The sequence below is a fragment of the Mycolicibacterium hodleri genome (assembly GCF_025822245.1).
GTDB classification, from domain to species: domain Bacteria; phylum Actinomycetota; class Actinomycetes; order Mycobacteriales; family Mycobacteriaceae; genus Mycobacterium; species Mycobacterium hodleri.
On the sequence record NZ_JACKTL010000020.1, the window covers coordinates 114,627 to 171,087 of the forward strand.

Sequence of the window (56,461 nt, forward strand, 5' to 3'; positions counted from 1 at the left end):
CTCCGGCCTCCGTGGCAAGGGTCGGCTCACCGACGCCGACATCGACGCCACCGCGCGCGAGATCCGGCTGGCCCTGCTCGAGGCTGACGTCTCCCTTGCCGTCGTGCGGGCCTTCATCGCCCGCGTCAAGGACCGCGCCAAGGGTGCCGAGGTGTCGGGTGCGCTGAACCCGGCCCAGCAGGTCGTCAAGATCGTCAACGACGAACTGGTCGGCATCCTCGGCGGTGAGACCCGCAAGCTGGCCTACGCCAAGACCCCGCCCACGGTCGTGATGCTGGCCGGCCTGCAGGGTTCCGGCAAGACGACCCTGGCGGGCAAGCTCGCCAAGTGGTTCAAGGGTCAGGGCCACACGCCGCTGCTGGTGGCCTGCGACCTGCAGCGGCCCGGCGCGGTCAACCAGCTTCAGATCGTCGGCGAGCGCGCCGGCGTCCAGGTGTTCGCGCCCAACCCGGGGGTCTCACCTGGCGGCTCCGACATCGCGGCAATCAAGCCGGAGGATCCCGTGGCCGTCGCCGCGGCGGGGCTCGCCGAGGCCAAGGCCAAGCACTACGACGTCGTGATCGTCGACACCGCGGGCCGCCTCGGCATCGACGAGGAGTTGATGAACCAGGCGGCCGCGATCCGGGACGCGGTCAACCCCGACGAGGTCCTGTTCGTCCTCGACTCGATGATCGGCCAGGACGCCGTCACCACCGCCGAGGCCTTCCGCGAGGGCGTCGGCTTCACCGGCGTGGTGCTGACCAAGCTCGACGGCGACGCCCGCGGTGGCGCCGCGCTCTCGGTCCGCGAGATCACCGGCGTGCCGATTCTGTTCGCCTCCGATGGCGAGAAGCTGGACGACTTCGACGTCTTCCACCCCGACCGGATGGCCAGCCGCATCCTCGGCATGGGTGACGTGCTCACGCTCATCGAGCAGGCCGAGCAGGTCTTCGACGCCGAGAAGGCCGAGGCCGCCGCCGCGAAGATCGGCTCCGGCGAGCTCACCCTCGAAGACTTCCTCGAGCAGATGCTGATGATCCGCAAGATGGGTCCCATCGGCAACCTGCTGGGCATGCTGCCCGGCGCCGGGCAGATGAAGGACGCGCTGGCGGCCGTCGACGACTCCCAGCTCGACCGGGTGCAGGCCATCATCCGCGGCATGACCCCCGCCGAGCGGGCCGACCCGAAGATCATCAACGCCTCGCGGCGGCTGCGCATCGCCAACGGGTCGGGTGTCGCGGTGGCCGAGGTGAACTCGCTGGTCGACCGGTTCTTCGAGGCCCGCAAGATGATGTCGCAGATGGCCGGGCAGATGGGAATGCCGTTCGCGCGCAAGGGTTCCTCGCGCAAGGCCGCCAAGGGCAAGAACAAGCAGGCGGGCAAGAAGAAGGGCCGGGGGCCCACTCCGCCGAGGACACCCAATCCGTTGGGCGCCGGTGGCGTGCCCGCCGGGTTCCCCGACCTGTCCAACATGCCGAAGGGTCTCGACGAGTTGCCGCCGGGGCTGGCCAACTTCGACCTGTCCAAGCTGAAGTTCCCCGGCCAGAAGTAGCCTTGCGGCTCCACTTTCGTGGTCGCGGGCTGCCCGACGGCGAACCCGTCGAGTGGTGGGTCGTCGACGGTTGCCTGAGTGCCGAACCGGTCGTCGACGCCGAGACGGTGTTCGACGGCGGGTGGGTCGTTCCCGGTCTCGTCGACGCGCACTGTCACGTCGGGCTGGGTTCGGACGGGCCGACGGAGTTCGACGAGGCGGTCACCCAGGCCGAGATCGAGCGAGATGCCGGCGCGCTGCTGCTGCGCGACGCGGGCTCGCCCGTGGACACCCGCAGCATGGACGACCGCGAGGACCTGCCCCGGATCATCCGGGCGGGTCGCCATCTGGCTCGGCCGAAGCGCTACATTCCGCGCCTGCCGATCGACGTCGAGGACGAGTCGCAGTTGCCTGCCATGGTCGCCGAGCAGGCGCGGTGGGGCGACGGCTGGGTGAAGCTGGTGGGGGACTGGATCGACCGGAGCGTGGGCGACCTGGCCCCGCTGTGGTCCGACGACGTGCTGGTCGAGGCCGTCGCCGCCGCACACGCCGAGGGTGCTCGGGTGACCGCGCACGTGTTCGGCGAGGACGCGCTGCCCGGGCTGATAAACGCCGGCATCGACTGCATCGAGCACGGCACCGGCATCACCGACGACGTCATCGCCCTGATGCTGCAGCACGGCACCGCGTTGGTGCCGACGTTGGTCAACATCGAGAACTTTCCCGACATCGCCGCGGCGGCGGCGAAGTATCCGACCTACGCCAAGCACATGCGCGACCTCTACGCCTCGTGCCCGGCGCGGGTGGGCGCGGCGTACGACGCCGGGGTGCCGATCTTCGCGGGGACCGACGCCGGCGGCATGGTCGCCCACGGGCGCATCGCCGACGAGGTCGACGCGCTCCGGACCGTCGGCATGAGTGCGACGGCTGCACTCGGCGCGGCGTGCTGGGACGCCAGGGCGTGGCTGGGCCGCCCCGCCTTGGAGCACGGCGCCTCGGCCGACCTCGTCTGCTACGCCGAGGACCCTCGGTCACCCGGGGTGCTGAGCCACCCGGCGCTGGTGATGCTGCGCGGCCGGGTGTACGGCTAGTAGACGTCGCGCACGTAGCGGTGGGTCTTGACCAGGTCGTTGACGTAGGCGTGCGCCGCGTCGGCGTCCATCCCGCCGCAGCGAGACACGATGTCGCGCAACGTCGCGTCGACGTCCCTGGCCATCCGCTTCTCGTCGCCGCACACGTACACGTGGGCGCCGTCCTGAAGCCACCCGAACAGCACGGCGGAGTTCTCCCACATGCGTTGCTGCACATACTCCTTCGGCCCGGTTGGCCGGTCGCGGGAGAACGCGAGGTCGAGTCTGGTCAACGTGCCCGACGCCGCGAAGTCCTCCAACTCCTCACGGTAGAGAAAGTCGGTGGCGCGGCGACGGTCGCCGAAGAACAGCCACGACCGTCCCGTGGCCGCGGTGGCCCGCCGCTGCTGGAGGAAGGCGCGGAACGGTGCGACGCCGGTGCCGGGGCCGATCATCACGACGGGAACGTCGTCCGCAGGCAGTCGGAAGGTGTGATTCGGGCGTAGGTGGATCCGAAGTGCGTCGCCGCGGTCGGCGAGGAACGTCGAGGCCACCCCGCCGTGGCGGCGATCCCCGGAGTCGTAGCGCACGGTGGCCACCGTCAGGTGCACGTGGTCGGGGTGGACCAGCGGGCTCGAGGCGATGGAGTAGTCGCGACACTGCAACGGCCGCAGGGTGTCCAGCAGTTCGTCGACCGCGAGTTCGGCCAGCCGGACCAGGTCGAGGACGTCCCTGCCGTCGACCGACCAGTCTGCCGCGACCAGCGATTGCAGGGCCCGCGACGGCGTGCGGATCTCGAAGTGGTCGGACAGCAGGACGCCGAGCGGTGCGTCGTGGTCGGCGACGGGGTGGCCGTGGCCGACGCCATAGTGCGCCAGGATCGCGTCGACGAGCTCCGGATCGTTCGTCGCGTGCACGGCGATGGAATCACCTGCGGTGTAGTCGAATTCGCAGCCGGTCACGTCGATCTCGTAGTGGCGGACCTCCCGATCGGACGCCGGCGCGGTCAGCACCCGATTCGCGGTCAACCGGGCGTTGACGGGGAGGTGCCGGTCGCGCGGCGGCGCGACGGGTTCCGTCGTCGCGCCGGTGGCCACCGCCGGGGTGCCGGTGCGTGACAGGAGCTTCACCAGGTCGGTGGTCCATCCTCGGGCGGGCTGCTCGTAGGCCCCGTCGACGTCGACGCGTTCGGTCAGTCGGGTGGCACCGAGTTCCTCGAGTCGTTTGTCGAGTAATTTGCCTGCGTTGCAGAAGAATTCGTAGGAGAGGTCGCCGAGGGCCAGCACCGCGAAGCTCAGGTGCTCGAGCCGAGGGGCGTCGTCGGCGCTGAGGGCTTCCCAGAACAGCACCGCGTCGTCGGGGAACTCGCCGTCGCCGAACGTCGAGCAGACCACCACGAAGTGGGTGGCCGACAGCAGATCGGCGGCGTCGACCTGGTTGAGTTCGACGGCGTCGGTCTGCACGCCGACGGCTGCGACGGCCTCGGCGAACGTCATGGCGGCGTCCTCGGCGTTTCCCATGTCGGTACCGAAGGCCACGAGCAGCGAAAAGTCTTGGCGGCCGGTCACGTTGGCTCCCTGGTCGTGGCGCGGACCAGCCGCGCGGATGAGATTGGGGTGACCTTAGTTGACGGTGGGCGGCCGTGGGGGCCTACCCGAGCCGACGTGGTGGTCGGCTAGCTGGGCGCGCAGCCGAGTTGGGTCGCGACCGCGCGCATCGCTGCCTCTGCGGACTCCACCGTGACCAGCGCGTTGCCCGCGACGACGTGCAGGCCGTAGGCGTCCTCCAGTGCCACGAAGTTCATGGCGAGGACGTCGTCGGTCAAGGCCGGGGTAAAGGCGCTGCTGCGTCGACCCTCGGCGAAGATCCCGCGGTAGGTGTCCATCTGACGCAGGTACATCCGTTGGACGAGGTCGTCGTGGAGCGCGGAATTGCCTGCCAGCACGTCGAATTCGTACAGGATTCGCATCAGGGCGTCGTCGGGGCCGCTCGGAAGGCCCGCCGTGATCGCGATGCCGAGTTTGGCCCGCGGGTCGTCGGTGGCCCCGACCAACCGATCGCGCTGGTCGCAGAATCGCTCCACCCCGGCCGCGTGCGCCTCGACCAGCAGTGCGTCCAGATCGTCGTAGTAGTAGAGCACCGTGCCTCTGCTGAGACCGGCCTGCAGGGCGACGTCGGTCAGCGACAGCGAGCGCAGCCCGTGCTTCTGGCTGGCGCTGTAGGTGGCCTCGATGAGGGCCTGGCGGCGGGCTCCCTGGTTACGCGGTCGGGCCATGGGGTTGACAGTAATCGAGATCACATGCCAACCTCGGGATCATTCTTCGACAACAACGTCAAAGAATTCCGGCATGCCCGGGCCCCACCATCAGAGACCACGACATGACCCATGCGACGCCGCCGACCGCGGCCGACACCACGCCCCCGTCCGGCGCCCCGACCTACGACGGCACGCTGTCCCGGTCATTGGGAGTGGGCGGCAACGTGCTCATCACGCTGTCGGGCATCTCGCCCGCCTCCAGCGTGTTCGTCCTCGGCGGTGCCGCACTGGGCGCCTACGGCACAGGCGTGTTCTGGGGCTTTGCCATCGCGGGCGTGGTGAGCATCCTCATCGCCTTTTGCTACGCCGAGTTGGCCTCGCGCCATCCGGTCGCCGGCGGCGACTACTCGCTGGTGAGCCGCACCCTCGGACCCTCCGCCGGGGTGGCGGTCTTCTTCGTCGGGTTGGTCACACTGCCCCTGATCGTGGCGGTCTTCGCCCTCGGGGTGGCCGAGTACCTCGGGGTCGCGATCGGTGGCCTCGACCCCGTGTGGACTGCCGTCGTCGTGACGGTGCTGGCCACGGGAACCGCATGCCTGAACATTCGAACCAACGCCTGGGTGACCGGAGCGTTCCTGTTCATCGAGATGGCGGCGCTCGCGCTGCTCTCGGTGCTTGGTCTGGTGCACGTCGAACGACCGATCACCGCACTGTTCGACCCGCAGGCCCTCGACGCCGCCACCGGCAATCTGGCGCCGCTGGGCATCGCCGGGCTGGTCATCGCCGTCACTCAGGGGATCTTCTCGTTCAACGGCTACGGCGGTGCGGTGTACTTCGCCGAGGAGACGAAGAACGCCCGACGCACCATCGCCAGAGCGGTGCTGTGGAGTGCGGTCGTCACCATTCTCGCGGAGATCATCCCGCTGGCCGCGATCCTGCTCGGCACCAGCTCGCTCGGGGATCTGTTCAGCGCAGACCTGCCGGTCGAGGCGTTCCTCGACGAGCGGGCCGGGCATGCCGTCACCGTCTTCGTCTTCGTCTCGATCGCGCTGGCGATCGTCAACGCCATCATCGCGATCGCCCTGCAGTCCGGCCGACTGCTGTTCGCCGCGGCCCGCGACCAGGCCCTGCCGCAGGCGATCGCCACTCCGCTCACCCGGGTCTCGGAGAACGCCAAGATGCCGTGGGTGGCGACCCTCGTGATGGGCGTGTTCGCCGTCGCCGGATGCCTGATCCCCGTCGACCTCCTCCTCAACGCCACCGGGTCGACGCTGGCCTTCAGCTATGGGTTCATCGCACTGTCGGCGATCGTCATGCGTCGCACGTCGGGCCGGACCGGCTACGCGATGCCGCTCTGGCCGCTGCCGCCCGTCGTCGCGCTCGTCGCGATCGCGGCGATCTTCGTGATGGGGCTGCTCGATCCCACCCAGTGGCCGAGCCTCGGCATCGCCGTCGGCATCGTCGCGGCCGGGTACCTGTACTACTTCGGATACCTGCGCAGCCGCGCCGGCACCCATCTGTTGCTGCTCGAGGTCGACGACGAGGAGGGCGACCGATGACCGATCTCCTCCTCACCGGGGCGCGCGTTCGCACGTTCGACGCCGCGGCGCCATGGGCCGAAGCGGTCGGCGTCACCGACGGACGGATCAGCTACGTCGGGACCGCCGCGGACGCGCCGGCCGCCGCTCGCCGCGTCGAGGCGCCGGGTCGGTTGATCACCCCCGGCATCGTCGACGGCCACAACCACCTGCTGCTCGGCTTCGACGAGGACGCGGTATCCCTAGAAGGCGCCCACGACCTCACCGAGGTGCGCCGACGCATCGGCGAGTTCGCCACGCGCCGAACCGATCTCGGGTGGATCTGCGCCGAGAACGCGGTGTATTCGGTCGTCGAGGGTCGGCGCCCCAATGCCGCCGATCTCGACGGGCTCACCGACAAGCCCATCTTCGTCACCACCTACGACCAGCACTCGGTCTGGCTCAACTGCGCAGCACTGGCCGTGCTCGGCATCTCGAACGGCGTCGACGTCGCGTGGGGCCGCCCCGAGCGCGACGAGTCGGGCGAACCGACCGGCTGGGTGACCGACTTCTACACCAGCGCGATGACGGAGGCGGGCCTGGCCGCCCTTCAGGCTGACATCCCGATGTACTCGCCGGACCGCCGGTACCGCAAGCTCCGGTCGAGCATGCGCATGGCCACCGCGCTGGGGATCACCACCGTGGTCGAACCCCAGGTGCCGGTTGCGGAACTGCCGCTGTTCGAGCGCGCGTTGGCCGAGGGCGTCCTGACCTCCCGGGTGATCGCGGCACTGTTCCATCCGGTGGGTGCCGACGGCGGCTTCCGTCAGCGCCTTCGGGACGCCGTCGACGGTGCCGGTGCCGACCCGATGCTGCGGCTCGGCCCGGTGAAGCTCTACGCCGACGACGTGATCGAGCCCCACACGGCGCTCATGCTCGACGACTACGCCAATCGGCCGGGCGCGCGTGGGCGGCCCAGTTACCCCGGGCGCGAATTGGTCGGCGTGCTCGGCGAACTCGACCGGATGGGCTTCCAGACCCACACCCACGCCACCGGTGATGCGGGCATCCGGCTGACGCTCGACGCGATCGAGCAGGCCGCCCGCGTCAACGGAACGCTCGATCGCCGACACGGCATCGTCCACGTCGAGTGCCTGCATCCCGACGACCTGCCGCGCTTCCGGGCGCTGGGCGTGACCGCCGCCGTGCAGCCTCGGCACTGTTCGCCAGACCTGGTCGCCGGCACCTGGATGGACAACGTGGGCGAGGAACGCTGGAGCCGGGCCTGGCGGTTCCGCAGCCTCCTCGATTCCGGTGCGACGGTGGCCTTTTCGAGTGACTGGCAGGTCGGCGAGATGGATCCGCTGGTCGGCGTCTACTCGGCTGCCACCCGGGCCGCGCTCGACGGATCGGACTCGTGGACGCCCGCCGAACGTGTCGGCTTCGATCGGGCTCTGGAGGCGTACACCGTGCACGGTGCCCGCGCCTGGCACCTCGAGAACGACCGGGGTCGGATCGCGGTCGGCATGCTGGCCGACCTGGTGGTGTGGTCTGACGATCTCTACCACCACGAGCAGTCGCCGACCGGGTTGCTCGAGCAGCACGCCGAGCTGACCCTGGTCGGTGGCAAGACCGTGCACTCGGCGGGCGCACTCGTCGACCGGGTGAGGCCGGAACTGCCGGAGGACCCGGTCAGCGCGGGCACGGCGTCCCAGCACGTGCACTGCCACTGACGTCGGGGCTCAGGCCGGCTGGCTGAAACCCCAGTCGAACAGCCCGACGGCCTGTCCGTACAGATCGCCGGATCCGTACATCAGCACCACCAGCAGGCGCCGCCCATTGCGTTGGGCGGCGGTGACGAGCGTCTTGCGCGCGAGGTCCGTGTAGCCCGTCTTGCCTGCGAAGTCGCCCGGGTAGCGCGTCAGCAGTTCGTTCTGCGCCGTCAGCGTCTTGCCGGGAAAGGCTGCCGTGGGGGACCGGAAGATCTGGGCGATCAGCGGGTAGGTCAACGCCTGGCGGTAGATCAACGCCAAATCATAAGGGGTGGTCAGGGTTTCCCAACCCGGACCGTCGAGTCCGGACGGCGACGATGCGCGAGTGCTCTTCGCTCCGAGTGCCCGCGCCTTGGCATTCATCGCGGCCACGGCCGCCCGCTGGCCGCCCAACATGTCGGCGAGCATGTTCGCGGCGTCGTTGCCCGACACCATCAGCAGGCCCGCGAGCAGCTGGGTCGTGGTGTAGGCCTGACCCGGCACCAACCCCACACACGAACACTCCACCTTGGTGTGGCTCTGGTTGGCCCGCGCGAAGGAGTTCGGGTTGAGGTGGTCCAGCACCACCATCGCCAACAGCGGCTTGATGGTGCTCGCGGGCGCCCGGGGCACACCGGGATCCCGGCTGCCGAGCACCTTCCCGCTGTCGAGGTCGGCGACGAGCCAGGCCTGAGCTGGACCGTCGGGCGGGGCCGCGACCGCCCCCGCGGGGGCGCCGTCCGGAAGTGCGGCGGCGACAGGCGCCGTCAACACCGCCACCATGGCGAGGACCGTCGCCGTCAACAGTCGTCGCACACCGCGAGCGTAGGCAGCCCAGGACTCGCCCAGCGCGCGATCAGGTCTCCGTCGGGTATCAGAAGGGTGGTGGGCTCGGGTCGCCGTCGAGGGCGTGTTCGGCGGCGGGTGTGGGTGTGGTGGTGCGTAGGCGGTGGTTGGCGCGCCGTTCGGCGGCGATGTGATGGGCGCGTTGGTGCGCGCGGGTGCGCCGGCGGCGCGGCATCTTCGCCGTGCGGTCGGACTGGTCGCGTACCTCGTTGTGGGCGTCGAGGACGATTGGGGCGGTGGGGGCGCATAGCGACGGGAAGACGATTGCGCTGCCGGGGTGGGTGACGTACCGGTCCCCGGCCGGTGAGGTCCAGATGACCGTGCCGTCGACGAGTTGTTCGTCGGACCAGCCCCAGAACGTCTTGACGAGATGGTGAAATCGGCACAGGCACTTCAGGTTCGACGCCTGGGTCGGCCCGCCGCGACCATGGGGGATCGCGTGGTCGAGGTCGGACCGGGTGGCCGGGGCGTTGCAGCCGGGGAAGCGGCACGTCAGGTCCCGGCACCGCAGGTAGTCCGCCAACCCCTGCGAGGGCACGTAGCCGCACTCCGGAGCGGCGTCGAGCGGGTGCGCCAGTGGGCGAAGCCGGGCGGCCTTGGCCAGTTCGGTGACCATCTCCGGTGGGATCAACCCCTCGAACCCGATCATCGCCGCCGGCGCGACGCCGGTGCCGTCGACGGTGGCCTGCTCGGCGATCACGTGGATCACCACGGCGCTGGCCACCGCGCCGGCCGCTGGGCAGTCGGCCTGTCCGCAGCGGCAGCCCAGGCGGTCCGCGCCGGCGGTGAGCGCCCCGACGGCGTCGGCTCGACGTTCGGCCATGGCGCGGCCGTCGGCCTCACACACCGTGTTGGCCAACGCAGTGAGGCGGTCGGCGAAGGCGTGCCCCTCGGGTGCGGTGACGGTGGCGTGGATCTCGGCCAGCCCGTTGTCCACGTCGCCGACGACCACGTCGCGTCCGGCGAGGCGGTCACGGCGCCGCCGGACGGCGTCGAGGTCGACCGTCGCGATCACCCGGTCGACGCGGGCGGCGAGCTGGGAGCGGTTGCACGATCCCCAGCGCGGGGCGCTGATTGCGAGTTCGGCGTCCACTGCGGCCAGGGTGTCGTCGTCGACGATGAGCCCGGTCCGGAACACGCAGGCCCGGAAGGTGGTCTCGTCTATGTCGCCGGCGATGAACGCTCGCCCGAGTCGGGGTAGGCAGAACCGCAGGGCGTGGGCGTAGCGGACGTGGCTGGCGGCCAGGTCGCGGCTGATGCCCAGTGCGGCGGCGACGTCCAGCGTCACCGCGTCGGTGGCGTCGACGACCCACAGGTCGGTGGCGCCCGCGTCCTCGGCCAGCCGCAGCGACACCAGCTCACCGATGGCGACGAGTCGTTCGGCAGCGGCGCACGCCTCGGCCCTCGCGGCGGAGCACATCCGCTGCAGCAACGCCGCCGACGCGCCCCGTTCGCTCATGTGTTCGATGGTAGGTGCGGGGTCTGACATCGCTTTCGTCTAGCGGGTTCGACGACAGGAGCTCGAGCCAGGGGCGGGTCCTACAGCGTGCCGATCCCCGCCGACCCGTCCTGCGCGAAGCCCCAGTCGAGCAGACCGGTGGCCTGATCCCAGTACGTCGGTCCACCCTCGACGACCAGCCCGTACATCATCGCGACGACCAGGCGCCGACCGTTGCGCTCGGCGGCGCCGACGAAGGTCTTGCGGGCGGGATCGGTGAAACCGGTCTTGCCGCCGAGCATGCCCGGGTATCGGCCCAGCAGCTCGTCCTGGTTGTAGAGCGTCACGGGCCCGTCCGCGCCCGGGAACGTGGCGGTGGGCGAGGAGGTGATCGCGGTGAACACCGGGTTGTCCAGTGCGGCACGGAAGACGACGGCCAGGTCGTGCGGTGTCGTATAGCCGTCGATGCCGGGGCCGTCCAGGCCGGAAGGCGAACCGGCGCGGGTGCCGGTGGCGCCGAGTTGCAGTGCCTTGGCGTTCATCTTGGCCACGGCGACGTCGGTGCCGCCGAGCATGTGGGCCAGGGTGTTGGCGGCGTCGTTGCCCGACACCAGCAGCAGTCCGTCGAGCAGCTCCTGAGTGGTGTAGACGTGTCCGGCAGTCACGCCGACGCAGTTGCACTCTGCCGTGGCGTCGGCCTGGGTGGCGACCACCGTGGCGTCGAGCGGCAGCTCCTCGAGGACGACGAGCGCCAGCAACACCTTGATCGTGCTTGCGGGCGGATGGGTGACGTACTGGTCGTGGCCGGCGAGGATTCGGCCGGAGTCGAGGTCGGCGACGATCCACGCAGGCGCGGGTCCGGCCGGAATCTGGGCCGCCCCGGCGGGGGCGACGTCGACGTCGGCCGCCGCATTGGGGGTGGCGAGCACCGTTGACGTGGGGAGTAGCGCCGCGATGGTGATCGCGAGGGCGCCGAGGAGCCGAGCCATGGCTGCTCAGCCTACTGTCCGGCGCGAGGGTGAGCCGCGCCACCGGGGGGTTTGACGGAGGCGTAATCCGGCTACACCGGGGGCGCTCGATTACCCCCGAACGCCCGATTGCACACCCGAGGAGTCGATCACCATTTGTGGCATAGCCGGCGAAATAGCCAGAGGCCGCGCGGCCGATCTCGCAGCCATCGGCGCGATGACGGACTGCATGGTTCCTCGCGGTCCCGACGGCGGCGGAGCCTGGTCCAGCGGCGGGGTCGCGTTCGGCCATCGGCGGCTGGCGATCATCGACCTGTCCACCAGCGGCCACCAGCCCATGCACGATCCGGAACTCGGTCTCACCGTCGCGTTCAACGGCTGCATCTACAACTATCCCGAGCTCAGGCGCGAGCTCCTCGGCAAGGGCTACCGCTTCTTCTCCCACAGCGACACCGAGGTGATCCTCAAGGGTTATCGCGAGTGGGGTGAGCGCGTCGTCGACCACCTCAAGGGAATGTTCGCCTTCGCGGTGGCCGAGACGACCACCGGACGGGTCGTGCTGGCCCGGGATCGGCTCGGCGTCAAGCCCCTCTACTGGTGCGAGGTCGACGAGGGCGGCGGCACCGGCGCCCTCCGCTTCGCGTCGTCGCTGCCCGCCCTGGTGGCCGCCGGCGGGGTGGACACCGACCTGGATCCGGTGGCGCTGAACCACTACCTGAGCTTTCACTCGGTCGTGCCCGCACCGCGCACGATCCTCAAGGGCGTCCGCAAGCTGGAGCCGGGCACGATCATGCGCATCGAGCCCGACGGCGCCAGGACCACGCACACCTACTGGGAGCCGGTGTTCGAGCGGTCCGCCGAACGCGCCGACTGGTCGGAGGCCGACTGGCAGGACGCGATCCTCGGCTCCCTTCGCACGGCGGTCGAACGCCGCCTCGTCGCGGACGTCCCCGTGGGGTGCCTGCTGTCCGGTGGTTTGGACTCCAGCCTGATCGTCGGGCTCCTCGCCGAGGCGGGCCAGCATGGGCTGGCGACGTTCTCCATCGGCTTCGAAGCCGCGGGCGGCGAGGAGGGCGACGAGTTCAAGTACTCCGACGTCATCGCCCGGCACTACGGCACCGACCACCACCAGATCCGCATCGACACCGCCCGCATGTTGCCCGCCCTGACCGACACCATCGGCGCCATGAGCGAGCCGATGATGAGCCACGACTGCGTCGCGTTCTATCTGCTGTCCCAGGAGGTCAGCAAGCACGTCAAGGTCGTGCAGTCCGGACAGGGCGCCGACGAGATCTTCGCGGGCTACCACTGGTACCCGCCGATGGCGCACGCCGCCGACGACGACGTCGAGGACGCACTCGGTCGCTACCGCACGGCGTTCTTCGACCGCGACCACGCCGGCCTCGACACGCTGTTGGCCCCCGCGTGGCGCCTCGACGCCGACGTCGCCGGTGAGTTCGTCCGCGAGCACTTCGCCCACCCCGGCGCCGCCACTGCGACCGACCGGGCGCTGCGACTGGACACCACGGTGATGCTCGTCGACGACCCCGTCAAGCGCGTCGACAACATGACCATGGCGTGGGGCCTGGAGGGCCGGGTGCCGTTCCTCGACCACGAGCTCGTCGAGCTCGCGGCGACCTGTCCGCCGGAGCTCAAGACCGCCTACGACGGCAAGGGCGTCCTGAAGGAGGCCGCCCGCAAGGTGATTCCGCACGAGGTCATCGACCGGCCGAAGGGGTACTTTCCGGTGCCCGCCCTCAAGCACCTTCAGGGGCCGTATCTCGACCTGGTGAAGGACGCTCTCACGAGCTCCGCCGCCCGCGACCGCGGTCTCTTCGCGCCCGCCGCGGTCGACGAACTGCTCGCCGACCCCAACGGGAACCTCACGCCACTGCGGGGAAATCCGTTGTGGCAGATCGGCTTGCTCGAGCTCTGGCTGGCCCGCCACGTCGACGGGGTCAAGTGACCATGAGCACCGTCGTCCAAGACCTGGGCTGGGGTCGGCTGGTCTTCGGGCAGACGTGCGACGACCCCGAGCAATTCGGCACCGCCCTGCGGGCCGAGGCCAGCGGGCGGCGCGACATCGGGATGTACCTCGACGCCCCGCACGTCTTCGTGGCGCTGCATCCGCAGGAGTTCTTCATCGATCCGAGCTTCACCTACCGGGTCGACCTGACCACGCCGCTGGACTACGAGCCCGCGCCGGTCCCCGGGTTGTCCGTACGCGCGGTGGCGTCGATCGACGACTGCGCCGCGATCAACCAGATCTATTTGCAGTGCCGCATGGTTCCCGCCGACGTGGACCTCATGTGGAAGAACAGCCAGGACGAACCGCACATGGTGTATCTGGTCGTCACCGACGACGACACCGGCGCGGTCGTGGGGACCGTCACGGGCATCGACCACTTCCAGCTGTTCGGCGACGAGGAGAACGGCTCCAGCCTGTGGTGCCTCGCCGTCGACCCGACGCTGTCCCGGCCGGGAGTCGGGGGACTGCTCGTCCGGTCGCTCATCGAGGAGTTCATCAGACGTGGACGCCGCCAGATGGACCTGTCGGTGCTCCACGACAACGAGGGCGCGATCGCGCTCTACGAACGGATGGGCTTCGTGCGGGTGCCCGTCCTTGGCGTCAAGCGCAAGAACGCCATCAACGAAAAGCTCTTCGCCCCAGCCAAATCCGAAGAGGAGCTGTCGCAGCTCAACCCGTACGCCCGGATCATCGCCGACGAGGCCATCCTGCGGGGCATCGCCGTCCAGGTGCTCGACGCCAAGGGCGGCTATCTCAAACTGACCCACGGCGGCACCAGCGTGGTCACCCGGGAGTCGTTGTCCGAACTCACCAATGCCGTCGCCATGAGCCGGTGCGACGACAAGCGCGTGGCCCGGCGCGTGGTCGCCGAGGCGGGCATCAGGGTGCCCCGCGGGCATTCGGCGACCCTCACCGACGAGGACCACGAGTTCCTCCGGGAAGTGGGCTCGGTGGTGGTGAAGCCGGTCCGCGGTGAGCAAGGGGCGGGCATCACCGTCGGGGTGACGCGGCCCGAGGACTTGGACCGCGCGGTCACGCTGGCCGCCGAGCATTGCCCCGACGTCCTGCTCGAAGAGCTTTGTCCCGGTGAGGATCTGCGCATCGTCGTCATCAACGGCAAGGTGATTGCCGCGGCACTGCGTCGTCCGCCGGAGGTCGTCGGCAGTGGCGATCACACCATCCGCCACCTCGTCGAGGCGCAGAGCCGCCGCCGGTCGGCCGCCACCCACGGCGAGTCGGTGATCCCGGTCGACGACCTCACCGTCGACACGGTGCGCGAGGCGGGCTGGGACCTCGACGACGTGCTGCCGCTCAACGAGCGGCTGACGGTGCGGCGCACGGCCAACCTGCACACCGGTGGCACCATCCGCGACGTGACCGACGACCTGAACCCGGTGCTCGCGAAGGTCGCCGTCGACGCGGCCGACGCGATCGGCATCCCGGTCACGGGCATCGACCTGATCGTGCCGTCCGTCGAGGGTGAGGAGTACGTCTTCATCGAAGCCAACGAGCGCCCCGGGCTGGCCAACCACGAACCCCGGCCGACGGCACAGGCGTTCGTGGATCTGCTCTTCCCCCGGACGGCGGCGACACCGTGGGCGTGGCAGCCCACCCCCGTGCCCGAACATGACGGGCGGGACTGACGCTCGCTAGGCTGCGGCCCGGACACTGCACCACACACGAACCCGAAAGGGCCGCCTTGACTGACCTCGCGACCACCACCGCCGCACGGATGAGCGCCGACGACCGCAGTTGGATGGTCGACACGCTGCTCGCCCTGCTGCAGACTCCCAGCCCGTCGGGACGCACTGACGCGGTGATGCAGTTGATCGGTGGCATTCTCGACGAGCTCGGCGTGCCGTTCACGTTGACGCGCCGCGGTGCGCTGACCGCCGAACTGCCCGGCGCGTCGGCCACCACCGACCGGGCGATCGTCGTCCACGCCGACACCATCGGCTGCATGGTCCGCGACCTGAAGGACAACGGGCGCCTCGAGCTGATTCCGGTCGGCACCTTCTCCGCGCGCTTCGCCGCCGGCGCCCGGGTGCGCATCTTCACCGACGACAGCGACGACTTCATCACCGGTACGGTGATGCCGCTCAAGGCATCTGGGCACGCCTACGGCGACGAGATCGACACCCAGCCCACCGACTGGGAGCACGTGGAGGTCCGCGTCGACCGCAACGTGTCGACCCGCGAGGACCTGGTGCGCATCGGGCTCAACGTCGGCGACTTCGTCGCCTTCATCACCAGCCCCGAGCTCACCGAGGACGGCTTCATCGTCTCGCGTCACCTGGACGGCAAGGCGGGCGTGGCCGTCGCCCTGGCGCTGGCGAAGAAGGTAATGGCCGACGAGGTCGTGCTGCCGCACCGCACCACGATCATGATCACCATCACCGAGGAGGTCGGCCACGGCGCCAGCAGCGGGCTGCCGCCGGACGTCGCCGAGCTGGTGTCGGTCGACAACGCCGTGTGCGCGCCCGGTCAGCATTCACTCGAGCACGGCGTCACCATCCCAATGGCCGACCTGCACGGGCCCTTCGACTACCACCTGACGCGCAATCTGCTCCGCCTGGCCAAGGACAAGGGAATCGCCCACGCGCGGGACATCTTTCGGTTCTATCGGTCGGACGCGGCGGCGGCGATCGAGGCGGGTGCCAACACCAGGGCGGCCCTGGTCGCCTTCGGCTTGGACGGCAGCCACGGCTGGGAGCGCAGCCACCTCGATTCGTTGGAGGCGTGCTACCTCTTGTTGGAGAGCTGGCTCGAGACGCCGCTGACGTTCGAGGCGTGGGACGCCAAGCCCTCGGGCAAGCTCCGCGACTTCCCGTCGTCGATGCAGCCCGCCCCCAGCGAGCAGTGGGTGCCGCTGTCGCGGGGTGACCACACCGAGCCGGGCGACGTGTCGCCGGGCGAGCACTGGCCGCCGTCGGAGGGTCCGCAAGCCTAAACCGTCCTACTCGGCTGGGTCGAGGTGTTCAATCGAACCCATGCTGAGTCTGGAAGAGATCTCCGACCGCCTCGAAATCCAACAGCTCCTCGTCGACTACTCGACGGCGATCGACACGCGCCGGTTCGACGACCTGGATCTGGTGTTCACCCCGGACGCCTACGTGGACTACCGCGCCATGGGCGGGATCGACGGCACCTTCCCGGACGTGAAGAAGTGGCTGTCGGAGGTGCTGCCGAACTTCCCGGCGTACTCGCATCTGATCGGCAACTTCGACGTCCGGGTCTCGGGGGACACGGCCTCGTCGCGGATCCTGTGCTTCAACCCGATGAAGCTCTCCGACGACGGTCAGATCCTGTTCTGCGGGCTCTGGTACGACGACGAGTTCGTTCGCACGGCCGACGGGTGGCGGATGACGCGGCGGGTCGAGACGAAGTGCTTCGACCGGATCGTCTGAGGCGATTTCCGCCGATGGGGCGTGGTCTGGCACAATGGGCGGCTGTCTGACGGGCGACCCCGGTTCGACGCGAGATCTGGCATCTGTCACTCGCTCGATGCGCTGCCCGTCGGTCACACACGCAAGGCAAAACCGGACCGGGCAATCCGCCCGAGTCGCTGAATTGCAAGCGTGGCAATCACAGGAGAATTCGTTTCACCATGGCTGTCAAGATCAAGCTCGCCCGCTTCGGCAAGATTCGCAATCCCCAGTACCGCATCTCCGTCGCCGACGCGCGGAACCGCCGCGACGGCCGCGCCATCGAGGTCATCGGCAAGTACCACCCGAAGGAAGACCCCAGCTTCATCGAGATCGACTCGGAGCGTGCGCAGTACTGGTTGAGCGTGGGCGCGCAGCCCACCGAGCCCGTCCTCGCGCTGCTGAAGATCACCGGTGACTGGCAGAAGTTCAAGGGTCTGCCGGGCGCCGAGGGCACCCTGCGGGTCAAGGAGCCCAAGGTCAGCAAGCTCGACCTGTTCAACGCCGCTCTGGCCGCCGCCGACGACGCCCCCACGGGTGACGCGACGACCTCCAAGAAGAAGAAGGCGCCCGCCAAGAAGGCCGACGACGCCGCCGCGGCTGACGAGGCCGCCGAGGCGCCCGCCGAGGCCGCAGCCTCCGACGCCGCTGCCGAATGAGCACCGTCGTCGTCGACGCCGTCGAGCACCTGGTGCGTGGCATCGTCGACAACCCCGATGACGTCCGGGTCGACATGGTGACCAATCGCCGGGGGCGCACCGTCGAGGTGCACGTGCATCCCGACGACCTCGGCAAGGTGATCGGCCGCGGTGGCCGCACCGCCACGGCGCTGCGTACGTTGGTCGCCGGCATCGGTGGTCGGGGCATCCGCGTCGACGTCGTGGACACGGATCAATAGAAGCCCAGTAGGCGATTCGATCATGGACCTCGTCGTCGGACGTGTCGTCAAGGCGCACGGAATCGGCGGCGAGGTCGTGGTCGACGTCCGCACCGACGATCCGTACGACCGCTTCGCGCCCGGCAACGCGCTGCGCGCCAGGGCGCGGGACAAGACCGAGAGACGGCTCGTCGTCGATTCGATGCGGGAACACAGCGGGCGACTACTGGTGCGACTCGAGGGCGTCTCGAGCCGTGACGCGGCCGATGCGTTGCGCGGGAGCCTGTTCATCGTCGACGCGGCCGACCTGCCCGACATCGAGGATCCCGACGAGTTCTACGACCATCAACTCGAGGGCTTGCGGGTGCGCACCACCGCCGGCCTCGACGTGGGCGTCGTGGCCGAGGTGCTGCACACCGCGGCGGGGGAGATCCTGGCCGTGCGCCCCAGCGAGGGCGACGGCCCGGAGATCCTGGTCCCGTTCGTCGGTGCCATCGTGACGTCGGTGTCCCTGGACGACGGACTCGTCGAGATCGACCCGCCCGAGGGCCTGCTGGACCTGGACTCGATCTAGTGCGTCGCCATGCGTGTTGACGTCCTGACCATCTTTCCCGACTATCTCGATCCGCTGCGACAGTCGTTGCCGGGCAAGGCAATCGACAACGGCATCCTCGAGATCGCCGTGCACGACCTCCGGCGCTGGACCCACGACGTGCACCACTCGGTGGACGACTCCCCGTACGGTGGCGGCCCCGGCATGGTCATGAAGGCCCCCGTATGGGGTGAGGCACTCGACGACGTCTGCACTGCCGACACGCTTCTCGTCGTACCGACTCCGGCGGGCCGACCCTTCCGTCAGGCCGATGCGCAACGGTGGAGCACCGAAGGGCATCTGGTGTTCGCGTGCGGCCGATACGAGGGCATCGACCAGCGCGTCGTCGACGACGCGGCGCGTCGGATGCGCGTCGAAGAGGTGTCCATCGGCGACTACGTGTTGACCGGTGGGGAGTCGGCGACGCTGGTGATGATCGAGGCCGTCGTCCGGCTACTCCCGGACGTCCTCGGCAATCCCGCGTCGCACCAGGACGATTCGCACTCCGACGGCCTGCTGGAGGGGCCCAGCTACACCAGGCCGGCGAGCTGGCGTGGGCTCGAGGTCCCGCCCGTGCTGCTGTCCGGTGACCACGGCAAGGTCGCCGCGTGGCGTCGTGAGCAGGCGCTGCAGCGCACTCGCGAGCGCAGGCCGGATTTGCTGGCCGACTAGCTGGGCCTAGATGCGGCCGTCGGGGAACATCGTCTTGACCGCCTGGGTAATCGTGTCGCGAGCGGCGGTCGAGCTGGCGGCCTGCATCGAACCGATCACCATGACATAGCGGCGGTCGGGCCCGATCACGCCGGTGGACAGGTGCATCCAATCCGAGCCGATGCAACACATCCAGCCCTGCTTGACCGCTACGGGTTCGGCGAACAGCCCGTCGGGGATGCCGAACCGCTGGGGATACACACCACCCGGCTGGGTGCCGTCCAGCGCCATCGGCGCCGATTGCGCCAGGTTGGCCAGGATGACGCTGGCCTGCTCGGGCGGCAGCCCGCCGGAGCCCGACATCATCATGTCGTAGTACCTCACCAGGTCTGCCGCGGTGCTGATGGTGTTCCACCACCGTCCGTCGTTCGGCGGCCGGGTCGAGGTCAGCCCGTAGCGGGCCGCGACGCGGGTGACGATCGCGTCGCCTCCGCCGCGATTCCAGAACACCTCCGCGGCGCTGTCGTCGGACTGCCGCAACATGCGGTCGAAGTTCACGTGGTCTTCGGGGGAGAGTTCGGTCTGACCCTTGGACACCTGTAGCAGCAGGTCGTCGGCGATGAACAGCTTGACCACCGACGCGATCGCCATCGTGGTCGAGTTTCCGTTGGACACCATCTGGCCGGTGTTGCGGTCCAGGACCAGGGCGGTGATGTCGGCCCCGTCGTCGGCGGCCTCGGCCGTCGCCTGGCGTTCGCGCGCCTCCAGACCGGTGAAGGCGGCCGACGGCTGGTCGGGTGGCGGTTCCGGCAGCGGCGCCATGCTGCCCAGCGGTGCGACCACGGTCAGCGCGGGCGTGGCGGGTGTGGGTTGGGCGCCGTAGACCCTGGCCTCACACCCCGAGGCGACGGTTACCGCCGTAGCCGTGAAGGCGGTGACCATCAGCAGCTTCGACGGCCGCCGGAACATGGTCCTCCCTGAGCGAATGAGGTGGATCGGGACGCCCGCGCCGGTGTTCGGGCGCGTTGCCTTGCCGGGTACCTTAACCGCTGGCGGCCCAGGCCGCGCCCGCAGCCGGCGTCGCCCGGGGTCACGCGGCGGTGGTTCCGCGGGTCACGATTTCGTCGGTACGCCGCCCATCTGGCACAATCGAGCAGTTGCCTACGCACGGCGGGGATCAGTCGTCCCCAAGCTGGTGCGAGAAGCGCGAAGACCTCGGTCCGGTGACACGTCGCACGAAGACGTGATGCCCACGGCCGCAACCGAGAACACGATCACACGATCGCAAAACCACGAGGAAGTGTCACCGATGAACACCCTGGACTTCATCGACCAGCCGTCGCTCCGCGACGACATCCCAGCCTTTGGTCCTGGCGACACCGTGAACGTTCACGTGAAGGTCATCGAGGGTTCCAAGGAGCGCGTCCAGGTCTTCAAGGGCGTCGTGCTGCGTCGGCAGGGCGGCGGGGTCCGTGAGACCTTCACCGTGCGCAAGGAGAGCTACGGCGTCGGCGTCGAGCGCACCTTCCCGCTGCATTCGCCCAACATCGACCACATCGACGTCGTCACCCGCGGTGACGTGCGTCGCGCCAAGCTGTACTACCTGCGCGAACTCCGTGGCAAGAAGGCCAAGATCAAGGAAAAGCGCTGATCGTCGCCGGCGGCGCGCCCGGACGGGTGTGACGGTTGGACCCCGAGCAGCGCGGCGCCGAGCGGCGTGCTGACTACTCTGAGGGCGTGACCGGATCCGCTGACGCTCCCGATGCCGCAGACGAGGACCTTCGAGAAGACGTCGACGAGGATCCGCCCAAGAAGAAGCGCGGTGCCGTCCGCGAAGCCGCCATTCTTCTGAGCATCGCGCTGGTCCTGTACTACGTGATGCTGACGTTCATCGCCCGGCCGTACCTGATTCCGTCGGAGTCGATGGAGCCGACGCTGCACGGCTGCGCCGGTTGCGTCGGCGATCGCATCATGGTCGACAAGGTCACCTACGACTTCTCGACGCCGGAGCCGGGCGACGTCATCGTCTTCAAGGGTCCGCCGGCGTGGAACATCGGCTACAAGTCGATCCGCTCCGACAGCACCCCGATTCGCTACCTGCAGAACGTGTTGTCGTTCGTCGGCTTCGTGCCGCCCGACGAGAACGACCTCGTCAAGCGCGTGATCGCGGTCGGAGGCCAGACGGTGGAGTGCCGGGCGGCCACCGGGCTGACGGTCGACGGCAAGAAGCTCGTCGAGCCGTACCTGGACGTCAACACGATGATGGCCGACCCGCAGATCTATCCGTGCCTCGGCAACGAGTTCGGTCCCGTGAAGGTGCCGGAGAACCGGTTGTGGGTGATGGGCGACAACCGCACGCACTCTGCCGACTCCCGGGCGCACTGCACCAACCTGCCTGCCGACGCCCAGAAGGGTCTGCTGTGCACCGGCGACCCCATGGCGGGCACGGTTCCGGTCGACAACGTGATCGGCAAGGCCCGCTTCATCGCCTGGCCGCCTGGTCGCTGGGGCAGCGTCTCGGCCGTCAACCCGCAGACCACGCAGTAGGAGACCTCTTGCCGGCGACCTGGCCGCCTCGAGCCGTCATCCGCAGGTCCGCGGGCCTGCGCACGATCGAATCCGCGCTCTACCGGGGCGGGTTGGGCCCGGTTGCCGGCGTCGACGAGGTGGGCCGGGGTGCCTGTGCGGGGCCGCTCGTCGTCGCGGCCTGCGTGCTGGGACCCAACCGGTTGGAGAGCCTGGCGGCGCTCGACGACTCCAAGAAGCTCAACGAGCGCGAGCGGGAGCGGCTCTTCCCGTTGATCCGGCGTTACGCGCTGGCCTATCACGTGGTGTTCATCCCGTCGACGGAAGTCGACCTGCGCGGGGTGCACGTCGCCAACATCGAGGGCATGCGTCGGGCCGTCGCGGGGCTGTCGCTGCGGCCGGGTTACGTTCTGAGCGACGGCTTTCGCGTGCCGGGGTTGCCGATGCCGTCTCTGCCGGTGGTGGGCGGTGACGCCGCGGCGGCGTGCATCGCCGCGGCCAGCGTGCTCGCCAAGGTCAGTCGTGACCGGCTGATGGTGCAGATGGAGTCGACGCATCCCGGGTACGGCTTCGCGGTGCACAAGGGGTACAGCACGCCGTTCCACACCGCGGCGCTGGCCGAGCGGGGGCCCTGCAGCGAGCACCGGTTCTCGTTCGTCAACGTGCGCCGGGTCTCGGTTGGGGAGGCCGGGCAGCATGTCGAAATGGGCTGAGGAAAGATGTACATCACACCGAACGAAGGACCACTGAACCGATGAGTGCCGAAGATCTCGAGAAGTACGAAACCGAGATGGAGCTCTCGCTGTACCGCGAATACAAGGACATCGTGGGGCAGTTCAGTTACGTCGTGGAGACCGAGCGCCGGTTCTACCTCGCCAACAGCGTCGAGCTGGTGCCGCGCAACGCCGACGGCGAGGTCTACTTCGAGCTGCGACTGGCCGACGCGTGGGTGTGGGACATGTACCGTCCGGCCCGCTTCGTCAAGCAGGTCAGGGTCATCACCTTCAAGGACGTGAACATCGAAGAGGTCGAGAAGCCCGAGCTGCGGCTGCCGGACTGATCCGGTGGTGCCAGTGGATCGAGCGCCCGTCGCCGTCGTCACCGGAGCCAGCCGCGGCGCCGGCCGCGGCATCGCCACCGCGCTGCTGTCGTCCGGATGGCGGGTGTACCTGACCGGGCGGACCGTGACGGACCTCGGCGACGGCGGAATCCCGGTCACCGTCGACCATCGCGACGACGCCCAGGTCGCCGCCCTGTTCGCGCGGGTGGCCGAGGAGTGCGGGACGCTGGACCTCCTGGTCAACAACGCCGCCGCGATCAGTGACCACCTGACCTCGCGGAAACCGTTCTGGGAGAAGCCCCTCGAGCTGGGGGACGTGCTGGACGTGGGGTTGCGGTCGGCCTACGTGGCGTCGTGGCACGCCGCGCGGCTGATGGTGCCCGCCGGCCGCGGGCTGATCGCGTTCACGTCGTCACCCGGGTCGGTGGTCTACATGCACGGCCCCGCCTACGGGGCGCAGAAGGCGGGGGTCGACAAGCTGGCCGCCGACATGGCCGTCGACTTCGAGGGCACCGGGGTGTCCACCGTCTCGATCTGGATGGGCATCCTGCTGACCGAGAAGTTCCGCAGCGCCTTCGACGGCCATCCCGACGCACTGGCGAAGACGGCCGAGCACGCCGAGACCCCCGAGTTCACCGGTCACGTGCTCGACGCGTTGTGGCGCGACCCGGAGCTCGCCGACCTGACCGGTCAGAGCCTGATCGGCGCCGAGCTCGCGACGCGGTACGGCATCACCGACGTCGACGGCCGCCGCCCGCCGTCGCACCGGGCCGCGCTCGGGGCGCCGCGGATTCCGAGCACCGTCGTCGTACGCTGAGACGATGCGATCCGCACCGGAGTCCTGGCTCACCGACATGGACGGTGTCCTCGTCCACGAGGAGCGTGCCCTGCCGGGTGCCGCCGAGTTCCTGCAACGGCTCGCGGAGAAGAAGCGTCCCTTCCTGGTGCTGACCAACAATTCGATCTTCACCCCGCGCGATCTCGCGGCCCGACTGCTGCGCTCCGGCCTCGAAGTGCCCGAGGGCGCGATCTGGACGTCGGCGCTGGCGACTGCCGCCTTCCTGCACGACCAGCTGCCCGGCGGGTCCGCGTACGTGATCGGCGAGGCGGGCCTGACGACGGCCTTGCACGAGGTGGGCTACACGCTCACCGACACCGGACCCGACTTCGTGGTTCTCGGCGAGACGCGAACGTATTCGTTCGAGGCGATCACCAAGGCTATCCGGCTGATCGGCGGCGGCGCCCGCTTCATCGCCACCAATCCCGACGTCACCGGGCCGTCGGCCGAGGGACCCACCCCGGCGACGGGCTCGGTCGCGGCGCTCATCACCAAGGCCACCGGCCGCGAGCCCTACTTCGTCGGCAAGCCGAACCCGATGATGTTCCGCAGCGCACTCAACCGCATCGAGGCGCATTCGGAGAACACGTTCATGGTCGGGGACCGGATGGACACCGACGTCGTGGCCGGCATCGAGGCGGGGTTGGAGACCATCCTGGTGCTCACCGGGTCGACGGCCGTCGCAGACATCCAGAAGTATCCGTTCCGGCCGAGCCGGGTGCTCGACTCCATCGCCGACGCGATCGAGCTCATCTGACCGTGACCGACCACCGTGACGCCGCCAGGCCGTTGGCCGGGGTGCGGATCGTCGAGATCTCCAGTTTCGTCGCCGTCCCGCTCGCCGGGATGACGCTGGCCCAACTGGGTGCCGAGGTGATCCGCGTCGACCCGGTGGGCGGCGCCGCCGACTATCACCGGTGGCCCGTGACGGCCGACGGCGAGAGCATCTACTGGGCCGGGCTGAACAAGGGCAAGCTGTCGGCGGCGTTGGACGGGCGCTCCGCCGACGGCCAGGAGCTGATCACCCGCCTCGTCGTCGACTCCGGTGTACTGATCACGAATGCGGCTGGGCGGCAATGGCATTCGTACGACGGCCTGGTGGCGCTGCGCCCCGACCTCATCCACGTCGAGGTGTCGGGCCGGGTCGACGGCGGCACCGGCGTCGACTACACCGTCAACGCCGGACTCGGCTTTCCCGCGGTGACGGGGCCACCCGGGCTGACGGAGCCCGTGAACCACGTCCTGCCGGCCTGGGACGTCACCTGCGGGCTGTACGTGGCGCTCGCGGTGATCGCGGCCCTGCGCCACCGCGACGCCACCGGAGAGGGGCAGCGCATCGGCATTGCGCTGGAGAACGTCGCGCTCGCCACCGCGGGCAACCTCGGCTTCCTGACCGAGGTGATGGTCAACGGCGTCTCGCGTCAGCGCCTCGGCAACTCGATCTACGGGCAGTACGGCCAGGCCTTCGTCAGTGGTGACGGGGCGTCGTTCATGGTCGTCGCGCTCACCGGACGTCACTTCCGGGATCTGACCGAGATGACCGGGACGACGAAGGCGGTTGCCGCCCTTGGTGATGCACTCGGCGCGGACTTCGGCGACGAGGGTCAGCGCTACCGCCACCGCGACGCGCTCACGGGTCTGTTCACGGTGTGGTTCACCGACCACACCGCCCAGGAGGTCTCCGCCGCGCTGTCCGCGACCTCCATCCTGTGGGAGCGCTACCGCACCTTCGCCGAGACCGTCGACGACCCCAAGGTGACCGACAACCCGTTGTTCGGCCCGCTCGACCAGCCGCGGATCGGCACCCATCTGGCGCCGGGGCTGCCGGTGGCCGTCAACGGCGCCTACCGGCCCGCGGTGCCGGCCCCCGAACTCGGCGACCACACCGCGGCACTGCTTCGGGATCGCCTCGGGCTGTCCGACGACGAGATCGACCGGCTGGTCCAGGCCGGCACCGTCTCGTGAGCAGGTTGCTGCGGCTGCTGGACGTGCGGCCAGGCGGTTCCGAGGACTCCTGGATCGGCCCCGCCAGCGGCCCCGAGGGCAAGCGTGCGTACGGCGGCCAGTTCATGGCACAGTCGCTGGCCGCCGCGGCCCGCACGGTCGAGCCCGCCAAGCGGCCCGTCACCATGCATCTGCAGTTCCTGCGCGGCGGTGAGGCCGGCGCCGACGTCGAGTACTCCGTGGAGCGCGTCTTCGACGGCCGGACCGCCGCGTCGCGCCGGGTGGTGTCACGGCAGGCCGGGCGGATGACGACGGCGGCCACCGTCTCCTTCTCGCTGCCCCTACCCGGGCCGGAACACGGCCACGTGGAGGCGTTCGCGGAGGATCCCGAGACCCTGCCGAGGACCGGCCCGCCGGGGCCCGCACCGTCGATGCCGTTGGACGAGATCGACGTTCGCGTCGTCGACGACCGGTCGACGGGGGAGTTCGTCAGGCGGCTGTGGTGGCGGGTCGAGGTGCCCGTTCCCGACGATCCGCTGCTGCACGACGTGATCACGGCGTACGTGTGCGACGTCTACATGATCGATCCGGCCCTGCAGGTGCACGGCCACTCGATGACGGCCCGAACCCATCGCAGCGGCACCACCGATTCGTCGATCTGGTTTCACCGACCCGTACGCGCCGACCAGTGGAACCTGTTGGAGACCAGGTCCCCCGCGGCGGCGCGGGGCCGGGGCGTCATCGTCGGCAGCCTGGTCGGCGCGGACGGTGCCGTCGCGGCGACCCTCGCCCAGGAGGGCCTCATCGCCGAGCGGGAGCAGTAGCCCAGGCGCCGACCCGTCGAGTGCCCAGCGGACCAATCCTCTTGCGCGCCAGGGTCAGCAGCAGCGTCAGGGCCACCCCCGTCAGAAGGGACGCGACGACGCCAAGCAGGCGGTGGTCCCCGAACAGCGGGTACACCTGGTAGTGCACCAGGTAGATCAGCAGTGACGCCTCGGCCAGTACGCCCGCCACCACGGTGAACGCCGTGGGGCAGCGGACGGCGGGCAGCCAGACGAGCAACGCCAGGCCGGTGAACACCAGCAGTTCCCGCTGGGCATTGCCGAAGTAGCCGACGACGCCGACGGCCAGCATCGCGGTGACGGCGGCGCGCTGCCAGGCGGTCGAGGCCTTCGACGCCGCCCAGCCGACGGCGAAGAACCAGAACGCCAGCATGGTGAACCAGGCGTCGTGGCCCATGCCGAAACCGTCGAAGCGCACCACCAGACCCACCGCGAGAACCGCACACGCGCACGCGAACGGGCGCCGTCGTTCCATGCGGTCGGCGAGCGGCGACGCGCAGGCTAGTGTCAACGCCACCAGAATCCACACCATGACTTCGACGAACCACAGCCGGCCTGCCGTCATGCTGTCGTCCGGGCCGAGGAACTTGTTGGCCAGCAACAGGTTCGACGCGGTGTAGTCGTCGGTGATGACCAGCGCGACGGCGACCCAGACGATGGACGGCACGGCGATCCACGCGATGGTGGTGGCAAGGTGTCCGACCCGTTGGGTGCGGGGCAGGGGGGTCAGGCAAAACCGCCCGAAGTTGTAGCCGGCGATCCCGAGCAGTACGTGGGCGCCGCCCCAAAGTGTGTAGAGCCCGGCGTGCGACCCGACCACCAGGACGATGGCGACGGCGCGCAGCGCGACGCTGGTCTCCAGCGTGGTGCCCCACCGCCGGCGAGACCGGCGCGCGGCCTCCAGATCGCGCAGGGGCATGCGGGGCCAGTCGGTCGGCAGGTGGCCGAGCGCGCGCTCGAGCCGCACCGACATCGCCACGTAGGACAGCGAATTGCCGCCGAGGTCGACGAAGCTGGCCCGCGGGTCGACGGCGGCGGGGTCGAGGTGCAGGACGTCGGCGAACAGGTCGCGCAGATCGAGCACGTCCCGCGACGCAGCGGCGGTCCGATCGGCCAGCGCGCGCACGCCGTGCAGGTCGGGTTTGCCCGACGGCAGCCGCGGGATCTCGTCGACGTCGAGCACGCGTATCGCGGAGCGGGGCAGGCCGGAGGCGTGGGTGGCGAGCACGGCGACGTCGCATCCCACGGGCCGGTCGCCGGCCGCCACCACCAGCGCACCGTCGTGGTCCGCGCAGATCGCCGTCACGTCGGCCTTGGCCAGGGCCGACTCGACGCGCTGCAGGTCGATGCGCAGGCCGTAGAGCTTCACGAAGCGACTGATCCGCCCGACCACCTCGTAGAGGCCGTCGGGGGACAGTCGCGCGAGGTCACCGGTGTGCAGCGCGTCGACGGTTCGACCGAGCGCGAGGTCCTCGGGACGCTCCGCATAGCCCATCATCACGTTGGGCCCGTGATACACGAGCTCGCCAACGCCGTCGGCCATGCCGTCGCCCGCCACGAGCTCGAACCGCCCGCCGCTGATCGGCACGCCGATCGAGTCCGGTCTTTCGTGCGCGAGTTCCGGTGGCAGATAAGCCATTCGGGCGGTGGCCTCGGTGGCGCCGTACATCACGAACAGTTGCCAGCCGCGGCGCCGGCCGAGCTCGGCGAACCGGCGGACGGCGTCGGGGGCGAGTCGGCCGCCGGCCTGGGTGAGGTAGCGCAGATGCGGCAGTGACATGTCGTCGAAGCCGATGCGGTCCAACAGGTCGAAGGTGTGGGGAACGCCGGCGAAGGTCGTTCCGCGGTGCAACCTCATCAGGTCCCAGAAGCGGTCTTCGACCACCGAGTCGTCGGTGAGGACCAGGCCGGCGCCGCGCAGCAGGTGGCTGTGGACCACCGACAGGCCGTAGCAGTAGGACATGGGCAACGTCGTCACGGCCCGGTCGGTGTGGCGGATGTCGAGGTAGGTCGCGACGGCGTCCGCGTTGGCGGCCAGGTTGGTCCTCGACAGGCGCACCAGCTTCGGTGAGCCCGTGCTGCCGGAGGTCGACATCAGCAGGGCCAGCTCGCGATGGAACTCGTGCGCGGCGCGGTGGCGGTGCCGCAGGGTGCCGTCGCGGATGATCACGTCGGGGTCGTAGGAGTCGACCAGCGCGGCGTGGTCGGCGCCGGCGGGCACGGGCAGCACCACGTGGCCGCCAGCGAGCGCGCCGAGGTAGTGCACCACGGAGTCGACGTCGTTGCGGGTCTCCAGCAGAACGAGTCTGCGCCGTGAGCCGAAGTCCGACGCGCTGGCGGCGACCAGGTCGGCGAGCTGGCGGTAGGAGACCCGTTGGTCGACGGTCAGCAGTGCCGCGTCGTCACCGCGGGAGGCGAGGTGCTCGACCAGGTTGGTGAACATCACGGCCGCTCGTCGAGGACGGCCGCCGTACCGATCACGTCGACGCGCACCTTGGCCTCGACTCCCGGCGGGTCGATCCCGTGCTGGCGGACGGTGATCGGTTCGGCCCCACCGACGTCGACGGTCAGCAGGACGTCGCGCCCACGGAACTCCGAGGACGACACGGTGCCGACGCCGGTGCCCCCCTCGCCGTCGGACACGGTGCTGGCGACGAGCTGCTCGGGCCGCAGCAGGAGCGTCGCCGGGCCGTCGGCGGCGCCGTCGCGCACGGGCACCCGGCCCAGCGCGCAGTCGGCGACCCCCGAGGTCACCGTGCCGGGCAACAGCACGCACTCCCCGAGGAACTGGGCGGTGAAGACGTCCCCGGGTGCGAGGTAGACCTGTTGCGGCGTACCGACTCTGGTGAATCGACCGTCGCGCATCACGGCGACCTGGTCGGCGATCGACAGGGCCTCCTCCTGGTCGTGGGTGACCAGCAGTGTCGTGACGTTCGCCTCGGCGAGAAGCCGGGCGACGGCCGTGCGGGTGGACGAACGCAGACCCGTGTCCAACGCGCTGAACGGTTCGTCGAGCAGCATCAGCGCGGGTTCGCGGGCCAGCGCCCTCGCGAGCGCCACGCGCTGCTGCTGGCCACCGGAGAGTTGGTGTGGCCGGCGCCGCGCCACGGCCGCGTCGAGCGACACCGTGGCGAGCAGTTCGGCGACCCGCGCGCGGGTGCTGCGCGCACTGCCGGTCAACCCGTAGGCGATGTTCTGTCCGACGGTCAGATGGGGAAACAACGCGCCGTCCTGGGCGACGTAGCCGACGTCGCGCCGGTGGGCGGGCACGCTCCGGCCGTCGTCGGCGACCGTGCGTCCCGCGATGGAGATGGTTCCGGCGTCGGGGGTCTCGAAGCCGGCGACGAGACGCAGCAGCGTCGTCTTGCCACACCCAGACGCGCCGACGACCGCCGTGACCGTGCCCGGCCGTACGCTCAGGTCCACGCCGTGCAGTACGTCCTGGCCGTCGAAACCCTTTGTCAGACGGCTGATCTCGAGTGCCCGGTTCGTCACAGCGCGGCCGCCCGCGTCGACTGGCGGAACAGCACCAGGGTCACCGGGACCGAGAGCCCGACGAGAAGGAGGGCGTACGGGGCGGCGGCCGCATAGTCGAGCTCGCTGCTGAGCGACCAGAACCGCATCGCCAGCGTGCTGGTGCCGGTCGGCGCCAGCAGCAGGGTCGCGGTCAGTTCGGTGGCGACGGCGACGAACACCAGCGACGCGCCGGCCGCGGCGGCCGGAGCGGTGAGCCGCAACGTGACTCGGAGGAAGGTCCGGGCCGGGGACACGCCCAGTGACCGCGAGGCCTCCTCGATCCCCGGCGGAATCTGGGCCAGCCCCGACCTGAGGTTGACCATGGCGCGGGGGATGAACAGCAGCACGTACGCCGCCAGGACCAGCGCGACGGTTTGGTAGAGCGGCGGTGCGACGCGGATGGCGACGGTGACCAGGGCCAGTGCGGTGACGATGCCCGGCATGGAACTGGTGACGAAGTTGAAGCCCTCGACCAATCGCGCGAAGAAGCCGCGGTACCGCACGGCCACCCAGGCGAAGGGGAAGGCGAGCACCGTCGTCGCCGCCGCGGCCACCGCCGCCAGACCCGCGGTCTGCACGGTCGCGGTGACGATCTCGTCGAGCTCCCACGCACCCGTCCCGCCGATCCACAGCCAGCGGACGATCGTCCACGTCGGCACGCCGAGCGCCAGCGCGGCAAGGACCGCCAGCGCCGCCCAGGCCGGGATCGCGTTGCGCGCCAACCGATGCGGCGAGAGGTGCCGGGCGGCCCCCGAGCCGATCCGCGCGTACCGGGCGGTGCCGCGGGCGGCCGCCTCGCCGGCCAGCAGGACCAGGCAGAGCATTACCAGGACACCGGCAAGGGTGCTGCCCGCGGCACCGTTGAAGGTGGCCTGGAACTGCTCGAAGATGGCCGTCGTCAGGGTGGGGAAGCGCAGCATCGCGAACGCACCGTACTCGGCGAGCAGGTGCACGCCGATCAGCAGCCCGCCCCCGAGGATCGCGAGCCGCAACTGGGGCAGGACCACCCGCCGGAAGGCCACGGTCGGGCTGGACCCCAGCGCCCTGGCCGATTCCTCCATGGCGGGGTCCAGCCTGCGCAGCGTCGCTGCTGCCGGGACGTAGACGAACGGGAAGTACGACGTCGTCGCGACCAGGATGCCGGCCCAGAAGCCGTGCAACGACGGCACCACGCTGACCCACGCATAGCTGTTGACGAACGCGGGCACCGCCAGCGGCGCCACGAGCAGCGGCCGCCACAGCGAGCGTCCCGGCACGTCGGTGCGCTCCACCAACCAGGCCGCACCGACGCCGAGCACCACGCACAGCGGCACCGTCACCACGACCAGTCCGACTGTGTTGACCAGCAATTCGACGACCCGCGGGCGGGCGACGAGCGCGTAGACCTCGGACGGTCCGGTGGCGACCACCGACCAGGCGACGTACCCGAGTGGCACGAAGGTCGCTGCCACCAGCACCACCACGGCCCCGACGAGCGCCGGCCCCGGCCGCTCGACGGCTGCCGTGCGGCGTGCCGCCGGGATCGTGTCGGTGATCATCTACCGCGCCACCTAGAGCAGGCCGGCCGACGTCATCAGGTCGGTGACCTTCTTGGCGTCGAGGTCCGACGGGTTGACCGCCGGTGCCTGCAGGTCGGCCAGGGGCACCAGCGCCGGGTTGGCGGGCACGTCGCTGGCGACCGGGTATTCGAACGAGGTGCCCTTCTCGAGCACCTCCTGGCCGGCCTTGCTCGTCACGAAGGCCAGGAACTTCTGCGCGTCGTCCTTCTTCTTGCTCGAATTCAGCACGCCGCCACCGGAAATGGAGACGAAGGCGCCGGGGTCTTGGTTGCGGAAGTAGTGCAGCGCGGTGTTGCCGCTGATCTCCTTGGTCTTCGCTTGATCGCGGAACCAGTAGTAGTGGTAGATGATGCCGCCGTCGACCTCACCGGCGTTGATCGCGCGCAGCGTGGCGATGTTGTCCTGGAAGATCTCCGCGCCCGACTTCATCCCGGCCAGCCACGCCGACGTGGCGGGCTCCCCGGTGAGGTCGAGCATGGCCGCCACGATGGCCTGGAAGTCGGGCTTGACCGGCGGTGCACCCCAGCGGCCCTTCCACTCCGGCTTCTCGAGATCCATGATCGAGCGGGGCAGTTGAGCCTCGGTGAGCTTGGACGGGTTGTAGGCGAAGACGGTGGTGCGCGCGGCGACGCCGGTCCACTTGTTGGTGGCGGGCCGGTACTGCGCGGGCACCTGCGCGACGGTTGCGGGGTCGACGTCGGCGAACAGACCGGCCTTTTCGACGGCGGCCATCGCGGGTGAGTTCTCGGTCAGGATGACGTCGGCGGGCGACGAGGCGCCCTCGGCGATCAACTGGTTGCCCAGTTCGGTGTCGCCGCCCTGGCGGTAGGTCACCTTGATGCCGGTGGCCTTGGTGAACGCGTCGATCCACTCCTTGGTCAACGACTCGTGCTGAGCGTTGTAGACCAGCAGCCCGTCGGATTCGTCGGACGTCGACGAGCACGCCGTCGCGCTCGTGACGAGGACGACGGCAGCGATGAGGGCGCCGACTCGTCTCCAGGGTGGTCGCATCGAGTACATCCCTTCCGTCCAGGTCGTGGCCCGGCAGTGATCGTAGGTGAGGGTTACCTAAGCAACATACCTGGACGTATCGGGGAGAAGTTCCGTTGCCGGGACGGGCGGGTCGTCGCTTCTGTACGTTGACTGAGATCCGCAGGGCCCGCTCGACAGTTGGGGAAGCACCGTCATGAATCTGTTCGCCACCACCCTGCGCCGTGGCGCCGTCGGCATCGTCGGAGCGTGCGCGGCCGGGGCCGTCGTCGCAGGTGCCGGCATTCTGCCCGTCGCCGCTGCGGTGCCGTGCAAGGCCAGCGGATTCGCCGAGACGGCCAGCGGGGTGTTGAGTTCGGCGGGTGCCTACCTGGATGCACATCCGCCGGCCGACGACGTGTTGACCGCCGCCGCCAGCCAGCCGCCGGAGGTGGCGCGGTCGTCCGTGCGCGGGTATTTCATGGCCCATCCCGGTGAGTTCCTCGACCTGCAGCGGATCGTCCAGCCGCTCAAGGACGTCAAGGCTCAGTGCGGTGTCGACCTGTCGCCGAGCCAGCTGGCCTCGTTGTTCGAGGCGCTGGCCGAGTAGGTCACCCGAAGACGCCGGCCTGCACTCCGGCCATGGTCAGCGCCACCGTGCGTCGAACGTCGGCGGTCGAGATCGGAGCGGTGTCGGTCAGGAATCGGTAATACAGCGGCGCCGACAGGTGGCGGATCACCTCGCGTGCGTCGACCCCATCGGGGGCCTCGCCGCGCTCGACCGCTTCGGTGACGACGTGGGACACCTCGTCGACGCGCTTGCGGTAGAAGGCTGCCAGCGCCTGCGCGGTGGTGGGATCGTAGGTGGCCGTGGCGATGATCGCCTTGAAGAGCGGGCCCTGGCGCGGGTCGGTCAACGTGCGGCGGATCAGTTTCGCGGCGGCCAACAGGTCGGACGACAGCGCGCCGGTGGCCGGGCGGCGCGACGAGGTGTCCGCCATGTCGACCAGCAGATCGGCCACGAGTGCGGCAACCGTTCCCCACCGCCGGTAGACGGTCGACTTGCCGACCCCGGCCCGCTGGGCGACCGTGGCCAATTCGATTCCTTCGAGACCAGATTCGACGAGCAGGTCGGCGGCGGCGCGCAGGACCCCGTCCCGGACGGCGGCGGTGCGGCCGCCGGGTCTGGTCGCGGCAGTCATGCACCCATCATAACGGGACTGCAGTGTCGTTAAGGACGGATCGATGCTAATCTCGCTAACGGGAACATCGTCTCGTTAGGGAGTTGACGTGGAATATCGACAGGTGGGCAGTTCGGGACTCGTCGTCTCCGAATTGAGTTTTGGTGCAGCGACGTTCGGCGGCCGAGGAGACTTCTTCGGAGCGTGGGGATCGGTCGACGTCGACGAAGCGCGTCGCATGGTCGACGCGTGTCTGGACGCCGGGATCACGCTCTTCGACACGGCCGACGTCTACTCCGACGGCGCCTCGGAGGAGGTGCTCGGGGCCGCGTTGAAGGGCAGGCGCGATCAGGTGCTGATCTCGACGAAGGCCGGATTGCCGCTCGGTGCCGGACCGCATCAGGCAGGGACCTCGCGATCACGGCTCGTCGAGGCGGTGGAGAACGCCCTGCGCCGCCTGGGCACCGACCACGTCGACCTCTTCCAACTGCACGCATTCGACGCCCACGCTCCGGTCGAGGAAGTCCTCGACACGCTGGACGTCCTCGTCGGCCAGGGCAAGATCAGATACGTCGGGGTGTCCAACTTCTCGGGGTGGCAGCTGATGAAGTCCCTGTCGGCCGCGGACGCCGCGCACCGGTCGCGATATGTCGCGCATCAGGTGTACTACTCGCTGATCGGACGGGACTACGAGTTGGACCTGATGCCCCTGGGGGTCGACCAGGGTGTGGGTGCCCTGGTGTGGAGTCCGCTGGGCTGGGGACGGCTGACCGGTCGCATCCGGCGCGGTGCGGCCGTGCCCGAACGCAGCAGGTTGCACGTGACGGCAGACGCGGGGCCGCCCGTGGACGAGGCCCTGCTGTTCGACGTCGTCGACGAACTCGACGCGATCGCCGCGGAGACCGGGCGGTCGGTTCCCCAGGTGGCCCTGAACTGGCTACTGCGGCGGCCGACGGTGTCGTCGGTGATCGTCGGCGCGCGGGACGGCGCCCAACTGGCCGAGAACCTCGGTGCCGTGGGATGGGTGCTGAGCGACGAGCAGGTCGCGCGTCTCGACGCGGTGAGCGCCCGGGAAGCGCCCTACCCGTACTTTCCCTACCACCGGCAGGCCGGGTTCGCCCGGCTCAACCCGCCGATGTTCGCGCGGGCCTAGGCGGGCAGATCCGTGTACTGGAGCGTGAATCCGTCTGCGCTGAAGGTGAATCCGTTGCCGGACACCTCACTGGCGCAGGAGATTCCGGTGGCCTCCTGCACGTTGCAGCGGAAGCCGGACACGATCAGCACCTTGCCGAACGGCAGGATTGCCGCCGGGCCGGGAACCAGTGAGTACCCGGGGGCGTCGAGCGTGGCGAAGCGTGGGTCGCCGAGCCGACCCACCTGAATGGCGTTCGGTGCGGCGTCGGTCCCGTCGGGCCCCGGCACCGTGTCCGGTGCCCCCGTGATCGGAATCGTCGACCCGGTCGCGGACTGGCAGCCCGCCGTGTCCCGCGGCACGATGGCGCAGACCCACCGCTTGCTCGGGCTGGTGAAGTAGTAGGCGGTCTGCCCGTCGGCCTGGGGTGCGGCGTAGTCGAAGGCGTTGACCAGGGCGTCGTTGGTCGGGCGGTTCGCCAGCGGGGGTGGCGGCGTGGTGCTGGTCTGCGTGGTGGGTCGTGGCTCGTCGGTGTTCACCACGGTCCCGGACTCGCAGGCCACCATCGTCGACGCGGCCACGACGAGGGGCAATGCGGACAAGAGCGCCCGGTGGTGAGGTCGGCTTGCCATGGCCCACATCATGGCACGACGGTTCTGGCACCCCTGTGGATGAAACGGCGTCTGTGGATGAACCCCTGACGCCTGCGGTCCGGCGTCGGTGCGGCCCCGCACGGTGTGGGCATGACGGAAACGTGGACTCGCGCCCAGATCGGCGCTCTCGGTGAGCAGCTTGCAGTCGACTATCTGACGTCGCACGGGCTGCAGGTCATCACCCGTAACTGGCGATGCCGATATGGCGAGTTGGACGTGATCGCCGTCGACGCCGCCGCGGACGCCTTGGTGTTCGTGGAGGTGAAGACGCGCACCAGCGACCGCTTCGGTGGCGTCGAGCAGGCGGTGACGCCGCAGAAGGTCCGTCGGCTGCGCCGGTTGGCGGGCCTGTGGTTGGCCGCCCAGGACCGCAGGTGGTCGCGGGTGCGCATCGACGTGGTGGGCGTGCGGATCGGACGGGCGCCGACGCCGGAGATCACTCACCTCGAGGCGGTGGGGTGATGACGCTGGGACGAGCGCATTCGGTCGCGGTCCGTGGGGTGGACGGCACCATCGTGGAGATCGAGGCCTTCATCACCTCCGGGCTGCCGGGAGTGCATCTGGTCGGCCTGCCCGATGCGGCGTTGCAGGAGGCCCGCGACCGGGTGCGCGCGGCAATCACCAACTGCGGCAACGACTGGCCGCAGACCCGGCTTACGCTAGCCCTGTCACCGGCCACCCTGCCCAAGATGGGTTCGGTGTACGACATCGCGTTGGCACTGGCCGTGATCTCGGCCGAGAAGAAGAAGTCCTGGGCGCTGCTGGACAAGACCGTGTTCCTCGGCGAGCTGGCCCTCGACGGACGCGTCAGACCGGTCAAGGGCGTACTGCCCGCGGTGCTGGCTGCCAAGCGCGAGGGTTGGCCGTCGGTCGTGGTGCCCATCGACAACCTGGCCGAGGCCAGTCTGGTCGACGGCATCGAGGTGTGGGGAGCCAGGACGCTGCGGCAGGTGCAGGCGTGGGTGGCGGGCACGTGCGCGCTCGACGATCGCGTGGCCGAGGTGGCGGCCGAGGACGAACCGGTCGCCGATCTCGCCGACGTCGTCGGCCAGACACACGCCAGGTTTGCCGTCGAGGTGGCCGCCGCCGGTGCGCATCACCTGCTGCTGACCGGTCCGCCGGGAGTGGGCAAGACCATGCTGGCGCAACGCCTTCCGGGCCTGCTGCCGCCGCTCACCCACGAGGAGTCCCTCGAGGTGACCGCCATCCACTCGGTGGCCGGTCTGCTGTCGGGGCGCACGCCGCTGATCACTCGGCCGGTACTGGTCGCACCGCACCACACGTCCTCCGTCGCCGCCATGGTGGGCGGCGGCTCGGGCCTCGCGCGGCCCGGGGCGGTGAGTCGTGCGCACCGAGGGGTGCTCTTCCTCGACGAGTGCGCCGAGATCGGCTCCAGCGTTCTCGAGGCACTACGAACTCCGTTGGAGGACGGTGAGATTCGGCTGGCCCGCCGAGACGGAGTGGCCCAGTATCCGGCCCGCTTCCAACTGGTGATGGCGGCCAACCCCTGTCCGTGCGCCCCGGCGAAGTCCAGTGACTGCGTCTGCCCCGCGGTCGTCAAGCGGCGGTATCTCGGCAAGTTGTCCGGTCCGCTGATGGACCGCGTGGATCTGCGGGTCGAGCTCCATCCGGTTCCCTCCGGGTCGATCGGCTCCGAGGAGGGGGAGTCCACGGCCGCGGTGCGCGATCGGGTGGCCAAGGCCCGTGACGCAGCGGCGGCGAGGTGGGCGCCCCACGGGGTGCGCACCAATGCCGAGGTGGGCGGACCGCTGCTGCGCCGCCGGTTCCGTCTCGACCGGACGGTGATGGCGCCGCTGCGATCCGCACTGGACAGGGGTGAGCTCAGCGTCCGTGGCGTCGACAGAACCTTGCGCGTCGCATGGACGCTCGCCGACCTGGGCGGCCGCACGATGCCCGTGCTGGAGGACGTGAACACCGCCTTGAGCTTCCGGCAGGCCGGAGGTGCCCGATGACCGCCGAAGACCGGGCCTGGGCTTACCTTTCGCGCGTCGTCGAACCACCGTCCCGCGAGTTGGCCGCGTTCGTGGCAGACGTCGGACCCGTCGAGGCCGCGACACGGATCAAGAGTGGTCGACTGGAGGACGGGAAGCTGAAGCGGCTCACCGAGGCGCGCCGCGAGGTCGACTGTGCGGCAACGGACGTGGAGACGCTGGCTCGGCTGGGTGGCCGGCTCGTCACGCCCGACGACCCCGACTGGCCGCTGCTGGCGTTCCGGTCGTTCGACGGCTCGCCCGTGTGCGACCGGCCGGCCGGCGTCGCGCCGCTGGTGCTCTGGGTGATCGGCGAGGACTCGTTGGCCGACGTCGCCGAGCGGTCGTGCTCGATCGTCGGGACGCGGGCGGCCACGTCCTACGGTGAACACCAGACCGCGGACCTGGCTGCCGGTCTCGCCGAACGCGACGTGGCGGTCGTCTCGGGCGGCGCCTTCGGCATCGACGGCGTCGCGCACCGGGCCACGCTCGGCGCCGAGGGGCTCACCGTGGCGGTGCTCGCCGGCGGGATCGACGTGCCCTATCCGTCGGCTCACACGGCGATGCTGCGCCGGGTCGGCGAGCAGGGGCTGCTGGTGAGCGAGTATCCGCCCGGCGTGCGTCCGGCGCGGTATCGGTTCCTCACCCGCAACCGACTGGTCGCCGCGCTCTCGGGTGCGACCGTGGTGATCGAGGCCGGGTTGCGCAGTGGCGCCGCCAACACCGCCTCCTGGGCCGAGGCTCTCGGCCGGCCGGTCTGCGCGTATCCGGGCCCGGTGACGTCGTCGGCCTCCGCCGGCTGCCACGTGCTCATCAGAAACGGAGCCCTCCTGGTGACGCGGGTCGAGGAGGTCGTCGAAGTCGTCGGCGCGGCCGGCGAGCTCGCCCCCGAACCCGATCACCCGGCCTCGCCGCTGGACGGCCTCACCGCCGTCGAACTGCGCGCCTACGACGCCCTGCCCGCACGGGGAGCCCGGACCGTCGACGAGCTCGCGGTGGCCGCGGGTGTGCCGCCCACCGAGTTGCTCGGCCCGCTGGCGACGTTGGAGCTCGCCGGTCTGGTGCGTCGTCAGGAGGGCAAGTGGCGCATCGCGCTCCGGTAAGTTGGCTCCATGCACGGCGTCGGAGCATGGGGCCGTGGCACGGTCGCGCTCCTCCTGGTCGCCACGCTGACTCTGGCCGGCTGCCGCATCGCCGAGGCCGAGCCGGTGGTCCCCGCCGACGGATACGGGTTCAGCGTCGGCGCGTCGCAGATCTGGATGAGCGCCGAGGACGCCGACCGCGAACTCGACGCGGCCGCCCTGACCAACGCGCGGTGGATCCGGGTGCACGTCGACTGGCACGCCATCGAGAAGGTCAAGGGCGAATTCGACTGGGGCTACGTCGACCGCTGGATCGACGGGGCCCGTGCCCGCGGCATGCGCGTGCTCGGTCTGATCACCAACACGCCCGACTGGGCCAAGGCTCCCGGCACCGCGCTCTACGCCCCGCCGATCGACGCGTCCGACTACGCGACATTCGCGGCGGCCGTCGTCAAGCGCTACCGCGACCGCGTCACCGACTGGGAGATCTGGAACGAGCCGAACCTGCCACGGTTCCTGGGATTCGCCGAGGGCCGGGCCGCCGTGTACGTCGGCCTGTTGAAGGCCGCCTACCCGGCGATCAAGGCGGTGCAGCCCAACAGCACCGTGATGTCGGCCGGGCTCAGCCCCGCGGTCGGCGTCGACGGTCCGGCGAACTTCCTCAACGACATGTACCTCAACGGCGCCAAGGGCTACTTCGACGCAGTTGCCATGCACCCCTACGTCTTTCCGACCGGCCTGGCCGCCGATCCCGACAACGCCTGGTCCGATCTCGCGCGTGCCCACGACGTGATGACGCTCAACGGCGACGGCGACAAGAAGGTCTGGATGACCGAGTTTGGGGCGCCCACCTCCGATCCCACCGCCGAGGGCGTCAGCCAGCAGGAGCAGGCCAAGCAGATCCTCGACGTACTCGCCGGACTCGCCGCCGCGGGGTGGGCCGGACCGGCCTTCGTCTACAGCATTCGCGACGTCGACACCGCCAACCGCGGCAATCGCGAGGACAACTTCGGCGCCCTGCTGACGACCGACTTTCAGCCCAAGTACACCGCCAGCGTGCTCGCACGGTAGCCGGCCACGGGACCTCCCTCGCTCGTATAGTCGAAGACGCCAACCGACGAGTACGAAGAGGTGACTGTGGCAGCCCGTCCGATCCACACGTTCGAAGTGGTGCGCAGCGAACACCTGACGCCGCACATGATCCGGGTGGTCCTGGGCGGGGGTTTCACCACGTTCACGCCCAACGACTTCACCGACGCCTACGTCAAGATCGTGCTGCCGCGGTCGGGGACCGACGTGTCGACGCTGCCGACGCCGTTGACGCTCGACAGCTTCAGCGAGCTGCCGGAGGCGCACCAGCCGGTCGTGCGCACCTACACCGTGCGCAAGGTCGACCGCGAACGCGGCGAGATCAGCATCGACTTCGTCGTGCACGGCGAGCACGGGGTGGCGGGCCCCTGGGCGGCGTCGGTCACGCCTGGCGACCCCGCCTACCTGATGGGCCCCAGCGGCGCCTATGCCCCCGACCCCGCCGCCGACTGGCACCTGCTGGCCGGTGACGAAGCCGGCCTGCCCGCCATCAGCGCCGCCCTGGAGGCGATGCCATCCGACGCCGTCGGACTGGCCTTCATCGAGGTCGCCGGACCGGACGACGAGATCGAACTGGTCGCCCCCGACGGCATCCAGATCCGCTGGATCTACCGCGGCGGCCGCGCCGACCTGGTCCCCGAGGACCGGGCCGGTGACAACGCGCCCCTGATCGAGGCCGTGAAGGAAGCCCTGTGGCAGCCGGGCCAGGTCCAGGTCTTCATTCACGGCGAGGCCCAGGCCGTCATGCACAACCTCCGGAGCTACGTCCGCAAGGAACACGGCGTCGACGCGAAGTGGGCGTCGATATCGGGGTACTGGCGGCGCGGACGCACCGAGGAGACCTTCCGGCAGTGGAAGGCCGAGCTGGCGAAAGCGGAGTCTGCGTCCGCCGGCTGACCGGGGCTGGCAGGCTTGGGTCATGGCATTCGGTGACTATCAGCTCGAGATCTACCTTCAAGGCCTCTCCGGAGTTCTGCCGTCGTATCCGATGGCATTCGCCGAACTGGAGGCCAAGGCCCAGGCCGCCATGTCCCCGTCCCTGTGGTCCTACGTCGCCGGCGGCGCGGGCGACGAGCGGACGCAGCGGGTCAACGTCACGGCCTTCGAACGCTGGGGCCTGGTGCCGCGAATGTTCGTGGGCGCCAAGGAACGCGACCTCTCCGTCGACCTCTTCGGGCTGACGCTGCCGTCACCGTTGTTCATGGCACCCGTCGGGGTCATCGGCCTGTGCGCGCAGGACGGGCACGGTGACGTGGCCGCGGCCAAGGTGGCCGCCCGCACCGGCGTCCCGCTGATGACCTCGACGTTGACGACCGACCCGCTGGAGGACGTCGCGGCCGAGTTCGGCGACACCCCGGGCTTCTTTCAGCTCTACACCCCAACCGACCGCGACCTGGCGGCCAGCCTGGTCTCCCGCGCCGAGGCGGCCGGCTACAAGGGCATCGTCGTCACGTTGGACACCTGGGTTCCGGGCTGGCGTCCGCGCGACCTCTCGACGTCGAACTTCCCGCAGCTGCGGGGGCACTGCCTGTCGAATTACACCAGCGACCCGGTCTTCCGCGCCTCACTTGCGCAGACACCCGAGGAGAACCCGCAGGCGGCGATCCTGAAGTGGATCTCGGTCTTCGGTAACTCGTTGTCCTGGAACGACCTTCCGTGGCTGAGATCGCTGACCACGCTGCCGCTTCTGGTCAAGGGCATTCAGCATCCGGACGACGCGCGCCGGGCGATCGACGGCGGCGTCGACGGCATCTACTGCAGCAACCACGGCGGGCGACAGGCCAACGGGGGACTGCCGTCCCTCGACTGCCTGCCGGGGGTCGTCGAGGCCGCCAACGGTGTGCCGGTCCTGTTCGACTCCGGTATTCGCAGCGGCGCCGACGTCGTGAAGGCGTTGGCGCTGGGCGCCACCGCGGTCGGCGTCGGACGGCCCTACGCCTACGGCATGGCGCTGGGCGGCGTCGACGGTGCGGTCCACGTGTTGCGGTCCCTTCTCGCCGAGGCGGACCTCGTCATGGCCGTAGACGGCTACGCCTCGCTCAAGGACCTGGTGCCCGACGCGCTGCGCCGCGTCGACTCGGCGGAGGTGTCCCGATGAGGGCCGTGCGTTGCCTCGGCGGCACCCTCGAGGTCGTCGACGCCGCCGAGCCGCAGCCGCAGAAGGGGCAGCTCGTCCTCGAGGTCAAGCGTTGCGGCATCTGCGGTTCCGATCTGCACGCCCGCCACCACGCCGGCGAGCTCGAAGACGTCATGACGACGGTCGGCTACGAGGACTTCATGCGGGCCGACACCCCCGTGGTGATGGGCCACGAGTTCTCCGGGGAGGTCGCCGAACGGGGTCGCGGGGTCGGCAAGGAGTTCAAGGTGGGGACGCTGGTGGTCTCGTTCCCCCTGCTGCGCGCCGCCGGCGGGGTGCACCTGACCGGGCTGTCGCCGTTGGCACCCGGCGGCTACGCCGAGCGGGTGCTCGCCGAGGCGGCGATGAGCTTCGTCGTACCGAACGGGTTGTCGGCCGACCTCGCCGCGTTGACCGAACCGATGGCGGTGGCCCTGCACGCGGTGCGGCGCAGCGAGATCGCCAAGGGTGACGTCGCGATCGTGATCGGCTGTGGCCCGGTGGGGCTGGCGGTGATCAGCCACCTCAAGGCCTCCGGGGTCAAGACCGTCGTCGCGAGCGACTTTTCCTCCGGCAGAAGGGCTCTCGCGTCGAAGTGCGGTGCCGACGTCGTGGTCGACCCGGCGGTCGACTCGCCGTACGAGCGCGCGGGGACCAAGGGCATGATCACCAGGGCCCCGGCCCTCTACGAACTGGGCATGGGTTCGATGGAGAAGCTGCGCAAGCTTCCGGGGTGGTCTCACGTCTACCGGGCCGCCGACGCACTCGGTGCGGCAGGGCCCAAGCGGCCGGTGATCTTCGAATGCGTCGGCGTCCCCGGCATGATCGACGGCATCGTGGGCGCGGCCCCGCTGAATTCTCGCGTCGTGGTCGTCGGCGTCTGCATGGGCGAGGATAAACTGCGTCCCGCGATGGCAATCAGCAAGGAAGTCGACCTGCGCTTCGTATTCGGTTACACCCCACTGGAATTCCGCGACACCCTGCACATGCTGGCCGACGGCAAGGTCGACGGCTCGCCCCTGCTCACCGGCACCGTGGGGCTCGACGGTGTGGAGGCGGCGTTCGACGCCCTCGGCGATCCGGAGACGCACGCCAAGATCATGATCGACCCGGCGAGCGCCGCTGTGGCGCCCTAGCCGGGTCACCGTGTGGTCTCGAAGTGGCGACACGGCCCGCACGACGGGGTGACGCTGGGACCCGTCTGCCACGGTAGGGGGGTGGCGGCAGCGGTCGAGGTGGTGCTCGAAGAATTCGACGAGTACCTGGCATTGCACCGCGGTCGGTCGGAGCACACCCGCCGCGCCTATCTCGGCGACCTGCGCTCGTTGTTCGCCTTCCTGGGCGAGCAGCCGTCGTTGGACCGTCTCACCCTGCCCGTGTTGAGGTCGTGGTTGTCGGCGCAGGCGGCGTCCGGTGCCGCGCGCACGACGCTGGCCCGCCGGACCTCCGCGGTCAAGACGTTCACCGCCTGGGCGTGGCGCCGGGGCTTGCTGGACGGCGATCCGGCGGCACGGCTTCAGGTGCCCCGGGCCCGTCGCTCCCTGCCCGCGGTGCTGCGTCAGGACCAGGCGCTCGACGCGATGAAGGCCGCCACCTCCGGCGCGCAGCAGGGCGACCCGATGGCGTTGCGCGACAGGCTGATCGTGGAGACGTTGTACGCCACGGGAATTCGGGTCAGCGAACTCTGCGGGCTCGACGTCGACGACGTGGACACCGGGCAACGGGTCCTGCGGGTGCTCGGCAAGGGCGACAAGCAGCGCACGGTGCCGTTCGGCGAACCCGTGCTCCAGGCGTTCACCGCGTGGGTCACCGACGGGCGGCCCGCGTTGGCCACGTCGACCTCGGGTGCCGCGCTGCTCCTCGGCGCCAGGGGCGGGCGCATCGACCCCCGTCAGGCCCGCACCGTGGTGCACCAGACCATGGCCGCCGTCGACGGCGCACCCGACATCGGCCCGCACGGGCTGCGGCACAGCGCGGCGACGCACCTCCTCGAGGGCGGGGCCGACCTGCGCGTCGTCCAGGAACTCCTGGGCCATTCGTCACTGGCGACCACGCAGCTGTACACCCACGTCAGCGTGGCGCGCCTGCGAGCGGTGCACGACCAGGCGCATCCACGGGCTTGAGCCGAAGGGGAGTGGTGGCCACCAGACCGACCGGGTCGACGTAGTCGGCGCGTGACGCCGGCCCCCACATCGCACCCCAGTGCAGGCACGCCGCGGCGCTGCAGCCGGGATGGCCGGCGCGCAGTCGGCCGACGGCACTGCCCGCGTCGACCAGTTGGCCCACCCGCACCACGGCGTCGACCGGTTCGTAGGTGGTCCGCAGCCCGCCGGGGTGGGCGATCGAGATCAGGGGTCGGCCCGCCAGCTCGCCCGCGAAGACGACGGTGCCCGCTGCTGCGGCGTACACCGGCTGTCCCGTCGTCGCGGCGAGGTCGACGCCGCGGTGCCCCCGGTTCCAGTTCGGTGCTGGCGCGTCGAACGTCCGCATCACCGCAGGTCTGGGCCGCAACGGCCAGTCCAGCCGGTCGTCGGCGGCGTGGGCCGGCCCGGCGGTGAGCAGGCCAACGGTAGCCAGCATCGCCAGAAACTTCATCGCACCAGTTCAGCGTGTCGAATGGGCCGACGGAAGGCGTCGACGGAGATCTGTGGATGAAACGACCGTCCGGCACCGCCGCGTGGCAAGAGCACGCATGTCAACGGTGTAAACTCAGTCCCGCAATCTGCATTAGTGGATTGACTTCGCGCGCCCGTGCCGCAGCCTCGAACTCTCAAGGTCGCACACGCATGCCGGTTGGTCTCGTGGAAACACGGGTCCGGCACGCAACGGGCGCCAGGGTTCGGCATCACCCGGTGCCGGACGACAACCGTCAATGTGTAAGGACAAGGCAACCATGCCTGTTGTAACAATGAAGCAGCTGCTGGACAGCGGCGCGCACTTCGGGCACCAGACCCGCCGTTGGAATCCCAAGATGAAGCGATTCATCTTCACCGACCGCAACGGCATCTACATCATCGACTTGCAGCAGACGCTGACGTACATCGACACGGCGTACGAGTTCGTCAAGGAAACCGTCGCCCACGGCGGCAGCATCATGTTCGTCGGTACCAAGAAGCAGGCGCAGGAGTCCATCGCCGACGAGGCCACCCGAGTCGGGATGCCGTTCGTCAACCAGCGCTGGCTCGGTGGCATGCTCACCAACTTCCAGACCGTGCACAAACGCCTTCAGCGGATGAAGGAGCTCGAGGCCATGGAGCAGACCGGTGGCTTCGAGGGTCGCACCAAGAAGGAAATCTTGATGCTGACGCGCGAGAAGAACAAGCTCGAGCGCAGCCTCGGCGGTATCCGCGACATGCAGAAGGTGCCCTCGGCGATCTGGGTCGTCGACACCAACAAGGAGCACCTCGCGGTCGCCGAAGCTCGCAAGCTGAACATCCCGATCCTGGCGATCCTTGACACCAACTGCGATCCCGACCTGGTCGACTACCCGATCCCGGGTAACGACGACGCGATCCGCTCGGCTGCGCTGCTCACCAAGGTGATCGCGTCCGCGGTCGCCGAGGGGCTCAAGGCCCGCTCGGGTGCCGGCGCCGACAAGGGTGCCGCCGAGGGTGGAGCCGAGCCGTTGGCGGAGTGGGAGCAGGAATTGCTCGCCACCGCCACTGCACCGGCGGCTGCCGCTCCCGCTGAGGCGGGCCCGGTCGCCACCGAGACGACCACTGAATCTTCGTAGGAGAGAGAAAATTGGCGAACTACACCGCTGCCGACGTCAAGCGACTTCGGGAGCTGACCGGCTCGGGCATGCTCGACTGCAAGAACGCCCTGGTCGAAGCCGACGGTGACTTCGAGCGGGCCGTCGAGGTCCTGCGCATCAAGGGTGCCAAGGACGTCGGCAAGCGCGCCGAGCGGGCGACGGCCGAAGGTCTGGTCGCCGCCAAGGGCGGCGCGCTGATCGAGCTGAACTCGGAAACGGACTTCGTCGCGAAGAACGAGGAGTTCCAGTCCGTCGCCGCACAGATCGTCGACGCCGCCGCCGAGTCCAAGGCCGCCGACGTCGACGCACTGAAGGCGGCGAAGATCGGCGACAAGACCGTCGAGCAGGTCATCGCCGACCTCTCGGCCAAGATCGGCGAGAAGCTCGAACTTCGTCGCGTCGCGTACTTCGACGGCACGGTCGAGGCGTACCTGCACAAGCGGTCGTCGGACCTGCCGCCCGCGGTGGGCGTGCTCGTGGAGTACACCGGCGGCAACCCCGAGGTCGCGCACGCCGTGGCCCTGCAGGTGGCGTCGATGAAGGCCAAGTACCTCACGCGTGAGGACGTGCCCGCCGAGGCCGTCGCCAACGAGCGTCGCATCGCCGAGGAGACCGCGAAGGAGGAGGGCAAGCCGGAACAGGCTCTGCCCAAGATCGTCGAAGGTCGACTCACCGGCTTCTTCAAGGACGTCGTCCTGCTCGAACAGTCGGCGATCGCCGACGACAAGAAGACCGTCAAGGCGCTGATCGAGGACGCCGGACTGACCGTCACCCGGTTCGTCCGGTTCGAGGTCGGCCGCTCGTAGGCCAAGCGCAACAGGGAGACCCCGCGTCCGCCGGTGACACCGGCGGACGCGGGGTTTCTCCGTTTCCGGGCATTGCTAGCGTCTGGGGGATGACTCTCTCGGCATTCGACGACGACGCGCTCGGACGACTCGACGCGATGGGCGTCACCGAGGCCATCGCGGCCGGGGCGGTGTCCCGGGTGGACGTCGTCGAGGCGGCGATCGCCCGCACGGAGAAGGTCAACCCGCAGCTGAACGGCCTGGCCTTCGAGGCCTTTGACGCCGCCCGGGCCCGCGCGGCGGCGAGCACCCGCTATGGCGGCTTCTTCGACGGGGTGCCGACGTTCGTCAAGGACAACGCCGCGGTGCAAGGCATGCCGACGATGGAGGGCACCGACGCGTGGCACCCGCGGCCCGAACGCGCGCACGGCGACTTCGCGCGTACCTACCTGTCGACGGGCCTGGTGGCGCTGGGCAAGTCCCAGCTCTCTGAGTTCGGCTTCAGCGCCGTCGCCGAACACCCCCGGCTTGGAGCGGTCCGAAACCCCTGGAACATCGACTACACCGCCGGGGCGTCGTCGTCGGGTGCCGGTGCGTTCGTCGCCGCGGGCGTGGTGCCGATCGCCCACGCCAACGACGGAGGAGGGTCGATCCGCATCCCCGCGTCGTGCAACGGTCTGGTCGGACTGAAGCCGTCGCGCGGTCGGCTCCCGCTGGATGCGAACATGCGTCAGATGCCGATCCGGATCGTCGCCAACGGAGTGGTCACCCGCTCGGTTCGGGACACCGCCGCGTTCTACCGTGAGGCCGAGAAGGTCTGGCGCAGCCCGAAGCTCGCGCCGATCGGCGACGTGACGCGGCCCGGGCGCGCGCGGCTGCGCGTCGCGGTAGTCACCAAGTCCGTCAAGCGCGAGTGCAGCCCCGAGGTGCGCGATCACACCCTCCGCACCGCCGAGCTGCTCGAGCGGATGGGGCACCACGTCGAGTATCTCGACGCTCCGCCGGTGCCGGCGTCGTTCATCGACGACTTCCTTCTGTACTGGGCGATGCTGTCCTTCGCCCTGGTCCGCGGTGGCACGAAGCGGTTCGGTGCGACGTTCGACCGCGACAAGCTGGACAACCTCACCCTGGGGCTCGAGGCATTCGCGGCGGCCAACCTGCGGCGGCTCCCGGTGGCGATCGCCCGACTGGCGACGCTACGCCGCCGGATGCTGCCGCGGGTGCGGGACTACGACGTGCTGTTGACGCCCACCTTGGCCGACGTGCCGCCCCTCGTCGGGCACCTGAACCCGACCGCCGACTACGACCAGATCATCGAGCGGTTGGTCGACTGGGTGGCGTTCACCCCGTTGCAGAACGTCACGGGCGACCCGGCGATCTCGTTGCCGCTTGGCCATTCCGCCGGCGGCCTGCCCGTCGGCATGATGTTCAGCGCTCAAATGGGCCGCGAGGCGACGCTGCTGGAGCTGGCATACGAGGTGGAGGAGGCCGTGCCCTTCCGTCTGATCACGGATGCCGCCGATGCGGAATCCGGCGTCCAATCACGTTGACAGTAGCCAGTTCTCAATTCGACCCATCGTCGGGACGACGAAATCCGTTGCGGGCGCGACACAGCACCGTAATCCGACTTAGGTCGAGTTAACCTTCCGGACATCACGCGTGGCAACCGAAGAAACACGGCGCGCTGAACATCGCCTGTGTGGACCCCACTGCGCCGACGACCGTTCGATCACCGGCGATCGCCACTGCGTCCGGGAACACCTTCGGGTACCTGGTCCGATTCGCGCTGGCGAACATTCGTCGACGCCCCGAGCGGTTCGTGCTCTCCGTCCTCGGCATCGCGCTGGCGATCGCGTGCGTCACCATCGTCCGCACCATCTCGTCGAGTTTCGCCATCACCGGTGCCGACTCGGTGACCGACGTGCTGGGCGGTGCCCAACTGTGGGCGGTGCCGGCCGCCGGCGTGCACTTCGACCCGGACGCGCAGGCGCTGGTCGCCGACGGGGCGTCGCCCGAGCTGACGCTGCCGGCGGGGTGGCGCGGCGTCCAGACGCTGTCCGGCGTGACGACCGTGGGCGGCAACGCGGTGTCGCTGCGCAGTGGCGACGACGTGCCTTCTGGTGAAACCACTCTGGGGTCGGCGCTGGCCGACCGCCTCGGTGTGGGCCCCGGTGACCGGGTGGACATCGGCGGCCAGAGTCTGGTCGTCGCGGTCGCGGGGGACGGCCAGTCCGCCGTCGTCTCGACCGACCTCGCGCGGTCGGTCGTCGGCGAGAAGGGGTGGTGGACGTTATTCGCCCCCGACGGCCGGGAGAAGGACCGCAACCTCGCGCAGACATTCGGTGCGGCGACGGGACTGCCGTTCACCGCCGACCCCTCGGTCATGCCGGACGCCGGCGGCGGGGGCCTGATCTACGACACCGTCGGCGGCAGCGGGCCGCTGACCTTCGAGCAGAAGTTCTCGGCGTTGTTCTCCGGCAAGGTGACCAGTTCCACGCTCGGATTGATCTCGACCATCGGCCTCGGGCTCGGCTTCGTCATCGCAGTATCGTCGTTCCTGGCCGCCGTGCAGGAGCGCAAGCGCGAGTTCGGCATCATGTCCAGCATCGGGCTCGCCGACGAGGTGCTCTACTTCTTCCTCGTCGAGTCGGCCGTCGTCTTCGTGGTCGCCTACCTCGTTGGCATCGCCGGAGCGGGAGTCGCAGTGGCACTGGTGATTCCGGGCATTGCGACGCCGACCGCGTGGCTCCAGGCCTCGGCCATGGTCGCGGCGTTCCTGCCGGCGATGGCGATCGTCGGGGCTCTGGTGCCGGTGCACAGGCTGCTTCAGCAGCGACCCGTCGACCTCTTGGGGGACCGATGAGCGCTCGCGCGAAGAGAATGGGGTTGAGCTAGACATGTTGACCAAGGGTCTCGCCTATGGCTGGCTGGCCGCGCGCCGACGGATCGGCGAAATGATCTTGCCGGTCGTCACCACGGCCACGGGCGCCTTTCTGGTGGTCCTGGTGTTCGGCATGCAGGACGGTATACGTGCGCAATCCGCGTCGCTCGGACACGCCGACGAGATCGGCCGAGCCGTCATCCTCATCTCGGTGACCGTCCTGCTGGTCGGCGTCGTCGAGGTCGCCGTCGCCACCACCAGAACCGTCGCCCACCGCACCAGGGAACTCGGCGTGCTCGGCGCGAACGGCGTGCCGCGCGCCCCCGTGGTCGCGGCCCTGCTCGTCGAACCGCTGGTGGCAGCCGTGCTCGGCGCCGTGGTCGGGGCGGCATTGGCCGGCGTCGTCGCAATGGCGCTCGGGGCAACGGGTTTCGTGCCCACCGGGGTCGCGGTCGGCGGACTGATTCTCGGTGCGGGCATCGCCGTGGTCGTCAGCATCGTCGCCGCGTTGGTCACCAGCGTCCTGCCCACCTGGACCGCAGCGTCGCGGCCACCCATTCACTCGCTCTCCGGTGGAGGTTGATTCATGACGGTCGTCAATCACGAGAACACGGCGGTCGACGCCGCGGCGTCGACCGCACCCAACGAGGCTGCGGCACCGGTCATCGAGGTGTCGGACGTGTGGAAACTGCACAAGCTGGGGGACGAGGTGGTCAAAGCCCTCGTCGCCGCCGATCTGCGGGTCATGCCCGGTGAGTTCGTCTGCCTGATGGGACCCAGCGGCAGCGGAAAGTCCACGCTGCTCAACATCATCGGCGGACTGGACCGGCCCACCAAGGGATCGGTCGCCGTCGCGGGCAAGGACACCGGAGCGCTCACCGAGAGCCAGTTCGCCGCGCTGCGACACGACACCATCGGCTTCATCTTCCAGAGCTACAACCTCATTCCCTTCCTGTCGGCCGTCGAGAACGTCGAGCTACCCCTGATGTTCGAGCCGTACGACCGGAAGGCGTTGCGCACGAGGGCCATGGAACTTCTCGAGCTGGTCGGTTTGAGCCATCGGGTTCACCATCAGCCGACCAAGATGTCCGGTGGTGAACAGCAGCGCACGGCCATCGCGCGCTCGCTGATCAGCAATCCGACGTTGGTCCTCGCCGACGAGCCGACGGCGAACCTGGACCACAAGACGGGCGAGACGGTCGTGCGCATGCTGCGCGACCTGTGCTCGACCATGGGCGTCACCGTCGTCGCCAGCACCCATGACCCGATCGTCGCCGAGGAGGCCAGTCGGGTCGTCCGGATGCGAGACGGCCAGATCGTCAGCTGATCCGGTAACCCGACGAACTCGAAGGAACCACAGTGACCCAAGAAATGGAAGCACGGCCGTCGAGCGTCGCCGACCGCGACGCGTTGATGACGACGGAGCTCGTCCCCGAACAGATCCTGCCCAAGGTGATGAGCACCTTCGGCCTCACCGCGGCCTACGTGTTCATCATCTGCTGGGTCACGGGATCCTCGGTGATGGCCGCGGGCGGCTGGACCGCGATCCCGATGTGGGTGCTCGGCATCATCAGCTTCCTGGTGCCCGCCGGCATGGCCGTCGTCGAACTCGGCAATCTCTGGCCCGGCCAAGGCGGGGTGTACATCTGGGCGCACCGCACCATGGGTGAAACCTGGGGATTCATCGGCGGATACCTGTCCTGGGTGCCGGTGATCCTGAACGCCGCGTCGTCTCCCGCGGTGGTGCTGCAGTTCCTGCTGCTGGCCTTCCACACCGAGCTCGGACTGACGACGAGCATCATCCTGCAGCTCGTCATCCTGTGGACCGTGGTGGGTCTTGCGCTGGCCAAGCTCGCCGCCAACCAGAAGATCATGAACGTGGTGTTCGTGGTGTACGGCGTACTGACGCTGACGATCTTCGTCTGCGGGTTGCTGTTCGCCGTGAAGCACGGTTCGGCCACGCCGTTCGACTGGCACGAGGCCACGGTGCCTAACTTCGCCGTCGCCGGCTTCCTCTACGGCACGGTGCTGCTGTACCTGCTCGGCGTCGAAACGCCGTACAACATGGGCGCGGAGTTCCTTTCGGTGCGCAAGAGCGGACCGAAGATGATCCTGTGGGGTTCGACCGCACTGGTCGCCATCTACCTGCTGACGACGCTCGGCACGATGATGGCGCTGCCCGGCGACAAGATCGACCCCGTCACCGGAGTCATCGGTGCGCTCGGCGTGTCGGGTTTCCCCGGGCTGATGGAGATCTGTGCGGTGGTGCTCGCCGGCATCATCATCGTGGCGCTCATGACCTACCAGGTGGCCTACTCGCGGCTGATCTTCGTCTCCGGCCTCGAGCGGCACCTGCCGCGCATCTTCACCCATCTCAACCCGCGCACCCGGAACCCGGTGACCGCCATCCTGATTCAGGGCGTGCTGTCGTCGCTGATCCTGGTTGGGCTGTACTCGCAGAGCAGCATGGCGAACGTCACCATCTACCTGCAGGGCGGTCTGAGCACGGTGTGGCTGCTGTCCGGGTTCTTCTTCCTGATCCCGGTGGTCGTGGCCCGCAAGAAGTACGCCGATCGTTACGTCAACGAGAAGTTCTGGCGCATTCCGGGCGGCATGGTCGGCGTGTGGATCGTCGTCGTCGTCGGCTCGATCGGCACCATCGCGGGCGTCTACTACTCGTTCGTGACGCCGTGGATCGACGTGCCGCAGTCCACCTGGATGACGTGGGTCGGCGGAATCAGCCTGGGCATGTTCGCCCTCGGCCTGATCGTGTTCGTGTTCGGCAAGCGTTCGGCCCACAAGATGACCAAGGAGGATTCGTTGGCCCATCTGGCGGTCTTCGACCTCAAGAAGTCCGACACAACCACCGAGGGAGTTTGAGTACATGACCCTGGACAGCACCACGCGTCGCGCGGAAGCTACCGAGGACACGACCAGCTATCCGTTGGACCCGTTGTCGGGGGAGGAGGTCCAGGCCGCGGCCGCCATCGTCATGGCGTCCGAATATGCCTCGCCCACACTGAAGTTCGTGATGATCCAGCTGGCGGAACCGGCGAAGACCGCCGAGTTGACGTTCTCCGGGCTGGACGTCCCCCGGTGCGCGTTCGCCACGATGTACGACGCCGCGGCGAAGCTGATCTACGAGGCGGTCGTCGACCTCGACGCCAGCATGATCGACTCGTGGAAAGCCATTCCCGGTCGCTTCCCGTCCTACCTGGTCGAGCACATGACGGGGGTTGAGGAGAAGGTCCGCGAGGACCCGCGGTGGCAGGAGGCGATGCGCAAGCGCGGCATCACCGACTTCGACCTCGCGATGATCGATCCGTGGCCGGCCGGCTACTACGGTGCCGCCGACCACTACGACAACTCGCCGCTGATCTGCCGGCCGTTGACGTTCATGCGCGCGGCGCCGTCGGAGCACGGCTACGCACGGCCCGTCGAGGGTCTGATCGTCACCTTCGACCTCGACCACATGGAGATCGTGGACATCGAGGACCACGGTGTGGTGCCGATGCCGCCGACGGCGGGAAACTACGACGAGCGGTTCATGTTCGATCCGAACAACCGGCCGGCGTTCACCGAATTCCGTTCCGACGTCAAGCCGATCGAGATCACCCAGCCCGAAGGCCCCGGCTTCACCGTCGACGGGTGGCAGGTCACGTGGCAGAAGTGGTCGATGCGCATCGGCTTCAACCCGCGCGAGGGCATCACGCTGCACGAGGTGACCTACACCGACCGCGGCGAGACCCGGCCGATCATGTACCGCGGTTCGCTGTCGGAGATGGTGGTGCCCTACGGCGACACCTCACCGACCCACTGGAACAAGAACGTCTTCGACATGGGCGAAGTCGGAATGGGCTTCTCGGCCAACCCGTTGACGCTGGGCTGTGACTGCCTGGGCGAGATCCACTACTTCGACGGCATGGTCAACGACTCCGACGGCAACGCCGTCACCATTCCGAACGCGATCTGCATGCACGAGGAGGACTACGGTATCTCCTGGAAGCACACCGACTTTCGGACCGGCGAGGTGGAGGTACGTCGCTCGCGCCGGTTGGTGATATCGATGATCTGTACGGTCGGCAACTACGAGTACGGGTTCTTCTGGTACTTCTACAACGACGCGTCGATCGAGGTCGAGGTCAAGCTGTCGGGGGTGCTCACCACCGGGTCGATCGCCGAGGGGGAGGTGCCGCGCTGGGGCAAGCTCGTCGCCCCGGGCGTCTACGGGCCGAACCATCAGCACTTCTTCAACTTCCGGCTCGACATGAGCGTCGACGGGCCGGGAAACAGTGTCTACGAGGTGGATTCGATCCCCGAGCCCGATCCGGCCCTCAACCCGCACCACAACGCGTGGATCACCCAGGACACGCTGGTGGCGTCGGAGGCCGAGGGTGCCCGGGACTGGGACTGGAAGACCGGTCGATACTGGAAGATCGCCAACCCGTCGAAGACGAACGAACTCGGCAGTCCGACGGCCTACAAGCTGGTGCCCAAGGACATCGTGCCCGTCATGGTGCAGGAGGGTTCCTACATCTACGACCGGGCGCGGTTCATCCAGCACAACCTGTGGGTGACCAAGTACGACGAGGCGGAGAAGTTCGCCGCGGGGGACTACATGTACCAGTCCGCGGACGCGCAGGGACTGCCGGACTTCGTCGCCGACGACGCGCCGCTGGAGGACACCGACGTGGTGCTCTGGTACACCCTGGGCGCACACCACGTGGTGCGGCCCGAGGACTGGCCGGTGATGCCGTGTGCCTACACCGGCTTCCACCTCAAGCCCATCGGCTTCTTCGACGGCAACCCGGCACTGGACATTCCGCCGACGCCGCCGAAGGCGTGCCACGGTGCCCACCACGCGGGTCTGCCGGTCGCGGAGCGGGCGCTGGAGTCCTAGCTATCCCAGTTCGGCGAGCAGGCGCCGGAAGTGACGCCGGTCCTGCTCGCTCAACGGGGCCAACACCTTTCGCTCGGCGTCCTGCACGCCGGGGTCGACGTCGACCAGCAGTGCCACGCCGTCGCGTGTCAGTTCGGCGGGCAGGGACCGTCCCGACGCCACGGCGGCGGGGCGGGTGACGAGGCCACGGTCCTGGAGTCCGCGGAGCACCATGTTCATCGCCTGCGGGGAGACGTTGGCGTCGCGCGCCAGCTCGGCGTTGGACTTCCCCGGCGAGTGGGACAGGATCCGCATGCAGATGTACTGCGGGAACGACAGATCGAGCGGTTCCAGCACGCCGGCGATGACCTCGTTGCGCAGGGCGGCGGCGACCCGGACCAGGAGTAGGCCGAGCGGTTGATCCTCGCGTGCGCTCATGTCAACCATCTTGACACATATCAACTACGTTGATAAGCATGACGGTATGAGCAATCCCCTTGAAGTCATGTTCGACGCCGCCTACCGGGGCGAGGCGGAGCAACTGGGTCTTGGTACCAAGCCGCCGTGGAGCATCGGTGAGCCGCAACCCGAGATCGCCGCGGTGATCGACGCGGACAAGTTTCACGGCGACGTCCTGGACGCCGGCTGCGGCGAGGCTGCGACCGCGCTCGAGCTCGCCGCCCGCGGCTTCACCACCGTCGGGCTCGACCAATCCGCGAGCGCGATCGACCTGGCGCGTGCCGAGGCCGCCCGGCGTGGCCTGTCCACCGCGACCTTCGACGTCGCCGACATCAGCGCGTTCACCGGATACGACGGACGCTTCGGCACCATCGTCGACTGCACGCTCTTCCACTCCATGCCGGTCGAGCTCCGCGACGGATACCAGCAGTCGATCGTGCGCGCCGCCGCGCCTGGCGCGTCGTACTACGTCCTGGTGTTCGACCGTGCGGGGATGTCCGAGGACGTACCGATGAACCCCGTCACCGAGGAGGAACTGCGTGCCGCGGTCTCTCCGTACTGGGTCGTCGACGACGTCCGGCACGCCCGCATCCACGCCAACGCCGCGCAGAATCCCGCCGCGTCGGCCGATTTCGCCGGCTCGGGCATCCGGGACGAGGGCAACGGCCGGGTGTCGATGCCCGCATGGCTGTTGTCGGCGCATCTGGGCTAGCGCTCACCCCTTCGCTCTTCCCGCCCAGCCGTTTGGCAGGATTGGGGGCACTCACGTGCGGACCGAAGGAGTGTCATGGCGGAAACGGTCCTGGCGGACCCCACTGAGCGGCCGGGGTATTCGCGTGTCCTGCTCAAACTGGGCGGGGAGATGTTCGGTGGCGGGCAGGTCGGTCTCGATCCCGACGTCGTGGCGTTGGTTGCCCGGCAGATCGCCGAAGTGGTGCGCGGCGGCGTGCACGTCGCGGTGGTCATCGGCGGCGGCAACTTCTTCCGCGGCGCGCAGCTCCAGCAGCGCGGCATGGAGCGCAGCCGCTCCGACTACATGGGCATGCTCGGCACGGTGATGAACAGCCTTGCGCTGCAAGACTTCCTGGAGAAGGAAGGCATCGACACCCGGGTGCAGACCGCCATCACGATGGGCCAGGTCGCCGAGCCCTACATCCCGGGTCGCGCCCGTCGGCATCTGGAGAAGGGCCGCGTCGTCATCTTCGGTGCCGGCATGGGCCTGCCCTACTTCTCGACCGACACCACCGCCGCGCAGCGCGCGCTCGAGATCGGCGCCGAAGTGGTCTTGATGGCCAAGGCGGTCGACGGCGTCTACACCGACGACCCGCGGAAGAACCCCGACGCCGAGCTGCTCAAGACCATCACCCATCGCGAAGTCATCGACCGTGGCCTCCAGGTCGCCGACGCGACGGCGTTCAGCCTCTGCATGGACAACCGCATGCCGATCCTGGTGTTCAACCTGCTCGTCGACGGCAATATCGCGCGCGCGGTGGCGGGTGAGAGGATTGGGACGCTGGTCACCACCTAACGGGTGGACGAGCGACACCGACGGGAGAAGATGAAGTGATCGACGAAACCCTCTTCGAAGCCGAGGAGAAGATGGAGAAGGCGGTCTCGGTCGCCCGGGACGACCTGTCGTCCATCCGCACCGGTCGCGCCAATCCCGGCATGTTCAACCGGATCAAGATCGAGTACTACGGTTCGCCGACGCCGATCACCCAGCTCTCCAGCATCAACGTGCCTGAAGCGCGGCTCGTCGTCATCAAGCCCTACGAGGCGAACCAGTTGCGGCCCATCGAGGATGCGATCCGCAACTCCGACCTCGGGGTCAACCCGGGCAACGACGGCAACGTCATCCGGATCTCGATCCCACAGCTGACAGAGGAACGTCGTCGCGACCTGGTCAAGCAGGCCAAGGGCAAGGGCGAGGACGCCAAGGTCACGGTGCGCAACATCCGCCGCAAGGCCATGGAGGAGCTCGCCCGCATCAAGAAGGACGGCGAGGCAGGCGAGGACGAGGTGGGGCGCGCGGAGAAGGACCTGGACAAGAGCACCCAGACCTACACCGCCCAGATCGACGAACTGGTGAAGCACAAAGAAGGCGAGCTGCTGGAGGTCTAGGTCGCAGCAGACCTGACCTTCAGCAACAGCACGGTGGCAGACACCGACACGGCGTCCACCGACGGGCCCGAGACACCGGCTCCCAAGAAGAAGGCGGGCCGGGCCGGACGCGACCTCCCCGCCGCCATCGGCGTGGGAGCGTTCCTTGGCTTT

General features: G+C 69.2%; 56 protein-coding genes (2 of these 56 only partly in view). 42 read left to right on the forward strand and 14 right to left on the reverse strand.

Annotated features, from left to right (window positions below; all coding sequences use genetic code 11):
- Positions 1-1,531 carry the 3' portion of a signal recognition particle protein gene (gene ffh, locus H7J06_RS06985; RefSeq protein ID WP_264037961.1) on the forward strand. Its footprint begins 38 nt before the window's first position, so the window shows 1,531 of its 1,569 coding nt (coding positions 39-1,569); its start codon lies beyond the left edge, outside the window; the stop codon is at positions 1,529-1,531.
- 2 nt (positions 1,532-1,533) lie between these two features.
- Positions 1,534-2,601 (forward strand): amidohydrolase family protein, encoded by a 1,068-nt coding sequence (locus H7J06_RS06990; protein ID WP_264037962.1) that lies wholly within the window; start codon positions 1,534-1,536, stop codon positions 2,599-2,601.
- On the opposite strand, the gene H7J06_RS06995 is transcribed toward H7J06_RS06990, so the two are convergent.
- Positions 2,598-4,148, reverse strand: coding sequence for a diflavin oxidoreductase (locus H7J06_RS06995; RefSeq protein WP_264037963.1), 1,551 nt, complete (start codon positions 4,146-4,148; stop codon positions 2,598-2,600). The genes H7J06_RS06990 and H7J06_RS06995 overlap by 4 nt on opposite strands.
- A 107-nt stretch (positions 4,149-4,255) precedes the next feature.
- A complete protein-coding gene (locus H7J06_RS07000) occupies positions 4,256-4,855 on the reverse strand; it encodes a TetR/AcrR family transcriptional regulator (RefSeq protein ID WP_264037964.1) in 600 nt (199 codons plus the stop codon).
- Positions 4,856-4,959: 104 nt separating this feature from the next.
- On the opposite strand from H7J06_RS07000, the gene H7J06_RS07005 reads away from it, so the two are divergent.
- Together H7J06_RS07005 and H7J06_RS07010 are read left to right on the forward strand one after the other, a co-directional pair.
- Positions 4,960-6,396 (forward strand): APC family permease, encoded by a 1,437-nt coding sequence (locus tag H7J06_RS07005; RefSeq protein WP_264037965.1) that lies wholly within the window; start codon positions 4,960-4,962, stop codon positions 6,394-6,396.
- Positions 6,393-8,087, forward strand: a complete 1,695-nt coding sequence (locus H7J06_RS07010; protein ID WP_264037966.1) for an amidohydrolase — start codon at positions 6,393-6,395, stop codon at positions 8,085-8,087. Before H7J06_RS07005 ends, H7J06_RS07010 begins: the two co-directional genes overlap by 4 nt.
- A gap of 9 nt (positions 8,088-8,096) precedes the next feature.
- Here the strand turns inward: H7J06_RS07010 and H7J06_RS07015 are convergent, their stop codons facing one another.
- The 3 genes from H7J06_RS07015 to H7J06_RS07025 form a co-directional block, all read right to left on the reverse strand.
- Positions 8,097-8,921, reverse strand: coding sequence for a D-alanyl-D-alanine carboxypeptidase family protein (locus H7J06_RS07015; protein ID WP_372515251.1), 825 nt, complete (start codon positions 8,919-8,921; stop codon positions 8,097-8,099).
- A 58-nt stretch (positions 8,922-8,979) separates the two neighbouring features.
- Positions 8,980-10,410 carry an HNH endonuclease signature motif containing protein gene (locus H7J06_RS07020; protein ID WP_264037968.1) on the reverse strand — a complete coding sequence of 477 codons (1,431 nt, stop codon included), beginning with the start codon at positions 10,408-10,410 and terminating at the stop codon, positions 8,980-8,982.
- An 80-nt stretch (positions 10,411-10,490) separates the two neighbouring features.
- Entirely contained in the window at positions 10,491-11,378 is an 888-nt protein-coding gene (locus H7J06_RS07025) for a D-alanyl-D-alanine carboxypeptidase family protein (RefSeq protein WP_264037969.1), read from the reverse strand.
- A 133-nt stretch (positions 11,379-11,511) separates the two neighbouring features.
- Between H7J06_RS07025 and H7J06_RS07030 the strand changes: the two genes are divergently transcribed.
- From H7J06_RS07030 to trmD, 8 genes are all read left to right on the forward strand, one after another.
- Positions 11,512-13,323, forward strand: a complete 1,812-nt coding sequence (locus H7J06_RS07030) for an N-acetylglutaminylglutamine amidotransferase (protein WP_264038087.1) — start codon at positions 11,512-11,514, stop codon at positions 13,321-13,323.
- A 2-nt stretch (positions 13,324-13,325) separates the two neighbouring features.
- The gene (gene ngg, locus H7J06_RS07035; RefSeq protein ID WP_264037970.1) at positions 13,326-15,029 is read left to right on the forward strand and encodes an N-acetylglutaminylglutamine synthetase; all 1,704 of its coding nucleotides are present in this window, start codon (positions 13,326-13,328) and stop codon (positions 15,027-15,029) included.
- An 89-nt stretch (positions 15,030-15,118) separates the two neighbouring features.
- Positions 15,119-16,336 (forward strand): osmoprotectant NAGGN system M42 family peptidase, encoded by a 1,218-nt coding sequence (locus H7J06_RS07040; protein ID WP_264038089.1) that lies wholly within the window; start codon positions 15,119-15,121, stop codon positions 16,334-16,336.
- Positions 16,337-16,376: 40 nt separating this feature from the next.
- Entirely contained in the window at positions 16,377-16,793 is a 417-nt protein-coding gene (locus tag H7J06_RS07045) for a nuclear transport factor 2 family protein (RefSeq protein ID WP_264037971.1), read from the forward strand.
- 200 nt (positions 16,794-16,993) lie between these two features.
- Positions 16,994-17,470: a 30S ribosomal protein S16 gene (gene rpsP / locus H7J06_RS07050; RefSeq protein WP_264037972.1), complete on the forward strand. Its 477-nt coding sequence runs from the start codon at positions 16,994-16,996 to the stop codon at positions 17,468-17,470.
- Positions 17,467-17,709 carry an RNA-binding protein gene (locus H7J06_RS07055; RefSeq protein ID WP_029114920.1) on the forward strand — a complete coding sequence of 81 codons (243 nt, stop codon included), beginning with the start codon at positions 17,467-17,469 and terminating at the stop codon, positions 17,707-17,709. The genes rpsP and H7J06_RS07055 overlap by 4 nt, the downstream gene beginning before the upstream one ends.
- Before the next feature lie 22 nt (positions 17,710-17,731).
- Complete coding sequence (gene rimM, locus H7J06_RS07060) at positions 17,732-18,262, forward strand: ribosome maturation factor RimM (RefSeq protein WP_264037973.1); 531 nt, start codon at positions 17,732-17,734, stop codon at positions 18,260-18,262.
- A 9-nt stretch (positions 18,263-18,271) separates the two neighbouring features.
- Positions 18,272-18,952 carry a tRNA (guanosine(37)-N1)-methyltransferase TrmD gene (gene trmD, locus H7J06_RS07065; RefSeq protein ID WP_264037974.1) on the forward strand — a complete coding sequence of 227 codons (681 nt, stop codon included), beginning with the start codon at positions 18,272-18,274 and terminating at the stop codon, positions 18,950-18,952.
- A 6-nt stretch (positions 18,953-18,958) separates the two neighbouring features.
- Here the strand turns inward: trmD and H7J06_RS07070 are convergent, their stop codons facing one another.
- Positions 18,959-19,900: a serine hydrolase gene (locus tag H7J06_RS07070; RefSeq protein ID WP_264037975.1), complete on the reverse strand. Its 942-nt coding sequence runs from the start codon at positions 19,898-19,900 to the stop codon at positions 18,959-18,961.
- 340 nt (positions 19,901-20,240) lie between these two features.
- On the opposite strand from H7J06_RS07070, the gene rplS reads away from it, so the two are divergent.
- The 8 genes from rplS to H7J06_RS07110 all read left to right on the forward strand — a co-directional run bounded on the left by rplS (position 20,241) and on the right by H7J06_RS07110 (position 26,123).
- Entirely contained in the window at positions 20,241-20,582 is a 342-nt protein-coding gene (rplS, locus tag H7J06_RS07075; protein ID WP_056548924.1) for a 50S ribosomal protein L19, read from the forward strand.
- Positions 20,583-20,668: 86 nt separating this feature from the next.
- Entirely contained in the window at positions 20,669-21,478 is an 810-nt protein-coding gene (gene lepB, locus H7J06_RS07080) for a signal peptidase I (RefSeq protein ID WP_264037976.1), read from the forward strand.
- A gap of 8 nt (positions 21,479-21,486) precedes the next feature.
- Positions 21,487-22,170, forward strand: a complete 684-nt coding sequence (locus H7J06_RS07085) for a ribonuclease HII (RefSeq protein WP_264037977.1) — start codon at positions 21,487-21,489, stop codon at positions 22,168-22,170.
- A gap of 41 nt (positions 22,171-22,211) precedes the next feature.
- Positions 22,212-22,517: a DUF2469 domain-containing protein gene (locus H7J06_RS07090; protein WP_024450376.1), complete on the forward strand. Its 306-nt coding sequence runs from the start codon at positions 22,212-22,214 to the stop codon at positions 22,515-22,517.
- 13 nt (positions 22,518-22,530) lie between these two features.
- Positions 22,531-23,334: an SDR family NAD(P)-dependent oxidoreductase gene (locus H7J06_RS07095; RefSeq protein ID WP_372515252.1), complete on the forward strand. Its 804-nt coding sequence runs from the start codon at positions 22,531-22,533 to the stop codon at positions 23,332-23,334.
- Positions 23,335-23,338: 4 nt separating this feature from the next.
- A complete protein-coding gene (locus H7J06_RS07100; protein WP_264037980.1) occupies positions 23,339-24,112 on the forward strand; it encodes an HAD-IIA family hydrolase in 774 nt (257 codons plus the stop codon).
- A gap of 2 nt (positions 24,113-24,114) precedes the next feature.
- Positions 24,115-25,320, forward strand: a complete 1,206-nt coding sequence (locus H7J06_RS07105; protein ID WP_264037981.1) for a CoA transferase — start codon at positions 24,115-24,117, stop codon at positions 25,318-25,320.
- Entirely contained in the window at positions 25,317-26,123 is an 807-nt protein-coding gene (locus H7J06_RS07110; protein ID WP_264037982.1) for an acyl-CoA thioesterase, read from the forward strand. Before H7J06_RS07105 ends, H7J06_RS07110 begins: the two co-directional genes overlap by 4 nt.
- Here H7J06_RS07110 and H7J06_RS07115 read toward each other — a convergent pair.
- The 4 genes from H7J06_RS07115 to H7J06_RS07130 are packed head-to-tail and all read right to left on the reverse strand — an operon-like array spanning position 26,101 to position 32,227.
- On the reverse strand, positions 26,101-28,584 hold the full coding sequence (locus H7J06_RS07115; RefSeq protein ID WP_264038090.1) for an AMP-binding protein: 2,484 nt from the start codon (positions 28,582-28,584) through the stop codon (positions 26,101-26,103). The two genes, H7J06_RS07110 and H7J06_RS07115, sit on opposite strands and share 23 nt — an antisense overlap.
- On the reverse strand, positions 28,584-29,636 hold the full coding sequence (locus tag H7J06_RS07120; protein WP_264037983.1) for an ABC transporter ATP-binding protein: 1,053 nt from the start codon (positions 29,634-29,636) through the stop codon (positions 28,584-28,586). Before H7J06_RS07120 ends, H7J06_RS07115 begins: the two co-directional genes overlap by 1 nt.
- The gene (locus tag H7J06_RS07125; protein ID WP_264037984.1) at positions 29,633-31,195 is read right to left on the reverse strand and encodes an ABC transporter permease; all 1,563 of its coding nucleotides are present in this window, start codon (positions 31,193-31,195) and stop codon (positions 29,633-29,635) included. Before H7J06_RS07125 ends, H7J06_RS07120 begins: the two co-directional genes overlap by 4 nt.
- Before the next feature lie 12 nt (positions 31,196-31,207).
- The gene (locus H7J06_RS07130; RefSeq protein WP_264037986.1) at positions 31,208-32,227 is read right to left on the reverse strand and encodes an iron ABC transporter substrate-binding protein; all 1,020 of its coding nucleotides are present in this window, start codon (positions 32,225-32,227) and stop codon (positions 31,208-31,210) included.
- 175 nt (positions 32,228-32,402) lie between these two features.
- Between H7J06_RS07130 and H7J06_RS07135 the strand changes: the two genes are divergently transcribed.
- Entirely contained in the window at positions 32,403-32,795 is a 393-nt protein-coding gene (locus H7J06_RS07135) for a heme-binding protein (protein ID WP_264037987.1), read from the forward strand.
- A gap of 1 nt (position 32,796) precedes the next feature.
- Here the strand turns inward: H7J06_RS07135 and H7J06_RS07140 are convergent, their stop codons facing one another.
- Positions 32,797-33,387 carry a TetR/AcrR family transcriptional regulator gene (locus tag H7J06_RS07140; RefSeq protein WP_264037988.1) on the reverse strand — a complete coding sequence of 197 codons (591 nt, stop codon included), beginning with the start codon at positions 33,385-33,387 and terminating at the stop codon, positions 32,797-32,799.
- Between the two features lie 88 nt (positions 33,388-33,475).
- Here H7J06_RS07140 and H7J06_RS07145 point away from each other — a divergent pair, with 88 nt between their 5' ends.
- Positions 33,476-34,519: an aldo/keto reductase gene (locus tag H7J06_RS07145; protein WP_264037989.1), complete on the forward strand. Its 1,044-nt coding sequence runs from the start codon at positions 33,476-33,478 to the stop codon at positions 34,517-34,519.
- On the opposite strand, the gene H7J06_RS07150 is transcribed toward H7J06_RS07145, so the two are convergent.
- Complete coding sequence (locus H7J06_RS07150; RefSeq protein WP_264037990.1) at positions 34,516-35,130, reverse strand: hypothetical protein; 615 nt, start codon at positions 35,128-35,130, stop codon at positions 34,516-34,518. The genes H7J06_RS07145 and H7J06_RS07150 overlap by 4 nt on opposite strands.
- 111 nt (positions 35,131-35,241) lie before the next feature.
- Between H7J06_RS07150 and H7J06_RS07155 the strand changes: the two genes are divergently transcribed.
- The 8 genes from H7J06_RS07155 (at position 35,242) to H7J06_RS07190 (ending at position 43,552) form a co-directional block, all read left to right on the forward strand.
- Complete coding sequence (locus H7J06_RS07155) at positions 35,242-35,613, forward strand: YraN family protein (protein WP_264037991.1); 372 nt, start codon at positions 35,242-35,244, stop codon at positions 35,611-35,613.
- A complete protein-coding gene (locus H7J06_RS07160; protein ID WP_264037993.1) occupies positions 35,613-37,124 on the forward strand; it encodes a YifB family Mg chelatase-like AAA ATPase in 1,512 nt (503 codons plus the stop codon). Before H7J06_RS07155 ends, H7J06_RS07160 begins: the two co-directional genes overlap by 1 nt.
- Positions 37,121-38,245 carry a DNA-processing protein DprA gene (dprA, locus tag H7J06_RS07165; protein ID WP_264037994.1) on the forward strand — a complete coding sequence of 375 codons (1,125 nt, stop codon included), beginning with the start codon at positions 37,121-37,123 and terminating at the stop codon, positions 38,243-38,245. Before H7J06_RS07160 ends, dprA begins: the two co-directional genes overlap by 4 nt.
- Before the next feature lie 9 nt (positions 38,246-38,254).
- A complete protein-coding gene (locus H7J06_RS07170; RefSeq protein ID WP_264037995.1) occupies positions 38,255-39,295 on the forward strand; it encodes a cellulase family glycosylhydrolase in 1,041 nt (346 codons plus the stop codon).
- 66 nt (positions 39,296-39,361) lie between these two features.
- Positions 39,362-40,210: a siderophore-interacting protein gene (locus tag H7J06_RS07175; RefSeq protein WP_264037996.1), complete on the forward strand. Its 849-nt coding sequence runs from the start codon at positions 39,362-39,364 to the stop codon at positions 40,208-40,210.
- A 22-nt stretch (positions 40,211-40,232) separates the two neighbouring features.
- Positions 40,233-41,411 (forward strand): lactate 2-monooxygenase, encoded by a 1,179-nt coding sequence (locus tag H7J06_RS07180; RefSeq protein WP_264037998.1) that lies wholly within the window; start codon positions 40,233-40,235, stop codon positions 41,409-41,411.
- Positions 41,408-42,565, forward strand: a complete 1,158-nt coding sequence (locus H7J06_RS07185) for a zinc-binding dehydrogenase (RefSeq protein ID WP_264037999.1) — start codon at positions 41,408-41,410, stop codon at positions 42,563-42,565. Before H7J06_RS07180 ends, H7J06_RS07185 begins: the two co-directional genes overlap by 4 nt.
- 81 nt (positions 42,566-42,646) lie before the next feature.
- Entirely contained in the window at positions 42,647-43,552 is a 906-nt protein-coding gene (locus tag H7J06_RS07190) for a tyrosine recombinase XerC (protein ID WP_264038001.1), read from the forward strand.
- Here the strand turns inward: H7J06_RS07190 and H7J06_RS07195 are convergent.
- Positions 43,500-44,024 carry a M23 family metallopeptidase gene (locus tag H7J06_RS07195; protein WP_264038002.1) on the reverse strand — a complete coding sequence of 175 codons (525 nt, stop codon included), beginning with the start codon at positions 44,022-44,024 and terminating at the stop codon, positions 43,500-43,502. The two genes, H7J06_RS07190 and H7J06_RS07195, sit on opposite strands and share 53 nt — an antisense overlap.
- A gap of 298 nt (positions 44,025-44,322) precedes the next feature.
- Here H7J06_RS07195 and rpsB point away from each other — a divergent pair, with 298 nt between their 5' ends.
- The 8 genes from rpsB (at position 44,323) to H7J06_RS07235 (ending at position 53,749) form a co-directional block, all read left to right on the forward strand.
- Positions 44,323-45,162, forward strand: coding sequence for a 30S ribosomal protein S2 (gene rpsB / locus H7J06_RS07200; protein ID WP_264038003.1), 840 nt, complete (start codon positions 44,323-44,325; stop codon positions 45,160-45,162).
- Positions 45,163-45,173: 11 nt separating this feature from the next.
- Positions 45,174-45,989, forward strand: a complete 816-nt coding sequence (tsf, locus tag H7J06_RS07205) for a translation elongation factor Ts (RefSeq protein ID WP_264038004.1) — start codon at positions 45,174-45,176, stop codon at positions 45,987-45,989.
- Between the two features lie 89 nt (positions 45,990-46,078).
- Positions 46,079-47,518 (forward strand): amidase, encoded by a 1,440-nt coding sequence (locus H7J06_RS07210; RefSeq protein ID WP_264038005.1) that lies wholly within the window; start codon positions 46,079-46,081, stop codon positions 47,516-47,518.
- Between the two features lie 149 nt (positions 47,519-47,667).
- Positions 47,668-48,831 (forward strand): ABC transporter permease, encoded by a 1,164-nt coding sequence (locus H7J06_RS07215; protein ID WP_264038006.1) that lies wholly within the window; start codon positions 47,668-47,670, stop codon positions 48,829-48,831.
- Positions 48,832-48,865: 34 nt separating this feature from the next.
- The gene (locus H7J06_RS07220; protein ID WP_264038007.1) at positions 48,866-49,432 is read left to right on the forward strand and encodes an ABC transporter permease; all 567 of its coding nucleotides are present in this window, start codon (positions 48,866-48,868) and stop codon (positions 49,430-49,432) included.
- A 3-nt stretch (positions 49,433-49,435) separates the two neighbouring features.
- Complete coding sequence (locus H7J06_RS07225; RefSeq protein WP_264038009.1) at positions 49,436-50,176, forward strand: ABC transporter ATP-binding protein; 741 nt, start codon at positions 49,436-49,438, stop codon at positions 50,174-50,176.
- Positions 50,177-50,262: 86 nt separating this feature from the next.
- Positions 50,263-51,729 carry an APC family permease gene (locus H7J06_RS07230; protein WP_264038091.1) on the forward strand — a complete coding sequence of 489 codons (1,467 nt, stop codon included), beginning with the start codon at positions 50,263-50,265 and terminating at the stop codon, positions 51,727-51,729.
- 4 nt (positions 51,730-51,733) lie between these two features.
- Complete coding sequence (locus H7J06_RS07235) at positions 51,734-53,749, forward strand: primary-amine oxidase (protein ID WP_264038010.1); 2,016 nt, start codon at positions 51,734-51,736, stop codon at positions 53,747-53,749.
- On the opposite strand, the gene H7J06_RS07240 is transcribed toward H7J06_RS07235, so the two are convergent.
- Positions 53,750-54,175 (reverse strand): MarR family winged helix-turn-helix transcriptional regulator, encoded by a 426-nt coding sequence (locus tag H7J06_RS07240; RefSeq protein ID WP_264038011.1) that lies wholly within the window; start codon positions 54,173-54,175, stop codon positions 53,750-53,752.
- Positions 54,176-54,212: 37 nt separating this feature from the next.
- On the opposite strand from H7J06_RS07240, the gene H7J06_RS07245 reads away from it, so the two are divergent.
- From H7J06_RS07245 to H7J06_RS07260, 4 genes are all read left to right on the forward strand, one after another.
- Positions 54,213-54,899, forward strand: a complete 687-nt coding sequence (locus H7J06_RS07245; protein ID WP_264038013.1) for a class I SAM-dependent methyltransferase — start codon at positions 54,213-54,215, stop codon at positions 54,897-54,899.
- Positions 54,900-54,974: 75 nt separating this feature from the next.
- Positions 54,975-55,715: a UMP kinase gene (pyrH, locus tag H7J06_RS07250; RefSeq protein ID WP_264038014.1), complete on the forward strand. Its 741-nt coding sequence runs from the start codon at positions 54,975-54,977 to the stop codon at positions 55,713-55,715.
- 35 nt (positions 55,716-55,750) lie between these two features.
- Positions 55,751-56,308, forward strand: a complete 558-nt coding sequence (frr, locus tag H7J06_RS07255; RefSeq protein ID WP_149478661.1) for a ribosome recycling factor — start codon at positions 55,751-55,753, stop codon at positions 56,306-56,308.
- A gap of 33 nt (positions 56,309-56,341) precedes the next feature.
- Positions 56,342-56,461, forward strand: the start of a protein-coding gene (locus H7J06_RS07260; RefSeq protein ID WP_264038016.1) for a phosphatidate cytidylyltransferase. The gene runs 759 nt beyond the window's last position; 120 of the gene's 879 nt are visible here — the first part of the coding sequence; its start codon is at positions 56,342-56,344; its stop codon lies beyond the right edge, outside the window.

Excerpts from the sequence above, each read along its gene's own strand:
- rpsP (WP_264037972.1), top strand. The coding sequence starts at position 16,994 with ATGGCTGTCAAGATCAAGCTCGCCCGCTTCGGCAAGATTCGCAATCCC.
- H7J06_RS07150 (WP_264037990.1), bottom strand. The coding sequence starts at position 35,130 with ATGGCAAGCCGACCTCACCACCGGGCGCTCTTGTCCGCATTGCCCCTC.
- H7J06_RS07195 (WP_264038002.1), bottom strand. The coding sequence starts at position 44,024 with ATGAAGTTTCTGGCGATGCTGGCTACCGTTGGCCTGCTCACCGCCGGG.
- rimM (WP_264037973.1), top strand. The coding sequence starts at position 17,732 with ATGGACCTCGTCGTCGGACGTGTCGTCAAGGCGCACGGAATCGGCGGC.
- ngg (WP_264037970.1), top strand. The coding sequence starts at position 13,326 with ATGAGCACCGTCGTCCAAGACCTGGGCTGGGGTCGGCTGGTCTTCGGG.
- H7J06_RS07090 (WP_024450376.1), top strand. The coding sequence starts at position 22,212 with ATGAGTGCCGAAGATCTCGAGAAGTACGAAACCGAGATGGAGCTCTCG.
- H7J06_RS07100 (WP_264037980.1), top strand. The coding sequence starts at position 23,339 with ATGCGATCCGCACCGGAGTCCTGGCTCACCGACATGGACGGTGTCCTC.
- H7J06_RS07225 (WP_264038009.1), top strand. The coding sequence starts at position 49,436 with ATGACGGTCGTCAATCACGAGAACACGGCGGTCGACGCCGCGGCGTCG.
- rpsB (WP_264038003.1), top strand. The coding sequence starts at position 44,323 with ATGCCTGTTGTAACAATGAAGCAGCTGCTGGACAGCGGCGCGCACTTC.
- H7J06_RS07010 (WP_264037966.1), top strand. The coding sequence starts at position 6,393 with ATGACCGATCTCCTCCTCACCGGGGCGCGCGTTCGCACGTTCGACGCC.
- trmD (WP_264037974.1), top strand. The coding sequence starts at position 18,272 with ATGCGTGTTGACGTCCTGACCATCTTTCCCGACTATCTCGATCCGCTG.
- H7J06_RS07235 (WP_264038010.1), top strand. The coding sequence starts at position 51,734 with ATGACCCTGGACAGCACCACGCGTCGCGCGGAAGCTACCGAGGACACG.
- H7J06_RS07210 (WP_264038005.1), top strand. The coding sequence starts at position 46,079 with ATGACTCTCTCGGCATTCGACGACGACGCGCTCGGACGACTCGACGCG.
- H7J06_RS07160 (WP_264037993.1), top strand. The coding sequence starts at position 35,613 with ATGACGCTGGGACGAGCGCATTCGGTCGCGGTCCGTGGGGTGGACGGC.
- H7J06_RS07040 (WP_264038089.1), top strand. The coding sequence starts at position 15,119 with ATGAGCGCCGACGACCGCAGTTGGATGGTCGACACGCTGCTCGCCCTG.
- H7J06_RS07025 (WP_264037969.1), bottom strand. The coding sequence starts at position 11,378 with ATGGCTCGGCTCCTCGGCGCCCTCGCGATCACCATCGCGGCGCTACTC.
- pyrH (WP_264038014.1), top strand. The coding sequence starts at position 54,975 with ATGGCGGAAACGGTCCTGGCGGACCCCACTGAGCGGCCGGGGTATTCG.
- H7J06_RS07185 (WP_264037999.1), top strand. The coding sequence starts at position 41,408 with ATGAGGGCCGTGCGTTGCCTCGGCGGCACCCTCGAGGTCGTCGACGCC.
- H7J06_RS07125 (WP_264037984.1), bottom strand. The coding sequence starts at position 31,195 with ATGATCACCGACACGATCCCGGCGGCACGCCGCACGGCAGCCGTCGAG.
- H7J06_RS07020 (WP_264037968.1), bottom strand. The coding sequence starts at position 10,410 with ATGAGCGAACGGGGCGCGTCGGCGGCGTTGCTGCAGCGGATGTGCTCC.
- H7J06_RS07240 (WP_264038011.1), bottom strand. The coding sequence starts at position 54,175 with ATGGTTGACATGAGCGCACGCGAGGATCAACCGCTCGGCCTACTCCTG.
- H7J06_RS07045 (WP_264037971.1), top strand. The coding sequence starts at position 16,377 with ATGCTGAGTCTGGAAGAGATCTCCGACCGCCTCGAAATCCAACAGCTC.
- H7J06_RS07000 (WP_264037964.1), bottom strand. The coding sequence starts at position 4,855 with ATGGCCCGACCGCGTAACCAGGGAGCCCGCCGCCAGGCCCTCATCGAG.
- H7J06_RS07180 (WP_264037998.1), top strand. The coding sequence starts at position 40,233 with ATGGCATTCGGTGACTATCAGCTCGAGATCTACCTTCAAGGCCTCTCC.
- H7J06_RS07130 (WP_264037986.1), bottom strand. The coding sequence starts at position 32,227 with ATGCGACCACCCTGGAGACGAGTCGGCGCCCTCATCGCTGCCGTCGTC.
- rplS (WP_056548924.1), top strand. The coding sequence starts at position 20,241 with ATGAACACCCTGGACTTCATCGACCAGCCGTCGCTCCGCGACGACATC.
- H7J06_RS07135 (WP_264037987.1), top strand. The coding sequence starts at position 32,403 with ATGAATCTGTTCGCCACCACCCTGCGCCGTGGCGCCGTCGGCATCGTC.
- H7J06_RS07055 (WP_029114920.1), top strand. The coding sequence starts at position 17,467 with ATGAGCACCGTCGTCGTCGACGCCGTCGAGCACCTGGTGCGTGGCATC.
- H7J06_RS07170 (WP_264037995.1), top strand. The coding sequence starts at position 38,255 with ATGCACGGCGTCGGAGCATGGGGCCGTGGCACGGTCGCGCTCCTCCTG.
- H7J06_RS07220 (WP_264038007.1), top strand. The coding sequence starts at position 48,866 with ATGTTGACCAAGGGTCTCGCCTATGGCTGGCTGGCCGCGCGCCGACGG.
- H7J06_RS07115 (WP_264038090.1), bottom strand. The coding sequence starts at position 28,584 with ATGTTCACCAACCTGGTCGAGCACCTCGCCTCCCGCGGTGACGACGCG.
- H7J06_RS07245 (WP_264038013.1), top strand. The coding sequence starts at position 54,213 with ATGAGCAATCCCCTTGAAGTCATGTTCGACGCCGCCTACCGGGGCGAG.
- H7J06_RS07230 (WP_264038091.1), top strand. The coding sequence starts at position 50,263 with ATGACGACGGAGCTCGTCCCCGAACAGATCCTGCCCAAGGTGATGAGC.
- H7J06_RS07070 (WP_264037975.1), bottom strand. The coding sequence starts at position 19,900 with ATGTTCCGGCGGCCGTCGAAGCTGCTGATGGTCACCGCCTTCACGGCT.
- H7J06_RS07005 (WP_264037965.1), top strand. The coding sequence starts at position 4,960 with ATGACCCATGCGACGCCGCCGACCGCGGCCGACACCACGCCCCCGTCC.
- H7J06_RS07140 (WP_264037988.1), bottom strand. The coding sequence starts at position 33,387 with ATGACTGCCGCGACCAGACCCGGCGGCCGCACCGCCGCCGTCCGGGAC.
- H7J06_RS07155 (WP_264037991.1), top strand. The coding sequence starts at position 35,242 with ATGACGGAAACGTGGACTCGCGCCCAGATCGGCGCTCTCGGTGAGCAG.
- dprA (WP_264037994.1), top strand. The coding sequence starts at position 37,121 with ATGACCGCCGAAGACCGGGCCTGGGCTTACCTTTCGCGCGTCGTCGAA.